The sequence below is a fragment of the Acrocarpospora macrocephala genome (assembly GCF_009687865.1).
In the GTDB taxonomy this organism is placed as follows: domain Bacteria; phylum Actinomycetota; class Actinomycetes; order Streptosporangiales; family Streptosporangiaceae; genus Acrocarpospora; species Acrocarpospora macrocephala.
This window is the reverse complement of the sequence record NZ_BLAE01000029.1, coordinates 57,672-115,342: the sequence shown is the minus strand read 5'-3', so window position 1 is coordinate 115,342 and position 57,671 is coordinate 57,672. Positions and strand designations below refer to the sequence as shown.

At 68.8% G+C, this 57,671-nt stretch carries 44 protein-coding genes and 2 pseudogenes (2 of these 46 cut by a window edge); 24 read left to right on the top strand and 22 right to left on the bottom strand.

Features of this window, described 5'->3' with window-relative positions; all coding sequences use genetic code 11:
- The 4 genes in view from Amac_RS24840 to menC are tightly spaced (at most 5 nt apart) and all read left to right on the top strand, a layout consistent with a single transcriptional unit that may run on beyond the window.
- Positions 1-596: the 3' portion of a dipeptidase gene (locus tag Amac_RS24840; RefSeq protein WP_155356797.1), read on the top strand. It extends 442 nt beyond the left edge of the window; 596 of the gene's 1,038 nt are visible here — the last part of the coding sequence; the start codon falls outside the window, past its left edge; the stop codon is at positions 594-596.
- The gene (locus Amac_RS24835) at positions 593-1,714 is read left to right on the top strand and encodes a M20 family metallopeptidase (protein WP_246268660.1); all 1,122 of its coding nucleotides are present in this window, start codon (positions 593-595) and stop codon (positions 1,712-1,714) included. Before Amac_RS24840 ends, Amac_RS24835 begins: the two co-directional genes overlap by 4 nt.
- 5 nt (positions 1,715-1,719) lie before the next feature.
- Entirely contained in the window at positions 1,720-2,526 is an 807-nt protein-coding gene (locus Amac_RS24830) for a GNAT family N-acetyltransferase (RefSeq protein WP_246268659.1), read from the top strand.
- A complete protein-coding gene (gene menC, locus Amac_RS24825; protein WP_155356795.1) occupies positions 2,523-3,626 on the top strand; it encodes an o-succinylbenzoate synthase in 1,104 nt (367 codons plus the stop codon). Before Amac_RS24830 ends, menC begins: the two co-directional genes overlap by 4 nt.
- Here menC and Amac_RS24820 read toward each other — a convergent pair.
- On the bottom strand, positions 3,603-5,063 hold the full coding sequence (locus tag Amac_RS24820) for an AMP-binding protein (protein WP_155356794.1): 1,461 nt from the start codon (positions 5,061-5,063) through the stop codon (positions 3,603-3,605). The genes menC and Amac_RS24820 overlap by 24 nt on opposite strands.
- A gap of 174 nt (positions 5,064-5,237) precedes the next feature.
- Between Amac_RS24820 and Amac_RS24815 the strand changes: the two genes are divergently transcribed.
- Entirely contained in the window at positions 5,238-6,581 is a 1,344-nt protein-coding gene (locus Amac_RS24815) for a sensor histidine kinase (protein WP_246268658.1), read from the top strand.
- 21 nt (positions 6,582-6,602) lie between these two features.
- Positions 6,603-7,193: a TetR/AcrR family transcriptional regulator gene (locus Amac_RS24810; RefSeq protein ID WP_246268657.1), complete on the top strand. Its 591-nt coding sequence runs from the start codon at positions 6,603-6,605 to the stop codon at positions 7,191-7,193.
- On the opposite strand, the gene Amac_RS24805 is transcribed toward Amac_RS24810, so the two are convergent.
- Positions 7,188-8,762: a thiamine pyrophosphate-binding protein gene (locus Amac_RS24805; protein ID WP_155356827.1), complete on the bottom strand. Its 1,575-nt coding sequence runs from the start codon at positions 8,760-8,762 to the stop codon at positions 7,188-7,190. The genes Amac_RS24810 and Amac_RS24805 overlap by 6 nt on opposite strands.
- Positions 8,763-8,891: 129 nt before the next feature.
- Positions 8,892-9,803 carry a 2-hydroxyacid dehydrogenase gene (locus Amac_RS24800; protein WP_170322628.1) on the bottom strand — a complete coding sequence of 304 codons (912 nt, stop codon included), beginning with the start codon at positions 9,801-9,803 and terminating at the stop codon, positions 8,892-8,894.
- Positions 9,804-10,085: 282 nt separating this feature from the next.
- Here Amac_RS24800 and Amac_RS24795 point away from each other — a divergent pair, with 282 nt between their 5' ends.
- Genes Amac_RS24795 through Amac_RS24775 form a run of 5 tightly spaced genes read left to right on the top strand, consistent with a single transcriptional unit; the run spans position 10,086 to position 15,679 of the window.
- A complete protein-coding gene (locus Amac_RS24795; protein ID WP_155356792.1) occupies positions 10,086-11,924 on the top strand; it encodes an SCO2524 family protein in 1,839 nt (612 codons plus the stop codon).
- Between the two features lie 2 nt (positions 11,925-11,926).
- Positions 11,927-12,841, top strand: a complete 915-nt coding sequence (locus tag Amac_RS24790; protein WP_155356791.1) for an SCO2523 family variant P-loop protein — start codon at positions 11,927-11,929, stop codon at positions 12,839-12,841.
- Entirely contained in the window at positions 12,838-13,782 is a 945-nt protein-coding gene (locus Amac_RS24785; protein WP_155356790.1) for an SCO2522 family protein, read from the top strand. Before Amac_RS24790 ends, Amac_RS24785 begins: the two co-directional genes overlap by 4 nt.
- 22 nt (positions 13,783-13,804) lie before the next feature.
- Positions 13,805-14,722, top strand: coding sequence for an SCO2521 family protein (locus tag Amac_RS24780; RefSeq protein WP_155356789.1), 918 nt, complete (start codon positions 13,805-13,807; stop codon positions 14,720-14,722).
- A 3-nt stretch (positions 14,723-14,725) separates the two neighbouring features.
- Positions 14,726-15,679 carry a DUF6879 family protein gene (locus Amac_RS24775; RefSeq protein WP_155356788.1) on the top strand — a complete coding sequence of 318 codons (954 nt, stop codon included), beginning with the start codon at positions 14,726-14,728 and terminating at the stop codon, positions 15,677-15,679.
- Here Amac_RS24775 and Amac_RS24770 read toward each other — a convergent pair.
- The 9 genes and pseudogenes from Amac_RS24770 to Amac_RS24735 form a co-directional block, all read right to left on the bottom strand.
- Positions 15,639-16,832, bottom strand: coding sequence for an NAD(P)/FAD-dependent oxidoreductase (locus tag Amac_RS24770; RefSeq protein ID WP_170322627.1), 1,194 nt, complete (start codon positions 16,830-16,832; stop codon positions 15,639-15,641). The two genes, Amac_RS24775 and Amac_RS24770, sit on opposite strands and share 41 nt — an antisense overlap.
- A gap of 137 nt (positions 16,833-16,969) precedes the next feature.
- Complete coding sequence (locus Amac_RS24765; RefSeq protein ID WP_246268656.1) at positions 16,970-19,018, bottom strand: acetate--CoA ligase family protein; 2,049 nt, start codon at positions 19,016-19,018, stop codon at positions 16,970-16,972.
- A 3-nt stretch (positions 19,019-19,021) separates the two neighbouring features.
- Positions 19,022-19,360: pseudogene (locus Amac_RS58015) on the bottom strand (CoA-binding protein); the annotation flags it as partial.
- 91 nt (positions 19,361-19,451) lie between these two features.
- Positions 19,452-20,606, bottom strand: coding sequence for a Glu/Leu/Phe/Val dehydrogenase dimerization domain-containing protein (locus Amac_RS24760; RefSeq protein WP_155356785.1), 1,155 nt, complete (start codon positions 20,604-20,606; stop codon positions 19,452-19,454).
- Positions 20,606-22,465: a thiamine pyrophosphate-binding protein gene (locus Amac_RS24755; protein WP_218041260.1), complete on the bottom strand. Its 1,860-nt coding sequence runs from the start codon at positions 22,463-22,465 to the stop codon at positions 20,606-20,608. The genes Amac_RS24760 and Amac_RS24755 overlap by 1 nt, the downstream gene beginning before the upstream one ends.
- A gap of 245 nt (positions 22,466-22,710) precedes the next feature.
- Positions 22,711-23,877 carry an acyl-CoA dehydrogenase family protein gene (locus Amac_RS24750; protein WP_155356783.1) on the bottom strand — a complete coding sequence of 389 codons (1,167 nt, stop codon included), beginning with the start codon at positions 23,875-23,877 and terminating at the stop codon, positions 22,711-22,713.
- Positions 23,844-24,779 (bottom strand): DMT family transporter, encoded by a 936-nt coding sequence (locus tag Amac_RS24745; protein ID WP_218041259.1) that lies wholly within the window; start codon positions 24,777-24,779, stop codon positions 23,844-23,846. Before Amac_RS24745 ends, Amac_RS24750 begins: the two co-directional genes overlap by 34 nt.
- Positions 24,776-25,999 carry a metal-dependent hydrolase family protein gene (locus Amac_RS24740; RefSeq protein ID WP_155356782.1) on the bottom strand — a complete coding sequence of 408 codons (1,224 nt, stop codon included), beginning with the start codon at positions 25,997-25,999 and terminating at the stop codon, positions 24,776-24,778. Before Amac_RS24740 ends, Amac_RS24745 begins: the two co-directional genes overlap by 4 nt.
- 270 nt (positions 26,000-26,269) lie before the next feature.
- Entirely contained in the window at positions 26,270-26,614 is a 345-nt protein-coding gene (locus Amac_RS24735) for a hypothetical protein (protein ID WP_155356781.1), read from the bottom strand.
- Here Amac_RS24735 and Amac_RS24730 point away from each other — a divergent pair.
- The gene (locus Amac_RS24730) at positions 26,598-28,223 is read left to right on the top strand and encodes a S9 family peptidase (RefSeq protein WP_155356780.1); all 1,626 of its coding nucleotides are present in this window, start codon (positions 26,598-26,600) and stop codon (positions 28,221-28,223) included. The genes Amac_RS24735 and Amac_RS24730 overlap by 17 nt on opposite strands.
- 598 nt (positions 28,224-28,821) lie before the next feature.
- Here Amac_RS24730 and Amac_RS24720 read toward each other — a convergent pair.
- The 3 genes from Amac_RS24720 to Amac_RS24710 all read right to left on the bottom strand — a co-directional run bounded on the left by Amac_RS24720 (position 28,822) and on the right by Amac_RS24710 (position 34,798).
- Entirely contained in the window at positions 28,822-30,372 is a 1,551-nt protein-coding gene (locus Amac_RS24720) for a glycoside hydrolase family 43 protein (protein WP_155356779.1), read from the bottom strand.
- A gap of 79 nt (positions 30,373-30,451) precedes the next feature.
- Positions 30,452-33,391, bottom strand: coding sequence for an endo-1,4-beta-xylanase (locus Amac_RS24715; RefSeq protein WP_155356778.1), 2,940 nt, complete (start codon positions 33,389-33,391; stop codon positions 30,452-30,454).
- Between the two features lie 27 nt (positions 33,392-33,418).
- On the bottom strand, positions 33,419-34,798 hold the full coding sequence (locus tag Amac_RS24710) for a glycoside hydrolase family 5 protein (protein ID WP_155356777.1): 1,380 nt from the start codon (positions 34,796-34,798) through the stop codon (positions 33,419-33,421).
- Between the two features lie 164 nt (positions 34,799-34,962).
- Between Amac_RS24710 and Amac_RS24705 the strand changes: the two genes are divergently transcribed.
- Positions 34,963-35,997 (top strand): LacI family DNA-binding transcriptional regulator, encoded by a 1,035-nt coding sequence (locus tag Amac_RS24705; protein WP_155344099.1) that lies wholly within the window; start codon positions 34,963-34,965, stop codon positions 35,995-35,997.
- Here the strand turns inward: Amac_RS24705 and Amac_RS24700 are convergent.
- From Amac_RS24700 to Amac_RS24690, 3 genes are all read right to left on the bottom strand, one after another.
- Positions 35,972-36,823 carry a carbohydrate ABC transporter permease gene (locus Amac_RS24700; RefSeq protein ID WP_155356776.1) on the bottom strand — a complete coding sequence of 284 codons (852 nt, stop codon included), beginning with the start codon at positions 36,821-36,823 and terminating at the stop codon, positions 35,972-35,974. The two genes, Amac_RS24705 and Amac_RS24700, sit on opposite strands and share 26 nt — an antisense overlap.
- Positions 36,820-37,710: a carbohydrate ABC transporter permease gene (locus Amac_RS24695; protein ID WP_246268654.1), complete on the bottom strand. Its 891-nt coding sequence runs from the start codon at positions 37,708-37,710 to the stop codon at positions 36,820-36,822. The genes Amac_RS24700 and Amac_RS24695 overlap by 4 nt, the downstream gene beginning before the upstream one ends.
- Positions 37,711-37,867: 157 nt before the next feature.
- Complete coding sequence (locus Amac_RS24690; protein ID WP_155356775.1) at positions 37,868-39,160, bottom strand: extracellular solute-binding protein; 1,293 nt, start codon at positions 39,158-39,160, stop codon at positions 37,868-37,870.
- Positions 39,161-39,454: 294 nt separating this feature from the next.
- Between Amac_RS24690 and Amac_RS24685 the strand changes: the two genes are divergently transcribed.
- The 10 genes from Amac_RS24685 (at position 39,455) to Amac_RS24640 (ending at position 55,102) form a co-directional block, all read left to right on the top strand.
- Positions 39,455-41,155, top strand: a complete 1,701-nt coding sequence (locus Amac_RS24685) for an alpha/beta fold hydrolase (RefSeq protein ID WP_170322626.1) — start codon at positions 39,455-39,457, stop codon at positions 41,153-41,155.
- A gap of 128 nt (positions 41,156-41,283) precedes the next feature.
- Positions 41,284-42,687 carry a glycoside hydrolase family 30 protein gene (locus tag Amac_RS24680; RefSeq protein ID WP_155356773.1) on the top strand — a complete coding sequence of 468 codons (1,404 nt, stop codon included), beginning with the start codon at positions 41,284-41,286 and terminating at the stop codon, positions 42,685-42,687.
- Positions 42,688-42,848: 161 nt separating this feature from the next.
- A complete protein-coding gene (locus Amac_RS24675; protein WP_155356772.1) occupies positions 42,849-43,880 on the top strand; it encodes a Gfo/Idh/MocA family protein in 1,032 nt (343 codons plus the stop codon).
- Positions 43,871-44,704 (top strand): DUF6807 domain-containing protein, encoded by an 834-nt coding sequence (locus Amac_RS24670; RefSeq protein ID WP_246268652.1) that lies wholly within the window; start codon positions 43,871-43,873, stop codon positions 44,702-44,704. Before Amac_RS24675 ends, Amac_RS24670 begins: the two co-directional genes overlap by 10 nt.
- A complete protein-coding gene (locus Amac_RS24665) occupies positions 44,692-45,336 on the top strand; it encodes a cupin domain-containing protein (RefSeq protein ID WP_155356771.1) in 645 nt (214 codons plus the stop codon). The genes Amac_RS24670 and Amac_RS24665 overlap by 13 nt, the downstream gene beginning before the upstream one ends.
- A 164-nt stretch (positions 45,337-45,500) precedes the next feature.
- Positions 45,501-49,715: an NACHT and WD repeat domain-containing protein gene (locus tag Amac_RS24660; protein WP_155356770.1), complete on the top strand. Its 4,215-nt coding sequence runs from the start codon at positions 45,501-45,503 to the stop codon at positions 49,713-49,715.
- Between the two features lie 296 nt (positions 49,716-50,011).
- A complete protein-coding gene (locus tag Amac_RS24655; protein ID WP_155356769.1) occupies positions 50,012-52,594 on the top strand; it encodes a chitinase C-terminal domain-containing protein in 2,583 nt (860 codons plus the stop codon).
- Positions 52,595-52,736: 142 nt separating this feature from the next.
- Positions 52,737-53,342 carry a copper resistance CopC family protein gene (locus Amac_RS24650; RefSeq protein ID WP_170322625.1) on the top strand — a complete coding sequence of 202 codons (606 nt, stop codon included), beginning with the start codon at positions 52,737-52,739 and terminating at the stop codon, positions 53,340-53,342.
- Positions 53,339-54,523 carry a CopD family protein gene (locus Amac_RS24645; RefSeq protein WP_155356767.1) on the top strand — a complete coding sequence of 395 codons (1,185 nt, stop codon included), beginning with the start codon at positions 53,339-53,341 and terminating at the stop codon, positions 54,521-54,523. Before Amac_RS24650 ends, Amac_RS24645 begins: the two co-directional genes overlap by 4 nt.
- 201 nt (positions 54,524-54,724) lie before the next feature.
- Entirely contained in the window at positions 54,725-55,102 is a 378-nt protein-coding gene (locus Amac_RS24640; protein ID WP_155356766.1) for a hypothetical protein, read from the top strand.
- A 176-nt stretch (positions 55,103-55,278) separates the two neighbouring features.
- Here the strand turns inward: Amac_RS24640 and Amac_RS24635 are convergent, their stop codons facing one another.
- From Amac_RS24635 to Amac_RS24620, 4 genes and pseudogenes are all read right to left on the bottom strand, one after another.
- Complete coding sequence (locus Amac_RS24635; RefSeq protein ID WP_155356765.1) at positions 55,279-56,340, bottom strand: GNAT family N-acetyltransferase; 1,062 nt, start codon at positions 56,338-56,340, stop codon at positions 55,279-55,281.
- A 126-nt stretch (positions 56,341-56,466) separates the two neighbouring features.
- Positions 56,467-56,568, bottom strand: a pseudogene (locus Amac_RS58395) (helix-turn-helix domain-containing protein); the annotation flags it as partial.
- Between the two features lie 67 nt (positions 56,569-56,635).
- Positions 56,636-57,124: a nucleoside 2-deoxyribosyltransferase domain-containing protein gene (locus Amac_RS24625; RefSeq protein WP_155356763.1), complete on the bottom strand. Its 489-nt coding sequence runs from the start codon at positions 57,122-57,124 to the stop codon at positions 56,636-56,638.
- Between the two features lie 107 nt (positions 57,125-57,231).
- Positions 57,232-57,519, bottom strand: coding sequence for an HIT domain-containing protein (locus Amac_RS24620; RefSeq protein WP_246268671.1), 288 nt, complete (start codon positions 57,517-57,519; stop codon positions 57,232-57,234).
- On the opposite strand from Amac_RS24620, the gene Amac_RS56365 reads away from it, so the two are divergent.
- Positions 57,467-57,671, top strand: the 5' portion of a protein-coding gene (locus Amac_RS56365) for a hypothetical protein (protein WP_246268649.1). 2 nt of this gene lie beyond the right edge of the window; only the first 205 of its 207 coding nucleotides appear in the window; it begins with the start codon at positions 57,467-57,469; the stop codon is cut by the window's right edge — 1 of its three bases falls inside, at position 57,671. The two genes, Amac_RS24620 and Amac_RS56365, sit on opposite strands and share 53 nt — an antisense overlap.

The window sequence follows — 57,671 nt, the reverse complement described above, 5'->3', positions numbered from 1 at the left end:
GCAGCGGCCAGGACGCCACCGGATCCCGCCTGACCAGCCAGGGCGTCGAAACCCTCCAGACCATGGAGCGGCTCGGGGTCCTTTTCGACGTCTCCCACCTCAGCGCCTCCGGCGTCGGGCACGTGCTCGAACTGGCCACCCGGCCCGTGCTGGCCACCCACTCCTCCGCCCGCGCCCTGCGCGACCACCACCGCAACCTCACCGACGACCAGCTGCGCGGCATCGCCGCGACCGGGGGCGTCGTCTGCGTGAACTTCCTGGCGGCCTTCCTGGCGGTGGAGGCGAGATCCGTCACCATCGACCACCTGGTGGACCACATCGAGCACGTCGTGTCCATCGCCGGCATCGACCACGTCGGCCTGGGCCCCGATTTCATCCGCGAGGTCTTCACCGACCTCACCCCGCCCTGCTGCGAGCCCGGCTCCTTCAGCGGCCTGGACGTGGAGGCGTGCATCCCCGACCTGGACGGCCCGCGCGGCCTGCCCCTGGTGACCGAGGCGCTGGCCAAGCACGGCTTCGCCGACGAGGAGATCCGCAAGATCGTCGGTGGCAACCTGCACCGCCTCTTCCTGGCCGAACTCGGGGTGGGCCGGTGAGAACGGAGTCGCCCGAGCTGGCCGGGATCCTCGCCGATCTGGCCGAGCTGGTCTGCTGCGAGTCGTTCTCCAGCGACCACGAGGCGCTGGCGCGCAGCGCCAAGACGGTCGCGGAGGTCGGCCGCCGCTCGCTCGGCGTGGCGCCGGAGACCCTGGTGATCGACGGCGTCCCGCACCTGCGCTGGGTGTTCGGCGAGCCGAAGGTCCTGCTGCTCGGCCACCACGACACCGTCTGGCCGACGGGCACGATCCACCGGATCCCGTGGAGCGTGACCGACGGCGTCGCCCGGGGCCCCGGCGTGTTCGACATGAAGGCCGGGCTGGTGCTGATCTTCCACGCGCTGGCCGCGCTGCCCTCCCTGGAGGGTGTCGCCGTGCTGATCGTGGGCGACGAGGAGCTCGGCTCGCCCACCTCGCAGCCGCTGATCGAGGACACCGCCCGCGGCCTGGCGGCCACGTTCGTGACCGAGGCGGGCGGCGAGAACGGCGCCCTCAAAATCGCCCGTAAGGGCATTTCGCGGTACGAGCTGCTCATCCACGGCCGCGCCGCCCACGCCGGTCTCGAACCGGAGAAGGGCGTCAACGCCGGAGTCGAGCTGGCCCACCAGATCCTGGCCATCACCGAGATCGCCAGCGCGGTCGAGTCGTCCTCCCAGGCGGGCCTGCTGTCGGTGACCCCGACCCTGGCCTCGGCCGGGACCAGCACCAACACGATCCCGGCCCTGGCCCGGGTGGCGGTGGACGTCCGGGTGCCCGACCTGGCCTCCCAGCTCCGGGTGGACGAGCTCATGCGCGCGCTCACCCCGCGAACCCCCGGCGCGAGCCTGGAACTGCAGGGCGGCCCGAACCGTCCCCCGTTCGACGCCAACTCCTCCGTGGACCTGTTCGCCAAGGCGGTCCACCTCGCGGCCGAGCTCGGCCTGCCGCCGCTGACGGGCGTCTCGGTGGGCGGCGGCTCGGACGGCAACTTCACCGCCGGAGTCGGCTGCCCGACCCTGGACGGCCTCGGCGCGGTCGGCGGCGGCGCGCACGCGGACGATGAGCACGTCCTGGTGAACCGCCTGCCGGAACGCGCCCGCCTGCTGACGGCCCTGATCGAATCGGTGCTGGCGCGATGACCCCGATGACTCCGGAAACCGCAGCTGCCGCGGCGGCGCGAAAGGCAGGCGTCGAACTCCGCGAACTTCAGGAAATTTCCGACTTCGAACGCGTTTTCCGCCTGTACGACGACATCTGGCACCCTGATCCGCTGAACGCCCCCGTCAGCGTGGAGATGATGCGTGCCCTCTCCCACGCCGGGAACTACGTCGCCGGGGCATTCGACGGCGACGACCTGGTCGGCGCGTCCGTCGCGTTCCTGTCGGCCCCCATCGGCGAGTCCCTGCACTCGCACGTCACCGGCGCGGTCAAGAAGGGCGCCGGCCACGCCCTCAAACTGCACCAGCGCGCCTGGGCCCTGGCCCGCGGCCTCACCACGGTGACCTGGACCTTCGACCCCCTCGTCCGCCGCAACGCCTACTTCAACCTGGCCAAACTCGGGGCCAGGCCGGAGGAGTACCTGCGCGAGTTCTACGGCCAGATGGCCGACGAGGTGAACGCCGGGGACGAGTCCGACCGGGTGCTGGCGGTGTGGCGGCTGACCTCGCCGCAGGCGCTGACGGCGGCGTCGGGCCGGCCGTACCAGCCGGAGGTGCCGGAGAGCGCGTGCCGAGGGCTGATCGCGGTGGAGGGGAGACCGGTGGCCCGGGTCGCGGCGGAGCGGGTGGTACTGGTGGAATTGCCGGAGGATATCGAGGCGATCCGGCGGGCCGATCCGGGCGCGGCCAAGGCGTGGCGGCTGGCCGTCCGGGATGTGCTGGGCGGGATGATGGACGAGGGCGCGACGGTGACCGGGTTCGCGCGCGGGGGCTACGTGGTGGAGCGAGCATGAAGATCACCGGGGTGGAGCTGCGGCGGATCGCGATGCCGCTGGTGGCGCCGTTCCGCACGTCGTTCGGGACCGAGCACGCGCGCGAGGTCCTGCTGGTGCGGGTGGTCACGCCGGAGGCGGAGGGCTGGGCGGAGTGCGTGGCGATGGCCGAGCCGCTCTACTCGCCGGAGTACGCGGACGGCGCGGCCGACGTGATGCGCCGCTTCATGGTGCCCGCCCTGACCGCAAGGCCGCACGTGGACGCGTACGCGGTGGGCCGGGTGCTGGAACCGATCAAGGGCCACCGGATGGCCAAGGCCGCGCTGGAGACCGCCGTCCTGGACGCGCAGCTCCGCGCGGCCGGGGAGTCGTTCGCGACGTTCCTGGGCGCGTCGGCCGTCCGGGTGCCGTGCGGCGTCTCGGTCGGGATCATGGACTCCATCCCGGAGCTGCTCGGCGTGGTGGACGGCTACCTGGCCGAGGGCTACGTGCGGATCAAGCTGAAGATCGAGCCGGGCTGGGACGTGGAGCCGGTCCGCGCGGTCCGGGAGCGGTTCGGCGACATCCCGCTGCAGGTGGACGCGAACGCTGCCTACTCGCTGCTGGACGCGCCGCAACTGGCCCGGCTGGACCCGTTCGAGCTGCTGCTGATCGAGCAGCCGCTGGCCGACGACGACCTGGTGCAGCACGCCGCGCTGGCCAAGCGGCTGGCGACGCCGATCTGCCTGGACGAGTCGATCGAGTCGGCCGCGCACGCCGCCGCCGCGATCTCGCTGGGCGCGTGCTCGATCGTGAACATCAAGCCGGGCCGGGTGGGCGGCTACCTGGAGGCGCGCCGCATCCACGACCTGTGCCGGGCGCACGGGATCGCGGTCTGGTGCGGCGGCATGCTGGAGACCGGCATCGGCCGGGCGGCCAACGTGGCGCTGGCCGCGCTGCCCGGCTTCACGCTGCCGGGCGACACCTCGGCCTCGCGGCGGTACTACGCCACCGATATCACGCCGCCGTTCGAGCTGCGGGACGGGCATCTGGACGTGCCGACCGGGCCCGGCATCGGGGTGGAGCCGCTCGGGCACGTGCTGGACGCGATCACCACGTCAGTCGAGTGGCTGCCCAGCTAGGTAGTCGGCCCTGACCTTCGAGCGGGAGAGCTTGCCGGTCGGGGTTCTGGGCAGCTCGTCGCGGAACTCGATGACGCGGGGGTGCTTGAAGCGGGCCAGCCGGGGGCGCAGGTGGTCGAGCAGTTCGCCGGGGGTCACGTCGCGGGAGGGCAGGACGAGGGCGACCACGCGGTGGCCCCACTCCTCGTCGGGGACGCCGATGACCGCGACGTCGGCGACCGCCGGGTGCTCCAGCAGGGCGGCTTCGATCTCGGCCGGGTAGATGTTGACGCCGCCGGAGATGATCAGGTCGGTTCTGCGGTCGCGGATGAACAGGTAACCGTCCTCGTCCATGGAGGCGATGTCGCCGGGGGCGTACCAGTCGTCGCGCATGCTGGCGGCGGTTCTGGCGGGGTCCTTGCGGTACTGGAAGGTGCCCAGGATGGACTTGACGTAGAGGAGTCCTGGCTCGCCGCGGGGGACCTCGTCGCCGTTGTCGTCCAGGATCCTCGCCTCGAAGGTGGGGGCCGCGCGGCCGACCGTGCCGGGTCTGGCCAGCCAATCCTGGGGTTTGACGGAGAACGCGATGGCCGACTCGGTGGAGCCGTAGTACTCGTACAGGACCGGGCCCCACCAGTCCATGATCGCTTTCTTGACCGCGATCGGGCAGGCCGCGCCGGTGTGTATCACCTGCCGCAAGCTGGACAGATCATGATTTTTCCGGACTTCGGGAGGGAGGTGGAGCATGCGGTGGAACATGGTCGGGACCATCATGGCGTTGTCCACCCGATAGCGGTCGATCAGGTCCAGGATGGTGTCGGGCTCGAAGCGGGGCGCGATGACGATGGTGTGGCCCATGTTGAGGGCGAAGACCACGTGGGCGCAGGGTGCGGAGTGGTACATGGGCGAGGTCACCAGGTGCACCGCGTCCCCCGGCTGGAGATCGCAGACCTCGCCGAGGAACCAGGCGTAGAGCGGCATGGTCTCCTCGGGGGCCTTGCCGGTGAGGGGCCGCTGCACGCCCTTCGGGAAGCCCGTGGTCCCGGACGTGTACCACATGACCGTCCCATTGGTGCGATCGTCCGGATTTTTCGTGATCTGGCCGTTGGCGAGGGCGGTGACGTCGGCAGGGCCGTACACGACGATTCTGGCGTCGCAGTCGGACAGGATGTAGTCGATCTCGGGGGGCGTGAGGTGCCAGTTGATCGGGACGTAGTACAGCCCGATCTGCCCGGTCGCCAGCAGCATGATCACCGCGTCGACGCCGTTCGGCAGCACGCCCGCCACCACGTCGCCGACCGCCAGCCCCCGGGCGCGCAGACCATGAGAAACCGCGTTGACCCGGGCCAGCAGCTCACCGAAGGACGTCACCGAACCGTCCGCGTCCACCACCGCCCGGCGTTCCGGATGCGCGCCGGCGATCGCGTAGAAGCTGGGCGTCTCGCTGAAATCAAACATCAGAGCTCCAGGAGTCCGCAGGGTTCGGCAAGATCCATTTCCGCTCTAATCAGTAGTTACTTACCCTAACCAGCGCTGGAGCGTTGCTCTAGACGGCACGTTTGCCCTTTTTTGACTCCCGTGAGTGTGCATCGGACCGCGACCTGTGATCACCTGACACACAGGGGGGATCGGTTGAGCAGATGGCACAGCTGGTCGGTGCGGGCCCGGCTGACGCTGATCGCGTGCGCCGTGATGGCGCTGATCTGCTGTGCCGTCACCATCAGCGCCCTCATCGGGGTGCGGGATCTCGCGTACAACTACCAGACCAACCGGGTCGTCAGGGCCGCGCTGAAGACCGTGCACCTGATCAAGCGGGACGTGCTCGACGGCGTCATCCCCGATCAGGGCGTCACCGCCATCCAGGTCGTCAAGCCCGACGGAAAGATCGGCGCGGCCACCCCCAACCTCCTCAACCGGCCGCCGATGGCGGTCTTCCTGCCCGACGAGTCCATCGTCAGGGGCGACCAACTGGTCTGCGACAGCCCCGACTTCCCCGACACCTGCATGATCATGATCGCCTTCCGCGTCTACCAGCCCGACGGCGACTGGATCATCTACGCGGCCGACCCCACCGTGCCCTGGTACGTGGATCCCTGGCTGCTCGCCGCCCTCATCGGCGGCAGCCTGCTCGTGGTGGCCATCACCGGGTACGGCGCCGCCTGGACGATCGCCCGCGCCCTCGCCCCGGTCGACGCGATCAGCGCGGAACTCTCCAACATCACCGCCTCCGACCTCGGCCACCGGGTGCCGGTGCCCAAGTTCAAGGACGAGGTCCGGCGCATGGCCGAGACGGCCAACCAGACGCTGGACCGGCTTGAGGAGGCCGTCGAGCAGCAGCGCCGGTTCGCCTCCGACGCCTCGCACGACCTGCGCAGCCCGCTGACCGCGATGCGGGCCGAGATCGAGGGCGCGATGTTGCACCCCGAGGACGCCGACTGGCCCGGGATCGGGGAGGCGCTGCTGGTCAGCCTGGACCGGCTGCAGGCGCTGGTCACCGATCTGCTCCAGATGGCCAGGCTGGACGCGCGGGCGCTGGGCCGCAGCGACCCGATCAATCTGGGCCGGCTGGCCAGGAGCGAGCTGGACCGGCGGCGGCGCCGGGTAAAGATGATCAAGGATCTGGACGAGCACGTGATGGTGCGCGGCGACCGGCTCCGGCTGGGCCGGCTGATCACCAACCTGGTGGACAACGCCGAGCGGCACGCCAACACCGAGGTCACCGTCCGCGTGTACGGCCGCGACGGGACCGCCGTGCTCGAGGTGATCGACGACGGCGCCGGGATCGCGCCGGACAAGCGGGAGATGGTGTTCCAGCGGTTCACCCGCCTGGACGCGGCCCGCAGCCGCGACGTCGGGGGCACCGGCCTCGGCCTGGCCATCGCCCGGCAGATCGCCGAGACCCACGGCGGCTCCCTCACCATCGAGGACAGCGACAGCGGCGCCCGATTCGTGTTGCGTATCCCGATCGCGCGCTAGGGTTTCGTTGTGGGACGGGGAATGAGCCGCATGCGCCGGGAAGACCTGCTCCGCGTGGCGTGCGAGGTGATCGCGGCACAGGGTTTCGGGCACACGCGCACGGTCGACATCGCCCAGGCGGCCGGGGTGAGCCAGGCGCTGCTCTTCTACCACTTCGAGACCAAGGACAAGCTCTTCGCCCAGGCGTTCGGCTACGCCGCGGAACGCGACCTCGACAACCTGGCCGCCCTGCTGGAGTCGGCGGGCGGCCCGATGGACAAGCTCCGGGCGATGCTCAAGCTCTACTCCCCCGCCGGGAAGTCCAAGTCCTGGGCGCTGTGGATCGACGCGTGGTCGGAGTCGATGCGCAACCAGGCCCTGGAGGACGTGTCCCGGGCGCTGGACCTGCGCTGGAAGGACGCGCTCGCCTCCATCCTGCGGGCGGGGGCGGACGAGGGCGTCTTCAAGTGCCCCGATCCTGAGGGCGCGGCCTGGCGGCTGATGTCGCTCATCGACGGGCTGACCGTGCAGGTCACCGTGCACAAGCGAATGCTCACCCGGGCCCGGCTCTTCGAGCTGGTGCGGATCGCGGCCGCCACCGAACTCGCCCTGGAGCCCGACCAGCTGTCATGACTCGCGGACCACGATCAGCGTGGGGAGCGGGTGTTCCAGGGCGGCCACCAGGGCTTTGAAGAGTTCTTCCGGGGTGTCGGCGCGGCAGGCGGCGATTCCGTACGCGGCGGCCAGCTGGAGCAGGTCGGGGCCGGGCAGGTCCACGGCCACGGGGGTCATGTCCCGCCGGAGCATCTCCTCGCGGATCTCGCCGAAGCCCCCGTTGTCGGACACCACGATGGGCAGGCTCAGCTTCTCGTCCACGGCGGTGGCCAGGTCCTGCACGCAGAACTGGAGGGCGCCGTCGCCGGTCAGCACGACGGCCGGGCGGTCGGGGCAGCCCAGCTTGGCGCCGATGGCGGCGGGCAGCGCGTAGCCGAGCGTGCCGTACCCCGAGGGGAACAGCAGCCGCGCGGGGGGATCGAGGGCCAGGCTGAGCAGCGCGCCGTGGTAGACGATCATCGAGTTGTCGCCGACCACGATGGCGTCCGGCGGCAGCGCCCGGCCGAGCGCCTCCAGGGCGGGCTCCCAGCGTCCGGCCAGCCCGGCCAGCTCCCGCGCCAGGTCGGGCGCCGGGGCGCGGGCTCCGTCGCGCGGGCCCACCCGATCGAGCAATCCCTGGAGCGCGAGCGCCGCGTCGGCCACCACGGGCACGTCGGCCACGTGGTCGCCGTACATCTGCCCGGGGTCCACGTCCACCCGGATCAGCCGGCCCGCCAGGGCGAAGTCCTCGACCCACAGGTCGGAAGGGCCCAGCTCGGTGCCCACCGCCAGCACCACGTCGCAGTCGGCCAGCCACCGCCGGGCCCCGGCCAGGTGCAACATCGCGCCGAGCACGAGCGGATGGCTCTCCGGCACCACGCCCTTGCCGTTGGCCGTGGTGACGATCCGCGCCCCGGCCCGCTCCGCCAGCCGCAGCGCCAGCGCCCCCGCGTCCTGCCCCGGCGGGCGCTGCACGCCCCCGCCCAGCACGATCCCCGGCCGCGCGGCCCCCCGCAGCAGCCGCGCCGCCGCGTCCAGCGCGGCCGGATCAGGCTCCCGCGACCCGATCCGGTACGGCTCCGCGAGCTTCGCCGGCCCTTCCGCGTCGAGCAGATCATGCGGGATCTCGATGTGCACCGGCCGCGGCCGCCCCTCGGCGAACGAGCCGAACGCCCTGGCCACGGCCGCCGGGATCTCCCGGATCGAGCTCACCCGGTGACTCCACGCGCACAACGCCTGGAACGCCCCCGACTGGTCCTTGCTCTCGTGCAGGTAGCCGCGCCCCAGCCGGGGATGGTCGGTCGGCACCCCCGGCGAGATCAGCAGCAGCGGGATCGAGTCCGAGTACGCCTGCGCCAGCGCGGTCGCCGCGTTGAGCGCCCCGGGACCGGTCGTGGTCAGCACCACGCCGGGTCGGCCGGTGCTGCGCGCGTATCCGTCGGCGGCGTATCCGGCGCCCTGCTCATGCCGGGGAGTGACCAGCCGCACGCCCCGCGCGGCCAGCGCCGCGTAGATCGGAACGTTGTGCGTGCCGGGAATGCCGAAGACGAGTTCCACCCCATGGAGAGACAGAGCCTCGACGAGTACGCCCGCCCCCGTCGCCGTCACATCCACCCCAATCCAGATAGCTCACCCGAAGCGGGCCTCTCAGGAATATGGCTGGTTCATCTCCATCGTATATTTACCCGACCGTGACCCGACAAGGTCATCTCCGTTTTGGAAAGCCGAAATCCGGGCTTACTGGCCGACCGCCATGTTCTCGTCCGGCGCGTTGTCCAGCGCCCGGAGCACGGACCGGACCGCCTGGTCCACCATCGCCGCCATCGACTGCCGGGTGTGCGCCGCGACGTGCGCGGTCCACAGCAGCCGGGGCCCGAACTCCCGCATCAGGGCGGCATTTACGGATTCATCGCGGTAATGCCCGTCAATCGCGGCGACCGCGATCGTGCCGTCCCGGAGCGCATTTCCCAGCGCCACCGGTTCGACCAGCGCGGCCCGAGCGGTATTGATGAGAATTGACCCTTCTTTCATCCGGGCGAATACCGAAGTATCAATGATATTCACCGTGCTCGGGGTCTCCGGCAGCAGGACCACGAGAATGTCCGACCAGGCGGCCAGGTCGGGCAGGGTGCGGTAGGTCAGGTCGAGGCTGGTCTCGGCCAGTTTCCTGGTCCGGCTGTAGTAGGAGACCTCGCAGCCGATCGTGAGCAGCAGCCCGGCCAGCCGGCTGCCGATCGAGCCGAGGCCGACGATGCCGACGCGCTGCGCGGACAGCTCGCTGGGCATGGGCACGGCCGCGGACCACTGCGGCGGATAGCGCTCGTCCAGCCGGTTCCGGATGCCGAGGTTGGCGTAGATGATCTGGCCCAGGGTGAAGACCGCGACCGCGTCGGGCCGCCGCGCGGGGGTCCAGGTGACCCGCAGGCCGCGCTCCTTGGCGGCGTCCACGTCCACGAAGCTCTCGTAGCCGATGCCCATGAAGGCCACGATCTTCAGCGATTCCGCGGTGCTCAGGGCGTCGCCGGAGGCGTATTCCTCGCCGCCGTGCAGGTAGGCGACCGCGTCCCGGAGCTCGGCCTTGAGCTCGGCGGGAGAGAGGAGTTTCGGCCGGGCGACAATACTATTTCCGGCCTCTTCCAATGGGCGCAACAGAGTCAGGTCGATTCCCGAACCAGTGACAAGAATCTTACCTGTATGGGCCATGATGTGTCTTTCGAGCGCATTTGTCGGATTTGACGAACGGCCTCCTCTGGTCTAAGGATACGCCGGTCGGCAGCCCAGTGTAGAACCTCCAGAACTCTTTCCACTCCCGCGGAATTCCTGGGTAGTGTCGTTGTTAGTGGCCCATTCGCTGGGCGACAATGGCACTCGCTCCATGTCAACGCAAAAGCCGTCGCCGGGGGCCGCGGCATCGTCGCACAGGGGGATCGCGTGAAACTCCAGCCACGCCAGCAACTCCTGGAGATCTGGGAAGCCGCCGCCCGGGCCTCCTCCCAAGGCAAGGAGTGGCGCTGGGGCGGGCGGCAAGGCTCCAATTCCATCTCCGACGCCGAGCAATTGTTGTGCTTCATGTATCCGGCCTCGGAACTGCCCGAGTTCCGCCTGGACACGCCCGACGCGACCTCCGACGACGTGCTCGAAGCCCTGGCCGCCATCGGGGACAGCGTCGAGATCCCGAAGCGGCTGCTCACCCTGCTCGACGCGTACCTGACCACCTACTCCGACAAGGACGGCCGGCCGCTCTTCGGCGGGGACAGCTACTTCCTGCCGAACGAGCCCGGCGAGGAGATCACCAGCGAGCAGCGCGCGCTGGACGTGGTCGACTCCTACTCGATGAGCGTCACGCTGATGCTCGGCACCCTGGGCTTCCTCAAGGTGTTCCGGCGCAGCGTCACCCGCCAGGACATCCGCGCGAAGATCAGCGATCTGGAGTCCCGGGCGAACGTCCGGCTGTCGGCCGCCATGGTGGGCCTGCTGCGCAGCTTCACCATCAACGTCTTCGAGCCGGGCTCGCCGCAGGGCCAGGCGCTGCTGCGCACCGCCAACCAGGCCAAGGTGCACGACCGGCGGGTCCACGACGATCTGCAGAAGTCCCTGGAGGAGGTCAGGGCCGGGCTGCGCGACCTGACCATCGGCTCCGGCTCCCAGGTGGACCTGGACAACCCCAACCTGCTCTTCGAATGCGGCTGGGCCTGGGGCGTGGTGAAGAACGCGCCCGAGGTGGTCACCGACCTGAAGGTCGGGGAGCAGCCCAAGGGCGTGGCCCCCGAGGTGCCGTACCTCTACTTCACCGCCAACGCCCTGGTGGGCGTCGTGGACCTGTGGTCGGAGCGGACCCGCGTGCTCGGCCTGCTCGACGACGACCAGCAGCAGCTGGCCAACGCCCTGCAGCGCCGCTGGGACATCACCCAGAACTACTGGCGCACCGTGGCCACCTTCGGCAAGGACCGCTGGCCGCTGGAGGACATCCCCTGGCGGACCACCGACGGCAAGGAGTCCGACTACTACAGCCTCGGCGTCACCGCCATGGTGGTGCAGTATCTGGTCCGCACCCGGGCCGGCGACGTCGACCTCAGCCGGGTCGCCGGAGTCCTGGAAGAGCTGGCCAGAAGCGCCCGCATCACCCGCCGCCCGGTGGAGAACGACCTCAGCGCCGTCGCGCTGCACCACCCCGGCGTCAAGGTCACCCTGCTCGGCAGCGAGGAGCTGGGCCCGCAGCTGATCTGGCAGGTCGCCGACTTCGCCATCACGCTGCTCAAGCGCACCATCTGGGTGGCCACCATCACCCAGAGCAACCGGACCAGAGAGCGCCTGCACAGCCTGGCCGACCAGATCTGGGCCCACATCCAGCAACGCCAGTTCACCCACCAGCAGGTCAAGGGCCTGTGGGACAACCCGGCCGGCGCCTTCGACGACGTCGGCGACGAGCAGACCCAGGTGTCGTGGTACTTCACCGAGCGCATCGTCGAGTTCCTGGTGACCCTGGCCCTGACCTCGCGCGAGTCACCGCTGCGCAGCCAGCAGCTGGTCGAGCTGGCGGGCGAGATGCTGGCCGAGGCCGAGCACCTGCTCAACCGGGAGCAGGTCATCAGGCCGGTCCGGGCCCGGCTGGGCGCGAGCTCCACCATCACCACCATCGCCACCCGGCTGAACCGGGCCAGGAAGATCATGGGTGAGCGCCCGGCCAGCGCGGCAGCCCTGATCAACCAGTCCCTGCTCGAACTCGACCAGCTCGCCGCCGCCCGAGAGAACGCCTCGGAGGCGATGTAACGATGCTCGTGTTCGCCATCTCCGACAAGGGTGGCACCGGACGGTCGGTGACCAGCAGCAACATCGTCTATCGGCGGGCGCTGCAGGGCCAGGACGTCTGCTATCTGGACTTCGACTTCGGCTCCCCCACGGTCGGCGCGATCTTCCGGGTCAGCACGGCCTCCCGGGGCACCACCAAGGGCGGCATGCATCGCTACCTGGAAGGCGAGATCCCCGAACCCACCCGGATCGACGTGTGGACCGAGTCGGACCGCGACGCGATCCGCGCCAAGCCCGCCGGAGCCGGGCAGATGGTGCTCCTCCCCGGCGACGAGGGCGGCGGCGAGTTCGCCACCTTCGACGGGGAGATGCTCAAACGCTGCGTCCGGCTGTTCGCCGGCCTGCACGAGCAGTTCGACCTGATCATGGTGGACCTGAGCGCGGGCCGTTCCTTCGCCGCCCATCTGGCCCTGGCCGCCACCGCCCAGCTGCCCCGCATCCCCGCCCGCTGGCTGGTCTTCCACCGCTGGACCCGGCAGCACATCATCGCCGCCAACGGCCTGGTCCGGGGCGACCACGGGCTGCTGGACGTGGGCGTGGAGCACGGCCACGACCGGGACGCGCTGATCGACCGGATCAGGTTCGTCCGCACCGCCGTGCTGGAACTGGGCTCCGGCGACTTCGCCCACCTGCGCCCGGCCCAGCGCTCCTGGCTGAACGAGATCGACCGGGAGCTGCGCGAGCTGGCCACCAGGCACGGCGTCGGCCTCACCACCATGCTCGGCAAGGTCCCGCTCGACCCGGTGCTGCAGTGGCGGGAGCAGCTGATCTCCGACGATGACGTGGCCGGCACCGAGATCGCCAATCCGGAGACCGTGTTCGCCTTCGACGACCTGGCCAAGAAGATCGTCGACGACACCGCGTGGGAGGGCCTGTGACGTCCTTCAGCGAAGTCACGGCGGAACGCCAGATCAAGTCGGGGCCGCTGTCCCACGTCTCGGTCGAGCTCGGCCACCTCTACATGGAGGACTTCCAGGCCGGCCCCGACCGGCTGCGCCGGCAGTTCGCCGCGGTGGCGCCCTGGCTGGAGACCGTACGCCGCAGCTGGCAGAGCCGCACGCCCGGCGGGCGGGCCAGGATCAGCACCTGCTTCCTGATCGACGACTACTTCAGCCGGTTCAGCACGCCCAGCGAGCTGGTGCCCATGATCCTGACGGCGGCCGCCGAGAACGACCTGGTCATCGATTATCTGGCCAGGGAGTCGGCGTGCGCGGAGGCGGACGGGGTGAAGCTGGCCAAGCTGGTGGAGGACCGGCTGGTGCCCGATCCGCCGCCGGGCACCCGGGGCTGGCGCCCGCCCACCCACGAGACGGGCTGGCTGGCCAACGGGACCCGCTCGCCGGTCGCCGGTTCCGGCCAGGCGATGAAGACGGCGGTGCGGTGGGAGGCGCCCACCCAGAACGCCAAGCGCGGGCACTCCATCTTCGTGGACGTCGAGCTGTGGAACGACGACAGCCGGGGGCGCACCTGGTCGTGCCCGTTCCTGGCCGCGGTGTGGCAGCTGCTACGGCTCGGGCTGCTGCGCAACGAGGGGCAGCTGCCGGTGCAGCCGGTGGCGGTCGACGGAGGATTTCCCACGAGCTGGGACAATCTTCCGCCGGTGGTGAAGTTGAACTCGTCGGCTACGCCGTTCAGCGCGTACACGACCCTGTCCGTTCTGTCGACCCGGTTCCTGCAGGTGGAGCTGGCTGTGCGTACGATTCTCAGCCAGGTCTCGGTGGACGAGGAAGTCCTCAAGCAGGTGCTCAGCCGGAGCTCCGACGAGGACCTGCGGCTCGAAGAAGAGCTGGTCGATCGCATCTCCTACGTATTTCTCTAGGCCATCCTCGGTCGGGGGCGACATGCTGATCATGGGAGAAGTCCGTACCGGTCTGCTGCAGAACTCGGCGGAGATCGAGGAGCGGGATCACCAGGCGGTGCTCGGGCTGCTCGCCGGGGAGCGGGTGCGGATGTCCCGGCGGCCGATCGTGTACGCGGTCTCGCCCGACCTGCTCACCGGCGTGGACTGCCGCCTGCCGTCAGCCTCCCGCGCCCGCATCCGCGGGGTCGGCACGGTGGTCTCCCGGTCGTCGATCACCGGCGGCCGGGTGCTGCAGGGCTCGTCGTACGTCCGGGTAACGCGCGGCGAGGTCAACTACCGGCTGCCCTGGTCGCACTACCTGGCCAGGCCCGGCGTGGTCGAGGTGCTGGGCAAGGTGTCCGGGCCCGACGTGGCCGACGGGTTCCTGGCCTTCGGCGCGCCCGGCGAGCACCTGGACCTGGGCTCGGTCAGCGACCGGTTCATGGACGTGGTCCAGGAGTCGCCGGTGCTGGATCTGCGCGCGCCGTTCCGCAGCAACCGGACCCGGCTGCGCTGGGTGGCCGAGACCGGCGAGCCCGGCGTGCACTTCACGCTCGGCGAAGGCCAGGAGCGCACGCTCAAAGTCACCCACCAGGGAGAGTTCTCTCCCGCCGTCGTGGACCTGTGTGAGGATCTCGCGCTGCACGACTGGCTGCTGACCACCCTGTTGACCATCGTCCAGAGGGCCCGCATCGGCGGCGCCTCCCGTCCCGAGGTGTCGGCCCGGCTCGCCCCGGCCGTCGACACGCTGCTGCACCTGTGGATGCCCGGGGCGAGGATCCATCCGTCGCTGGCCGCGCTGTGGGAGAGCCTGGAACGCACGCCCGGCTTCTCCCGGCAGTGGCAGTCCCTCGTCGAACGAATCCGCGACCAGCTCGCGGTCAACACTCTGGCCCTCCTGCGCGAGACAAACGGATGATATATGGCCGACCGGAAGTCGAAGTTCGATGTAGATTCGCTCAACCCCTCGTTCGTGAAGATCCTCATCAGCTTCGTCTTCGGCGGCATCGTCTGGGGCATTTCCGAGCTGTTCCAGGGCGGGGGTCTCGGCGTCAACGACATGTGGAGCATCCTCATCTCGTTGTTCGCGGCGTCGGCGGCGTTCGTCGCGCAGCATCTGATCGCGGTGGAGAAACAGAACGACGCCGTCCGGCAGGAATTGCGTGACGGGCTGTCCAGGATCGATGAGGCGACCGAGCTGTTCGGCCTGGTGGAGGCGTCGGCGGTGCAGATCGACCTGGTGACGCAGCTGGTGCGCAACGCCACGGGGGTGGACAAGGAAATGCCGCCGCTGATCCAGAAGTTCGCGCAGTCCGAGATCGAGCGCATCTCCACCCTGCTGCGCGAACTGGGCGAGGGCGACGTCACCTACGAGGGCGAGGACCGGGACTGGCTGCTCGGCCTGGCCAGGAACGTGGAGCACAGCATCGACGCGCTCAGCCTGGCCGTGGTGGACCAGGGTCCGGGCGAGTTCGACGGCGGGTTCTGGATCACCGACGCCGGGCAGCGCTACCTGGAGATCCAGCGGGAGCGCGCCAAGGCCGGGGTCACGATCCGCCGCATCTTCTACGTCGACACCCCCGAGCGCGTGCGATCGGAGACATTTCAGCAGATCAGCAGGATGCATGTCGCGGCGGGCGTGGACGTGCGGGTGCTCACCGCGAGCCAGCTCACCTCGGCGCTCGGCGTGGACGACTTCATCGTCTTCGACGGCGTGGTCAGCTACGAGATCATGGCGTCCAACACGCTGTCGGTGGGTGAGCTGGTCACCCACACGTTCGTACGCACCCTGCTGATCCTGGAGCGGCCCCGGGTGCGGCAGCGGATCGAGCGGTTCAGAGAGCTGTGGGAGCTGGCGACAGCGCTGGATCGGTGAAGTCCCGATCCGGGCTGCAGATCCTCATCCGCTCCTGGAACTCCGGATCGGCGGTCCGGCCGTGGATCAGGTCGGTCACCATCTCCGCCGTCACCGGGGCCAGCGTCACGCCGAGGCCGGAGTGGCCGGTCGCGGCGAGCAGGCGCTGGTGCTCGTCCACGTAGCCGATGATCGGGACGTGGTCCGGGCTGGCCGGGCGCAGCCCCGCCCAGTGCCGCTCCAGCGCCCAGTCGGCGGTGGCCGGCATCACCGTGCTGGTCCAGGAGCGGATGTCGCGCAGGCCCTTGTCGGTGGGCGTGTCGTCGAAGACGTTCTCCTCGTACGTCACGCCGACGGCGACCCGGCCGTCGTGGCGGGGCACCAGGTAGGGGTAGCCGCGCTCGTCGCCGCAGTCGATCTCGGCGAAGACGTGGTGGTCGAGCGGGTAGCCGGTGACGCCCGGCGGGCGCAGGTCGAACGCCTCACCCTTGATCGGGAAGATCAGGTCGGCGAGCTTCGGCAGCAGCGTGCCGCTCAGGTATCCGGCGGCGACCACGACCGTGCCCGCCTGGATCACCGAGCCGTCGGCCAGCACCACCTCGGCGGCGGCCGGACCCGAGTCGACCCGGACCGCGCGGGTGTTCAGCCGGAGCGTGACCGAGGAGCGGCCGATCGCGCGGCGCAGCGCGACCATCAGCTCGCGCGGGTCCAGTGCGAGCTCCTCGTGCAGCAGGAACGCGCCCACCACCCGGTCGCTCAGCAGCGGCTCCAGGTCCCGCGCCTCGGCGGCGGTGAGCTGGCGGACCTCGAACGGCGCCTCAAGCCAGCGCGGCAGCACCTCGCTGAGCAGCCGGTCCATCTCCTGGCGGTCCAGCGCGACCTGGATGTCGCCGCCGCCGAGCACGTTCACCTCGACGCCGGACTCCTTCCTGAGCCGGCCCAGCCATGGCTCGTAGAGGTCGCGGCTACGGCGGATGACACTGCTCAGCGGTCCCAGGCAGGCGGTCTCGGTCTGGGTGAGAATGCCACCCATGGCCGCGTCGGAGGCGCCGAGGCCGAGGTCCTCCGCAGCGTCCACGAGGATCACGCTGCGGCCCTCAGAGCTGAGGTCGTAGGCGATCGCACTGCCGATCACTCCGCCACCGATGATGGCGACGTCGCAAATCTCTGGCACAAGCGACTCCAGGCTTTACCGGGTTGAATTCAGACTAGGCGCAGCCTGGCCTCAGGCATATAAGCAAGGCGCAGAGACTATGGGGGCGGCGCGGCCCGGGTCGAGATTAGCGCGAATCGCCGCGTCCAGCCGCCCCTTTACGGGTCGCGGAGTGTTGCAAGAAGATCAAGGGCAAAGCTGTCCCCTGGCCTTGCCAGTAGCGGGTTGAGTTCCACTCCGGAAAGCTCGGGATGGGCCGCGAGCACCTGCCCCACCGCCACCACCGCCCGTGCGACCGCGTCCCGGTCGCATGGCGGCGCGCCCCGCCAGCCGTCCAGCATCCGGGCCGCCTTCGTCCGGCCGATCAGCCGCAACGCCCCCTCATGATCGAGCGGCCCAAGCGCGGTCGCCGTATCAGCGACCAGCTCAGCCAGCACTCCCCCACTCCCCACCGTGACCAGCACCCCCACCTCCCGATCTCGGTACGCCCCGACAATGAGCTCCACCCCTCCCCCCACCTGCCGCTCCACCCAAAACCCGGCCAGCTCCAGCCGCCTGCCCAGCTCCTCAGCCCGCTCGCGTACGGCTCCCGCCGACGTGAGCCCCAGCACGACCCCACCCACCTCGGTCTTGTGCACAGGCCCAACAGCCTTGAGCACCACCGCCCCACCCAGCCAAGCCGCCAACCGCGCGGCCTCATCGGCCGTGGCAGCGAATCCCCCTTCGGGAAACACCAAACCTCTGGCGACCAACTCCGCCCGAATGGGGTCAACTCCGCCGACCGAACCAATATCACCGGTCCCGCTGGGTACCGGACCCACGCCAGTGGCTCCCACGCACGGCAAGCCACCGCCAGCGGGCTCCTGACGTGCCGGACCGATTCCAGCGACTCTCTCGGGCGCCAGACCACTGCCAGCGTGTTCTTGATGTGCCGGACCGATCCCTGCGGCTCCCACGCGTGCCAATCCACCGTCAGCGGGTTCCTGATGTGCCGGACCGATCCCAGTGACCCTCTCGGACGCCAGACCACTGCCAGCGTGTTCTTGATGTGCCGGACCGATCCCCGCGGCTCCCACGCGTGCCAATCCACCATCAGCGGGTTCCTGACGTGCCGGACCGATCCCAGTGACCCTCTCGGACGCCAGACCACTGCCAGCGTGTTCCTCATGTACCGGACCGATCCCAGTGGCTGCCTCCGGTGCCGGACGAGTGTCGTGGGCTTCCGCGGGTGTCGGGTTCGATGTTGGGCGGATTCCCTCGTTCGCGTGGAAAGTCGCGGCGAGGGCGTTGATGGGGTCGTCGATCGTGTCGAAGACGGGGATGCCGCCGCGGCGAAGCACGTCGGTCGTGGGGCCGTCGGTTCGCATGGTGTGCACCAGGCATCGGCCGCCGGGGAGGTCACGTGCGGCGGCTTCTTCGATGTTGCGGAGCGCCGGGCTGTCGGCCGCGTAAGCCCCGAAATATCCGGTTAAAAGGACCACGTCGACGTCGGCGGCGACCGCGTGGGCCACACGCGGATATATCCCGAGATCGGCTTCACCGGCCCCTGCGAGGTCGATGGGGTTGGCCAGTCCCGCATCCGCCGGGAGCATCTTCGCGAGCACTTCGATGGTCTCTTGGGACAGTGCGGGCACCTCAAGTCCCGCGCGTTCGGCGAACTCGGCCGCCAGCGCGCCCTGCCCGCCGCTGTCGGCCACCACGGCCAGGCGCGGCTTCGTCGAAGGGAGGCCGGCCAGGCAGATCTGGGCGGCGTGGACCGCCTGGGCCGGGGTGTGGACGCGGATGACACCGGCCGCGTCGCAGAGCGCGTTCACCGCCGTGTCGGGGGTGGCGAGGGCGCCGGTGTGGGAGTTGATCGCGCGTTCGCCCGCCGCCGAGCCCCCGACGGCCAGCAGGATGACGCGTTTGCCGAGCGCCCTGGCCTGGTCGGCGAGGGTGATGAGGGATCGTCCGAGGGACAGGTCCTCCAGGTAGAGAATGACGACCCGGGTGTTGGGTGCGGTGATGACCGGGTCGAGCAGGTCCGCGGTAGTGAGGTCGGCTTGGGCCCCGACGGACACGAAACGGGAGAGGCCGAGGCCCGCGCGAGTGGCCAGGTAGCCGATTTCGAGGCCGACCGAGCCACTCTGGGAAACCACGCCAATCGGGCCCGGAGTCAGGGAACCCCAGGTGAGGGCGAGGTCGGTGGCGCCGTCATACACACCCATGCAGGTGGGACCAAGCAGACGTGCCCCAGCTGCGCGGACGCGGGCGGCCAGGGCCGCGTGACCGCCGGGATAGGCACGGTCGACCCCGGCAGTGATGCCAACGAGATAACGCGCACCTGCCGAAAGCGCGTCCTCAACTACGGCTTCATACGAAGCGGGCGGCGTGACAATCGCCACCAGTTCCGGAAATCTCGGAAGATCGGAAAGCTGCCGATAGGCACGCTGGCCTTGAACCCGCCCAACCCGGCCATTGATCAGATACACCTCTCGACGACCGACCCCACGCAACGCACCCTTGGCCAGCCAGTAACCCCATTTGGCCGGATCATCCGACGCACCCACCACCGCGACAGAACAGGGGTCAAACAGACCGTTCACGCGCCCTCCCGATCATCCCCACCAACCGCGACAGAACACGGCACGAACCGGCGGTTCATCGGGTTTCCAGGATGCGTTCGCTGAGGGTGTGGGCGATCTCGCGGGGCAGCCCGCCGGTGGTCGTGGACTCGGTGAGGATGTCGGTGACCACTCGGCGCATCCAGGTGCGGATCTTGGCGAAGGCCGCGTCGGCTTCGGCGGGGATGTCGCCGAACAGCGTCCACCACCACCAGGAGTTGGTGGCCGAGTTGGCGACCACGTCTGGGACGACGATCACGCCGAAGTCCCGGAGCAGTGCTTCGGCGTCCGGCGTCACCGGGCAGTTGGCGGCTTCGACGATCAGGCGCGCGGTCACCCTCGGGGCTTCCTCAACGCCGATGCAGTACGACACCGCCGCCGGAACCAGCACATCGCATTCCAGGTCGAGCCAGGCGTCCCTGGGCAGTTTCTCGTCGGTGGCGCGCAGCCGGGAACGGTCGATGCGGCCGTGTTCGTCCCGGGTGAGCAGGAGCGTCTCCACGTCCAGCCCGTCCGGGTTGGCGACCACGCCCTCGCTGTCGGCGATGCCGACCACCAGGACCCCAGCACGGGCGAGGAAACGCGCGGTCGCGCCGCCCATCGAACCGAACCCCTGGATCACCGCCGTCGCCCTGCGATCGGGGATCACCAGATCGAGGGCGGTCAGTGCCGCCTCCGCCACTCCGCAGCCCCCAGCGAGATCACCGAGTCCGATCCCATCGACGGTCACCGAGAACGCCTCGTCGAGGCCTTTCAGCGCCGCGTCCGGGTCGGCGAGCAGCGGCAGCACGGCGTCGATGGACGTGCGCAGTCCCGCCTCCTGACAGGCGGCGTCGATCGACTCCTGCCGCAGGCCCAGATCCTCACCAGTCGCCCAATAGGTCTGCAGCAGCGGCTTCATGGCACTGATGTACCGCCGCAACATCCCAGCCGCCCCCGGATCGAGCGGATCGCAGTCGATACCGCCCTTGGCCCCACCCAGCGGCTGATACCGCAGCCCCGGCTCATAGGCCAGCGCCTCCTTACGGCTCATCCCCAGAGCCAGGTCCGCGACCTCAGCCAGCGTGACCCCGGCCCGCATCCGCAACCCGCCACTGCTCACCCCCCGGCCCAGCCGATCGATGACCAGATATCCCGGCCTCCCGGTCACCTCATCGGTCCAGGTCACCTTCAGGTACGGCTCCCGCGCCATCACGCCTCCCTCAAAACGATCACAGTGGGCCCCGAAGCGTGCAACGCCTTCCCAACCGCCTCCCCAAGCTCCTCCGGCGTGTCCACGGCAACCCCACCCGCGCCATACGCCACGGCGAGACCAACGAAGTCGGGATTGTGCAGATCGACCGCCACGGGCAGCATGCCGCGCGCCACCATTTCCGCCCGGATCTCGCCGTATCCACCGTTGACGGAGATCACAATCGGCAACGGGAGGCCAAGTTCCACCGCTGTGGCCAATTCCTGAACGCTGAACTGAAACGCGCCGTCCCCTGCCAGCACAGCGACCGGCCTTTCCGGGTAGGCGATCTTGGCTCCGATGGCGGCGGGGAGCGCGAAGCCCAGCGTGCCGAAACCGGTCGGATAGAGAAACCGCCCCGGCGGATCAATCGGCAGACCGCCGAGCGCACCGTAGTAGCAGAACATCGAGCTGTCAGCGGTCACGATCGTGTCCGCGGGAAGCACATCCCTGACGGCCTTGAGCTGGGAACCCCACCGAGCCGCAAGCGCCTCCAACTCGGCATCCCGCCGAGCCCAGAGAACGGAATCCGACCGCCCCACGAGCGACTGGGCATCCCACCCTGCCCGGACAACGGAATCCCGCCGCTCCGCGAGTGGCCCGGCGTCCAGTGGCTCCCGCGGAACATGTTCCGGTTTCTGAGGTATCGCCGGATGGGTGAGCAGGGCGTCCAAGGCGAGGTACGCGTCGGCGACGATCGGGATCATGGCGGGGAGGTCGCCCTGCATCTGAGCGGGATCGACGTCGATTCTGATGAGTTGGCCGGTCAGGCGGAAATCGTCTATCCAGAAATCCGAGGGGGCCAGTTCGGTGCCGATCGCGAGGACGACGTCGCACGTGGCCAGCCAGGTCTGGACAGCCGGCAGGTGCAGGGTCGCGCCGAGGGCCAGCGGGTGCGACTCGGGGACGGCCGCTTTGCCGTTGGCCGTGGTGACGATGGGTGCGCCGGTGCGTTCGGCCAAGATGAGGGCGAGGGTCCCGGTGCGGGAATGGTGGGCGTGTGACTCGGGGACGGCCGCTTTGCCGTTCGCCGTGGTGACGATAGGTGCGCCGGTGCGTTCGGCCAGGGCGAGGGTCCCGGCGCGGGAGTGATGGACGTGTGAGTGGTCGGCGTGGGAGTGGTCGGCGTGGGAGTGGTGGACGCCGCCGCCGAGGACGATCGCGGGGCGCAGGGCCGTACCGAGCAGGGTGGCGGCGGATGCGATGGCGGCGGGGTCGGGAGCGCGGGGCGGAACCTGGAACGGGGTGGCCGGGGGAACGGACGTGGGGAGGTCGAGGAGGTCTACCGGGATTTCCAGGTGGATCGGGCGGGGGCGGCCCTCGGTGAAGGAGGCGAAGGCGCGGGAGAGGGCGGCGGGGATCTCCTCGGGGGAGGTGACGCGGTGGCTCCAGGCGCAGAGAGAGTCCAGGGCGCGGGACTGGTCTTTGGATTCGTGCAGGTAACCGCAGCCGAGGCGGGGATGGGTGAGCGGGACGCCGGGTGAGATGAGCAGAACGGGGGACGAATCTGAGTAAGCCTGGGCGAGCGCGGCGGCGGCATTGAGGACAGCCGGGCCTGTCGTGGTGAGGACGACGCCGGGGCGGCCGGTCGCCCGTGCGTAGCCATCGGCGGCGTAGCCCGCGCCCTGCTCGTGGCGGGTGGTGACGCAGCGAACGCCCGCCTCCGCCAACGCCTGGTAGATGGCAAGGTTGTGCGTGCCGGGAATGCCGAAGACCGTGTCCACTCCATACGCGACCAGGGTCAGGGCCAGCACGTGCGCGGCGGTCGTCGTGCTCGGACCGCCAGCCGATACGCGAGCAACCCCACCCGCGACGTTCACGTCCGCACCGCCGGACGATACACGAGGAGCATCACCCGAAACGCTCGGATCCGGGCCACCAAGCGACATATGAGGAGCACCTTCCGAAACGCTCGGATCCAGGCCATCGAGCGATACACGAGGAACGCCACCCGAAACGCTCGGATCCAGGCCATCGAGCGATACACGAGGAACGCCACCCGAAACGCTCGGATCCGGGTCGCCGAGTGGTCTGCGAGGAGCGCCAGCGTCGTCGTCTACGGGGGTCATGTGCGGGCCAGGGAGCGGGAGATGATCAGGCGCTGGATGTCGGAGGTGCCTTCCTCGAGTTCCTCTAGCTTGGCGTCGCGCATCCACTTCTCGACCAGGAATTCGCGGGAGTAGCCCCAGCCGCCGTGGGTTTGCACGGCGGCCCAGGTGCACCACATCGCGTGTTCTGAGGCCGTCAGCTTGGCGATCGCGGCCTCTTCGGTGACGGTCGCGCCGGTGTCGTACAGTTCTGCGGCACGCATGGTTACCAGTCGTGAAATATCCGTCTTGGTGGCCATGTCGGCGAGGCGGAAGGCCACCGACTGGTGGTCGATGATTCTGACGCCGAACTGTTCGCGGTCCTTCGCGTAGGCGAGTGCGGTGTCGAGGGCGGCCCGGGACAGGCCGGTGCAGGCGGCGGCGATCAGGATGCGAGAGGCGTCGAAGGTTCGCATCAGGCCGTAGAAGCCCTGGCCCTCCTCGCCTAGCCGGTTCTCCACCGGCACCCTGACCCCGTCCAGGAACAGCTCGGCGCAGGCGATGCCACGCTGGCCCATCTTGGGCATCGGGTTGCCGATCGTCAGGCCGGGGGTGTCGCGTTCGACCACGAAAGCGGTGATGCCTTTCGACCGGGTTCCCGGCGCGACAGTGGCGAAAATGACGAAATAGTCGGCGAAAGGTGCGTTGGAGATCCAGGATTTCTGGCCGGTCAGGACGTAGTGGTCGCCGACGCGTACCGCCCGGGTGGTGATCGCGGCGGCGTCCGAGCCGACGCCCGGCTCGGTGGTGGCCAGCGCGGTCAGCGGCGGATCCGCGGAGCAGAGCGGCGTCAGGAAGCGTTTCCGCTGCTCTTCGGTGCCGAGTTCGAGCACGGGCGCGGCGAAGAAGCCGTTGGAGGTGACCAGGTTGCCGATCGCGATGTCGCCATGGCACAACTCCTCCTGTACCAGGCACTGGGTGACCAGATCGGCCACCCCGCCCCCGCCGTACGTCTCGGGAATCATGAACGAGGTCAATCCGATCCCAGCGGCTTTGGCCCAGATCTCCCGGGGCAGCACGTGATCGGCCTCGTCCACCTCCCGGGCGCGCGGCCGGATCTCGGCGGCGGCGAATTCGCGGGCCAGCCGGACGGCGTCCGCCTGCTCCTCGGTCAGCGCCCGGGCGGTACGGGGGACGCGGGACATGTCGCCTCCTCAGGAAGCCAGTGGGGGACGGCCGCCTCGCGCCGAGGCCAGGCGACCAGGATCATCGCGGCGACCACGCAGGCGCCGCCGGCGAGGACGGGCCAGGTGAGCGCCTCGTCGTAGAGGGCGAAGGCGAAGCCGGTGGCCCACAGCGGTTCCGCCGAGATGACGACGGCGGCGGCCGTGGGCGGGACGTGGGCCTGCGCCCAGGTCTGGGCCAGGAAGGTGAAGGCTCCGGCGATGGTGGCCAGGTAGAGGACCCCGGCCCAGTCGGCGGGGGTCGCGGGCGTGGCCACGCCGCCGGGCGCGGCGGCCGCCCACATGATCACGGTCAGGGTGAGGATCTGGATGATCGACAGGGGGTACGCGTCCCCGGGGCTGGACCAGCGGCCGAGGGCGACGATGTGCACCGCGTAGAGGGCGGCGGAGAGCAGGGTCAGCGCGACCGGGCCCGGCGCGATCTCGCCGCCGGTGTCGCCGCCGCTGAGCAGGGTGAACGCGGCCATTCCGGCGGTGGCCAGGGCGACCGCGACCCAGGTTCTGCGTTCCGGCACGGTTCTGGTCCAGACCCAGGCCAGTAACGGCGTCAGCACGAGGTACGACCCGGTCACGAAACCCGACACCGACGACGGCAGTTCGATCAGCGCGAGGGTCTGGACGACGAGGGCGGCGCCGTACACCAGGCCGAGGGCGATTCCGGTCAGCCAGGTGCGGCGGGTGAGTCCGAGGAGGGATCTTGGCCGGATGGCCACCAGGACGGCGACCGCGATCGCGAAGCGCACGGCGTACAGGTCCGCTACGGGTAGGCGGAGCAGCATGTCCTTGGTCAGCGGGAATGTGGAACCCCAGATCGCGGTGACGCTGACCAGGGCGGCGATTCCGGCGAGGTAGGAGCGGTTCACCCGAGCTCGTTCTTGACGACCGCGCCGCCCTTCATCACGAAGGGCACGTGCTGAAATTTCTGGATATCTAGGGTGCCGGGGATGGCGATCAGGTCGGCGTACCTGCCGGGGGTGAGCGAGCCCACCCGGTCTTCCCAGCCCATGCATTCAGCGCTGGTCAGGGTTGCGGCGCGGAGGGCGGCCACGGGGGTCATGCCGTGTTCGACCATGGTGGCGAGCTGGCGGGCCTGGAGGCCGTGCGGGAAGCCGCCCGCGTCGGTGCCGAAACCGATCTTCACGCCGGCTTTGACGGCCTTGGCGAACGCGGTGCGCTGGGCTTCGGCGGTCTCGTCGTTCTTGCGGAGCTGTTCGGCGTCGTAGCCCTGGGACGGGCCGGTCTCGGTGATCCAGTCGGCCCACCAGATGTCGGCGGACAGGTAGGTGCCGTGTTCGATCATCAGGTCCACGCCCTCGTCGTCGAGGAAGCAGGCGTGTTCGATGGAGCGCACGCCCGCGCGGATCGCGCGTTTGATGCCTTCGGTGCCGTGGGCGTGGGCGGCGACATAGCGGCCGTACCAGGAGGCTTCCTCGACGGCGGCGCGGAGCTGGGGCTCGGTGAGTTCGGGGGCGCCGGGGACGGTGCCGTTGGCGAGGACCGCGCCGGTGGCGATCACTTTGATCAGGTCGGCGCCGTTGAAGATGATCTCGCGGACCCGCTCGCGGATGTCGTCCACGCCGGAGGTCTGGCCGAACCGGAACTCACGCGGCAGCTCGATGTCGGGCGCGAGGCCGGTGACCATGCCCCCGCCGCCCTTGACGGTGATGTACGCCCCTGCGACCGCCATCCGGGGCCCCAGGATGTGCCCGGCGTCAATGGCATCCCGTAGTGCCACATCCAGAAATGCCCGAAATGTCCCTACATCGCGGACGGTGGTGAATCCAGCCATCAGCGTGTCGCGGGCATTGGGCACCCCGGCCAGAGTCTGCTGGGCGGCGCTGTACTTGAGCTCCTGCGCGTAGTCACCACAGGCCGCGACACCGACCAGGTGAGTGTGCAGATCGATCAGCCCAGGCGTTACCGTCACGTCGCCCAGATCGATCAGTTCACCCTCGAACGCGACCTCGGCGACAGGGCGGACATCGACCACCCGCTCCCCCTCGATCAGGATCACCTGATCGTCGAGCACCCGCCCCGCGACCACGTCCACCAGCCGCGCACACCGCACCGCCTTGTCCGCCATCGAACCCCCCTTTCCTGATTCGCCACTCAAACACAGCACTCTTTACCTTGGCAATAGTCATTCACTACGCTCCATCCCTGAGCAAGGGGGTACGCGGATGCGCCCGCAGGACCTGGCAGCCGACCGGCTGCTGACAGAGCTGGACGTCGCTCCGAACGGGGCGCTCGCAGCCGTCATCGAACGCCGCGTGGTTCGCGGCAAGGAACACCACCGCCTGCTGACCGTCCCAATCCCGAGCGCGGGATCCCAGCTCGCCGCTTCGGAGACGGCTCAGGGATTGCCGGTCGCCACCGAGAAATCGATCGATTCGGATGGCGGGCCTCCGGTCGTCGCCGCGAAAGCACCGATCGCTTCCGGCGAAAGGCGGCCAACCGTCGCTGCGAAGACATCCATCGCTTCAGACGAAGGGCCGCCGAGCATCGCCGCGAAGGCACCGATCGCTTCCGGCGGAGGGCGGCCGGTCGTCGCCGCGACATCCATCGCTTCGGGCGAGAGGCCGCCGAGCATCCCCTCGAAGGCACCGATCGCTTCAGGTGTCGCTGCGACCGTGATCGCGCTGGAGGCGTCGACTCCGCGTTTCTCTCCTGATGGACGCACCTTGGCGTATCTGTTCAAGGACCAGTTGCACACCCGGCCCTCGTCTGGAGGTCCGGCGACCAAGGTCACGTCATTTCCGAAGGGCGTCACGGACTACGCCTGGTTTGGGGCGTCCTTCGTCGTCGTCGCTCCCGACGAGGACTCTCCGGTCATGTCGGGGAAATCGACCGCGCGGGTGATTCGTCGGCTGGATTGGCGCGAGGACGGCCACGGATTACGGCTGCATCCCACCCACCTGCATCTGATCGGGCCTGACGGCAGGACGGTCCGCCTGACCTCGGGTGAGTGGTGGGCGTCGAGTCCGCGGGTCGCGCCCTGCGGGACGAAGGTGGGCTTCATCGCCGATCCCCGGCCCGACGCGGATCTCGACCCGAATCCGCAGGTCTACGAAGTTCCGCTGGCCGGAGGGCCGATCACTCTGGCCAGTTGGGTCGCGGGTCCGGTGACGCGCTTCTCCTACGACCCGGACGGAACCGTCATCTGCGTCGCGGCCCCGTCACGCCGCCCGACCGACTTCGAGAACGAGCAGCTGTGGCACACCGTTCCGGATAGATCCCCCATCTCCCTGACCGGCCACCTCGACCGGTTCTCCGGCCAGGCTCCGACCACGGACGAACGCCTCACGGTCACCTGCGACAACGGCCGGGAGATCGCCCAGCGGGTGACGGACACCGGGATCGTCGATCTAACCCCCGTGCGACTCGACCCGGTCGTCCACGCGCTGGCCGCCGCCGGCGGCGTGGTGTGCGCGATCGCGACCTTCGGCGGCGCGGCCCGCCCCGATCTCTACCGGCTCACCCCGGAAGGCGACCCAGAACTCCTGTTCCGCTCGGGCGTGGCCTGGCTGTCCAGCTTCGAACGCCCCATCCAACGGGAACTCGAAATCGACGGCATCCAGGTCTTCCTGGTCGGACCCCCCTCGGACGAACCCCTCCCCGTGATCCTGCAACTCCACGGCGGCCCCGCCTGGGCCTGGCCGGTCGAACCCGACACCGACGCCCTACTCCTCGCCGCCGCCGGTTTCCTGGTCGTCCGCCCCAACATCCGCGGCTCCTTCCACCGCGGGTACGCCTTCGGCGCCGCCCTAGGCCCCAACTGGGGCGACCCTGACGCCGAAGACTGCCACACCGTCCTGGACGCCCTCATCACCCTCGGCCTCGCCGACCCCACCCGAATCGGCTGCTACGGCAACTCCTACGGCGGCTTCCTCACCAACTGGCTAATCGGCACGTCCGACCGCTTCCGGGCGGCGGTCAGCCAGAACGGCGTCACCAACCAGATCTCCAGCTTCGCCGCCTGCGACCTAGGAGCGATCTACGACGTGGACTCAGCCCTCGGCGACGTCTGGACCCCAGAAGGCATCGACCACCTCTGGAAGATCTCCCCACTCCGCCACGTCGCGACCATCACCACCCCACTCCTGCTCCTCCAAGGCGAACAGGACCACCGCTGCCCACCCTCAGACGCCGAGCAGATGTTCGTCGCCCTCCGCCGCCTCGGCCGCAAAGTCGAATACATCCTCTACCCCGACTCCGACCACTCCCTCACCCACACCGCCCGCCTGGACCGCCGAATCGACCGCACCGAACGAATGATCGCCTGGTTCCAGACACACCTACTGGATTGACCCTCCCCAACGCCACCAAGCACGTACGAGGCTCCAGGCTCCTCGCCGTTATCCGGCGCCGTTCACCACCGCGACACTTCTCACCGCACCGGCGCCAAAAGGGACCGCCGCACCGGGGCGGGAACTCTCAGGAATGGGAGTTCCAAACCTCCGCGCCGACACACCTACTGGATTGACCCTCCCCATCGCCACCGAGCACGTACAAGGCTCCAGATTCCTCGCCGTTATCCGGCGCCGTTCAACACCGCGACACTTCTCACCGCACCGGCGCCAAAAGGGACCGCCGCACCGGGACGGGAACTCTCAGGAATGGGAGTTCCAAACCTCCGCGCCGACGCGCCCAGCACTCTCGTCCGGCAGGCGGATGGAGCTTCGAGGAGATCCTCTCCGACTGCCCAGGCCTGGAGCATGAGGACATCAGGCAAGCATCTCCGAGCACCACAAACAGCCCAGGCCTCGAATCCCCAGCAGAAAGCACAGGGATTTCAAGCCTCGGATGCCCGGCCCGGCCTCTCTTGGCGCCGGTGCGGCGGGATGGGGTGCGGTCGTGAACGGCGCCGGATAACGGCGCGGAAGGCAGCCGCTCGGGACGTGGGTCTCAGATGGGTTGGTATTCGAACCAGTCGAAGGAGGCGGTGTTGGTGGTGGGGGTGCCGTTGGAGGTGGCGTACAGGGCGATCATGGTGCCGGTGAAGCCGCCGGAGGTGGTGGAGCTGAGGAGGCGGCCGTCCACCGGGCCGCCCAGGTCCCGCCATTCGCCGGGTGCCTCGGCGTACCTGAAACGGTAGTCCTGGCCGTGGGCCTCGACGCCGAGCCAGGTCCTGCCCGCGTGTGACTCGGTGGTGGCGACGACGGTGTCGACCCCGGACGCGCGCCGGATCAGCGTTAGGCCGTGTGCGGAGCGCGCGAACCTGATCTGGTATTCGTCGTTCTGGATCAGCGCGAGACCGGCGCTCTCCGCGCCCTGTGGCTGGAACTCCAGGACGGTGTGGGCGGCGAAGTCCATGTGCTGCTGGCGCCGGGCGATGAGGCTGGGATTGCCCCATTCTGTCAGCGTCTGGGGGCGCAGGCTCAACGTGAGACGGCTGTCCGCGAGGCTCCAGTACGGCTCTCGTGGGGTGCGCAGATGGTTCCAAGCCGGAGACAGCCGTGGCCCGTCGAAGTGGTCGCAGGCGGGGACGGCGGGCCAGTGGTGGACGGGGAGGGCGGGGGCGGGCATTTCGGGCTGGACGAGGTCGTAGACCGGCCAGTCGTCTTCCCAGTGGACGCTGGTGAGGAAGGTTTCTCGGCCCAGGTTGTAGCCGCTGTCGGCGCGTACGGCGGCCATGGTGAGCGGGCCGGAGGCGGGGCCGCCGTAGGGGCGGGTGGCCAGGAGGACGGACCACCAGTCGCCGTCCTGGGTTTGCACCAGGTCGGGGTGGCCGGTGCTGGTGATCGGGTGGCGGAGGCCGAGGTGGCGGTGGGTGAGGATGGGGTTGCGGGGGTTGGGCTCGTAAGGGCCGGTGATCTGGTCGGCGCGGGCGACCATGATGGCGTGGCCTTCGGCGGTGCCGCCCTCGGAGGTCAGCAGGTAGTAGCGGCCGTTGACCAGGTAGATGTGCGGGCCTTCGGCCCAGATGCCGCCGCGTTGTACGGGCTCCCAGATGACGTGTTCCTCGCCGACGAGCTTCATGGTGGTCAGGTCGAGCTCGCGGAGCCAGATCTCGGTGTCGCCGTCGTATTGTTTGGCGGCCTTCTCGCGGGCTCCGCACATCCACGCGCGCCCGTCGTCGTCGAAGAGCAGCGACGGGTCGAAGCCGCGCGTCTCGGGGAACCAGATCGGGTCGCTCCACGGCCCGGCCGGGTCGGTGGCGGTGACCAGGAAGTTGCCCGGTTCGTCCATCAGCGTGGTGATCATGTAGAAGACGCCGTCGTGGTGGCGGATGGTCGGGGCGAAGATGCCGCCCGAAGGGCGTACCCCGTCCAGAGCCAGTTGCGACGGGCGGTCGAGCACGTGCCCGAGCTGACGCCAGTGCACCAGATCCCGGCTGTGGAAGATCGGCACCCCGGGAAACCACTCGAACGATGAGGTGACGAGGTAGTAGTCCGCGCCGACCCGGCACACCGAAGGGTCCGGATGGAATCCCGGAATAACAGGGTTCGTGAACATGAGTCTCCCCGAACACAGCTGCCGGGCCCCGCACGCTGCGGAAGGGTGGGGCCCGGCAACTGCTCTTATTTGAACATGTTTACTTTGCGAGTTGTAGGACGCCCCAGCGGGATGTGTTGAGGTAGCTCTGGCCGGTCGGGTCGTTCCAGGTCACGGCGGCGGTCCGGGTCGGGCCGGTGGCGTCGTTGACCTGGAGGTCGAAGCCGAGGAGGGCGTCCTTGGCCAGGGTGACCGTCGGGAGCTTGATGGCCGCCTCGACGATGTAGCCGGTCGGGGTGAGCGAGACCGCGCTGGTCAGGTTGTCGCGGATGCCGAAGGCGTCGAAGGTGCCGCCGATGCTCTGGTGGCCCGTGAAGCTGATCCGGTACTGCCCGTCGTCATCGTCGTAGCCCTTGGTCTTGTTGTTCTCCGGGTCCACGAAGATCTCGACCGAGTCCTCCTCGTACGCGTTGGGCGACTCCTCGCTGAGCACCGGATCGGTGACCCGCGCCAGCACGTACAGCGTGCCGTTGTGCCACAGCGCCTTGACCTTGGCGGTCGCCCCGGAGGTGCCCTGCACCCAAGTCCCGGTGGTGACCTCCTTGGCCTTGCTCCACACCGAGTCCACGGTCCCGTCGACCACCGGCGTGCCCTTGGGCGCCGAGGTCGTCTTGATCGCAGGCAGCAGACTTATGGTGCCATTCCACGAAATTTCCGGACCGGTGGCGTCGTCGACGACCACCTTGACTTCGGTCGCCGTACCAGAGGGAAGTTTGGCCTCCACCCGGTAACCGTCGTCGGTCTTCTTGGCGTGCGCCTTGAACCCCTGCGCGTGCGTGCCACCCCGCTGGATCCTGTACGCCGTGCCCCCCACCGTGAACGTCACCGTGTCGGTCTTGTTGTTGGTCGCGTCGACCACCTCACCGAGCACGTAAAGCCCACCGGAAGCGCTCCGCACCTGGAACCCGGCCGACAGGTTCCCAACCCGGGCGATCGGCGCGTCAGGCAGGTAATCCCACACGACATCCCGCTTCCCGTCCACCTCCACGCTCCCGGCCGGCGCGTTCAACTGCCGGCTCAGCGGCGGCAGCTGCGAAGGATCGGCGATCCCCCAGAACGCGGGCTTGGCCTGCAACTCGTCGTCGAACGGCAGCGGCGGATTGAGCCGCGTGATCGGGAACGACGACAGCCAGGTCGCGTCGTCGGCCACACCCCAGATGGTCACCGAGGTCAGCTTCGACGCCTGCCGCCGGAACACATCGAAGATCTCCTTGTACCGGTGCCCCTGCTCCGCCAGCACCGCCGCCGGAACGGTCGCGTAGCTGCTGACGAAGTCGGTGTACACGCTCACATCCAGCTCGGTGACCTGCTGCTCGACCCCGAGCTGGGCGAACCGTTCGATGCTCGACTCGATCCACGAGGCCGGCGCCTGCTCGATGTTGACGTGCAGCTGGTGCCCGACCGCGTCGATCGGCACACCCTCCTGCCGCAGCTGCTTGACCACCTTGAACATGGCCTCGCGCTTGCGCGGGAACTCGGTGTTGTAGTCGTTGAAGACGAGCGTCGCGTCCGGGTCCACTTCGCGGGCCACCCGGAAGGCGGTCCTGATGTAGTCCAGCCCGGCGATATTGAACCACGGCGAGCGGCGCAGCCCGTCGGGCTGGTTCTCGTCGATGACCTCGTTGACCACGTCCCAGGTGCCGATCCGGCCCTTGTAGCGGCCCATCACGGCGCGGATGTGGTTCTCGATCCGCTGGAGCAGGATCTCCTTGGTGGCCCCGGCGAACACCCAGTCGGGCGTCTGGCTGTGCCAGACCAGCGTGTGCCCGCGGAACTGCAGGTCGTTGTCGGTGGCGAAGTCCACCAGCGCGTCGCCCTCGGCGAAGGTGAACACGCCCTCGGTCGGCTCGGTGGCGTCCCACTTGAGCGCGTTGCCCGGGGTGACGCTCTCGTAGTGCTTGTTGATGAGCTTGGCGTGCTCGCCCAGGGTCGCGCCCCGGTAGAAGGCCGCGCCGAGGGTGAACGGCACGGTGTCCTTCAGGGAGGGGATGTCGGTCTGGATCGGCTTGGGCGCGATATAGGTGAGCGAGAAGTCGTCGATGTCGAACGGCAGCGTGCCGGTGTCGGACTCGACGTACACGCTGAGGAAGTCGTGGTCGTAAGCCAGCGTGTACGTCCCCGCCAGCTTGGTCCACACCCCGGCCGCGAGCGCGGTGGGCGCCACGACGCGCTCGTAGCTGGGCGTGCCGCTCAGCCGCCGCTCGATGGACAGCCCGAGGTTCTGCGCGGTGGCCGAGCGCACCCACACCTCGAGGGCGTATTTGGAGCCCTTGGCCATCTTGCCGAGGATGTTGCGGGCCGGGCCGTCCCAGGAGGCGGAGCGGTTGGTGACGGCCAGGCCGTACGAACCGGCGTGGGCGGCCGAGGTGGACGCCGCCAGGGTGGACGACCCGCGCGGCGCCCAGCCCTGCGCGGCGCCGGTCTCGAAGTCGGTGGACAGGCCGGACTGGGTGGGGTCGGAGTCGGAGCTGAAGACCACGTCGTCCAGGTAGAACGCGACGGTGTCGCCCGAACTCTCGAAATACAGGTTCAGCGTCGAGTCCACCGAGAACGAGTACGCCCCCGAGATCTCGACCCAGGCCGCGTCGGTGACGGTGGCCGCCCCGATGCGCTCGTAGGTGGTGCTGCCGCCGGACGGCGTGCGCTCCATGGTGAGCGCGACCGTCGAGGACGGCTGGCCCGGTAGCGCCCGCGCCCACGCGGTGACGTTGTAGGTGATGCCCTTCTCGAACGGCGGCGTGATGGACGTGCCGTGCCAGTTCGCGGACCTGCCGGTGACCGACAGGGACTGCGCCCCGCCGTGCGCGGCGGCCGTGGTGGTGGCGACGGAGACCCCCGCACCCCGTGGCGCCCACCCCCCGGCACTGGTCTCGTAGTCGTAGCTGGCGATGGTGACGGGATCGGCCAGCGCCGGGGGCGCGAGCAGCCCGGCTAACAGTCCTAGGAAGGCAGGGATCACCCAGTATCGGGCCGTGCGCATGAGGGGGCTCCTGGTCAGGTGGGAGTGTTACGGGTTTCGCGTGATGTCGTCGGTGAGCAGGTCGATGAGCGGCTGGCGGCGGACGCAGTTGGCCAGCGCGAAGGAGTCGGCGAGAGCGACCAGCTCCTCGTCGGAGCAGCCGCGCAGCAGCTCGGCGTATTCGGGCACGAGCGCCTGCGCGATGAGGATGTGCCGCACCAGGTCGTCGATCTGGTAGCGCGCGCCCCACGGGTAGGGGTTCCAGGACGGGAATTCGGTGTCCATCAGCCGGTGCAGCGGCGCGAGATCGCTGGCCGACTCCTCCATGGTCGACCCCCAGCGGTCCGCCCCGAGCCGCTGCTTCTTGGCGATGAAGTCCCCGAACCTCTCCATGTACGGCCCCGCCGCCCCGGCCAGCCCCTGCAGCCCGACGTCCTTGTACGTCCAGATCGACCACCCGGCCGCATGCGCGTTGTAGATCTCCAGCTGGTCCCTGAGGATCTGGTACCGCTGGGCGTCGGTCTCCGCGTTCCCGGTGTAGACGGGCCCGAACTCGCCCACCCAGATCGGCGTCCCGGTCTCCCGCTGGAACGCGGTACGCTTCTCGAAGGCCTGTTCGAGCTGGTCGCGGTCTACCCACTCGCCGCGCGTGTAGCCGGGGTAGGGCCCGCCGTGCGCGAAGCCGGCCAGCGCGTAGTCGTGGCAGACGAAGACCGTGTTCTCGTACACCTCACGGAAGATCGAGAAGTCGGTGGAGTAGGTGTTGCCGTCCAGGAACAGCACGTGCCCGGGGTCGATCGCGCGGATCGCCTTGACCAGCCGGTCGTAGAGCGGTCCGATCACCTGGCCGCGCACGTCGCCGGGCTCGTTGATCGGGTTGTAGCCGGCCACCCACGGGTTGTCCTTGTACCGGTCGGCGATGGCCTCCCACAGGTGCACGGCCCGGTCCTGGAAGTTCCGGTGCTGCCAGAAGGAGGCCACGTGCGTGGGGTTGTCGCTGTGCCAGTGCTGGTTCTGCGATCCGGGCAGCGCGTGCAGGTCGATCACGCTGTAAATTTCACGCGCGCCGAGCAGGCCGACGACCCGGTCCAGCTGCCGGAAGCCCTGTTCGATGATCTCGAACGGCTGGTCGTCGGACTCGAAGTGGTGGTAGTTCACCGGGATGCGCACGCAGTTGGTGCCCATGTCGCGGAGCAGGTCCGCGTCGGCCGCGTCGAAGAACGAGGTCAGCAGCCGGTCGAAGAACATCTCATAGCGCTCCTCGCCCAGCACGTCCCGGACGGCCAGCCGCATCGCGGTCTCGTTGGCCGGGTAGCCGGTGATGAAGTTCTCCATGTTCAGCCAGCCACCGAGGCCGACGCCGCGAAGTCGTACCGGCCGTCCAGTTGAGTCGGTGAGGTGGGATCCGGTCACGCGCAAGTCGGGCATCGACGCTCCTGAGCTCTCTGAAAGTTTCGGATATCAACCGAATATTTCGCAAATCGCAGAATAGATACCAGGCAGGTAACACGTCAACAGCTCGTGGGAGCGCTTCCATATGCCTATCCGACCTGGGGAAGCGGGACCGAAAGTTTTCGGCTATGATCCGTTCCATGCCATCGAAAAGGCGGGTGACTATCGCCGTTATCGCCGAAGAGGCCGGCGTTTCCGTCCCCACGGTTTCCAAGGTCATCAACGGCCGCCCCGAAGTCGCCCCAGAGACGCGGCAGCGGGTGGAACGCCTGCTGCACAAACACGGATACCAGCGCCGGGTCAGCCCCGGCGACGGCCCGGTCGGGCTGATCGACCTGGTGTTCGCCGAGATCGAGAGCCCGTGGGCGATGGAGATCGTGCGCGGCGCCGAGACCGCCGCCCGCGAGGCCGAGGCCAGCGTGGTCATCTCGGTGCTGCACACCCACGCCGGGCCTGGCCGGGACTGGCTGGAGCGCATCGCCGCCCGCCGGACCGACGGCGTCGTCATCGTCGCCTCGCGGCTCTCGACCGGCCTGCAGGGCCAGCTGAGCGCCCGCTCGATGCCGTTCGTGGTGGTCGACCCCGAGGGCGAGCCCGCCAACGGCGTCGCCTCGGTGGGGGCCACCAACTGGCACGGCGGCCTGTCGGCCACCCGCCACCTGCTGGAGCTCGGGCACCGCCGGATCGGGATGATCGGCGGGCCCGGCGACATGCTGTGCAGCCGGGCCAGGATCGACGGCTACCGGGCGGCCCTGGAGACCGCCGGGGTGCCGGTCGAGCCGGAGCTGATCCGGCACGGCGACTTCCTGGTGGACTCCGGCCACGATCAGGGTCACGCGCTGCTGTCCCTGCCCGACCCGCCGACCGCCATCTTCGCCGGAAGCGACATGCAGGCGTTCGGGGTCTTCGAGGCGGCCCGGCAGCGGGGGCTGCGGGTGCCCGCGGACCTCAGCGTGGTCGGCTTCGACGACCTGCCGCTGGCCAGGTCGGCCTGGCCGCCGCTCACCACCGTCCGCCAGCCCCTCCAGGACATGGCCGACCTGGCCACCCGGATGGTGCTGGCGATGGGCCGTGGCGAGTCCGCCGAGGCCCGGCGGGTGGAGCTGGCGACCGACCTGGTGGTCCGCGAAAGCACGGCGCAGCCATCGCCTATCCCTTCGTCGCGCCCGTGGTGAGACCGCCGACGAGATGGCGCTCGGCGACCGCGTAGAAGGCGAGCGCCGGCACCATCGCCAGCACCACGTAGGCCAGGATGCGGGCCGTGTCCCGGCTGAACTGCCCCTGGAACTGCTGCACGCCGACCGGCAGCGTCCACAGGCCGGGATCGTTGAAGACCACCAGGGGCAGGAAGAAGTTGTTCCAGCTCCCCACGATCGCCAGCACCGAGACGGTGGCCAGCGCCGGCCGCGCCATGGGCAGCAGGATCCGCCAGAAGAACCCGAACGGGGTGCAGCCGTCCAGGGTGGCCGCCTCCTCGATCTCGCCCGGGATCGACCGGAAGAACTGCCGCAGGATGATGATCGTCAGCGACAGCCCGAAGGCGGCCTGCGGCAGGATCACCCCCAGCGGGTTGTTCAGCAGGCCGAAGAAGCGCAGCAGGAGGAACAGCGGCAGGATCGCCACCGCGAACGGGAACATCAGCCCGGCCGCGAAGACGGTGAACAGGAACTCCCGCCCGCGGAAGGCGAACCTGGCGAACACGAACGCCGCCAGCGCCGAGACCCCGACCGTGATGAAGGTGGTGGCCAGGGCGATGAACGAGCTGTTCCAGACCTGGACCCAGAAATCGCCGGAGGCCAGCACGTTGGTGTAGTTGGACGGCACCCAGGGGTCGGGCAGGCCGATCGGGTTGGTGGACAGCTGCTGGTTGTTCTTGAAGCCGCCGAGCACGCCGTACAGGATCGGGAGCAGGATGAAGATGCCGATCACGATCACGACGGCGTGCAGCGCGATCGGCTTGGCCACCTGGATGGCGGGCTTGTCCCGCGCGTGTGTGCTCATCGTTTGGCTCGCATGTTGGTGATGGCCCCTTCGGTGTCGCGGCGCATGACGAATCGCTGGTACCCGATCGCGAACACGAGGCTGAGCAGGAACATCACGACGCTGATGGCGCTGGCGTAGCCGACCTGGAACCGCTTGAAGCCGAACTCGTACATGGTCACGCCCATCGTCTCGGAGGCGTGCACGGGGCCGCCGCCGGTGAGCACGTAGACCAGGTCGAACAGCTGGATGGTGCCGATCACCGACAGGAAGATGGTGATCCGGATGGTGGGGCCGAGCAGCGGCAGCGTGACGTGCCGGAACGCCTTCCACGGGGTGGCGCCGTCGATCTGCGCCGCCTCGATCAGCTCGGACGGGATGGACTGCCGGCCGGCCAAGTACAAGATCATGTGGAACCCGAAGTACTTCCAGGTCATCACGATGAACAGCGAGTACATGACGGTGGACGGCTCGGACAGGAAGGTGGACTCCAGCTCCTCCAGGCCGATGAAGGCCAGCAGATCGTTGGCCAGGCCGCGCTCCGGCGAGAGGATCATCGTGAACAGCACGGCCGTGATGACCTCGGACAGCACGTACGGCATGAAGAAGATCAGCCGGTACACCGCGCGCCCGCGCATCTTCTGGTTGAGCAGCAGCGCGATGGCCAGCGACAGCGGCAACTGGATGAGCACCGAGAAGACGATCAGGATCAGGCCGCGCCACAGGTCGCCGAGGAAGATCTCGTCTTCCAGCAGCCGGGTGAAGTTGTCGAGCCCGATGAAGTTCGTCGGGAACAGCCCGAAGCCGTTCCACTTGAAGAAGCTGGAGTACATGGCCAGCGCGATCGGCGCCAGCACCAGCAGCGCGAACAGCACGAAGGCCGGGAGGATGAACAGGACGATCGTCACCCACGCGCGACGCCGACGAGCGGCGGGCGATCCGCCCGCCGCCGGTCGAGAGGGTGGGGACCCTGAAATCGACGCGACCGCGCGACGCGGTCGCTCTCGGGGAGGGGCCGGAGGCGAGGTCGTGCCCTCCGGCCCTTTCGTCGTAGCCACTACGCCGTTACTCCGACTGAGCGGTCTCGGTGATGGCCTTGACGACCTCTTCGGGGCTCTTCGTGCCCGCGATGAGCTCGGCCACGGAGTCGTTGACCTGCTGGCCGACCGCCGGCGGGTAGGCCTGGTCGAGGTAGAGCTGGAAGTCGGTCGCCGCGGCCAGCGTCTCGGCCACCATCTTGCCCCGCGGGTTGGACACCGCGTCCTCGGTGCCCTTGATGACCGGGAGGATCGCACCGGTGCCGATCTCCTTGCGGTGGTTCTCCGGGGACAGGATGAACTTCAGGAAGTCCACCGCCGCCGGGGGCGCGTCCGCGCCGACCGCGAAGCCGCCGCCGCCGCCGAACGCGTCGGTGGCCGAGCCCTTGCCGCCCTCGACCATCGGGAACGGGAAGAAGCCGAGGTCGTCGCCGAGGTCCTTGGAGGTGTCCTTCTGGACGGTGGGCGCCCACTGGCCCATCAGCTCCATGGCGGCCTTGCCGTTGCCCATGGTCGCGGCCTGGCCGTCGGGGGTGTCGTAGTTGGCGCCGAGGAACCCGTTCTGGAACGGCTTGAGGTCGGCGAGTTCCTTCAGCTTCTGCCCGGCCGTGACGAAGTCGGGGTTCTCGAAGGACTTGGTGGCCGCCGCCTGCTTGAGCGCGTCCAGGCCGGCGACCCGCATCGCCAGGTAGGCCCAGTAGTAGTGGCCCGGCCACTTCGCCTTACCGGCGAGTGACAGTGGCGTGATCCCGGCCGCCTTCAGCTTCTTGACGTCCTCGATGAACTCGCCCCACGTGGCCGGTGGCGCTGTGATCCCCGCCTTCTCGAACAGCGCCTTGTTGTACCAGAAGCCCACCATTCCGATGTCGTACGGCACGCCATAGGTCTTGCCGCCCAGCTTGTACGCGGCGGCCGCGGCCGGCGTGATGGTGTCGGCCCAGGAGGCGATGTCCGCGGTGATGTCCTTGGCGATGCCCGCGTCGGCCTGCTGCTGGAGCACGCCGCCGCCCCAGGTCTGGTAGATGTCAGGGGATTCGCCCGACTGGGCGACGGTGGTCATCTTCGCCTTGAAAGCTTCATTCTCCAAGGGCGTGACCTTGATGGTGACGTTGGGGTGCGCGGCCATGTACTCCTTGGCCATGGCGTCCCACACCGGTGCCATGGGTTCGATGTTCTGGATGTGCCACCACTCCACGGTGACCTTCTCCTGGGCCGCAGCACTGCCACCGGCCGCGGGTTCCTCGCTTCCCGATGAGCCGCAGCCCGCCAGGAGTAACGCGCTCGCTGCCAGTGTGACCACTCCGCGTCGAGTCAACGACATATTGGTGGTTCCCTTCCGTCTTATCGCGGCGGCGAGGGGGTCGGGGGCCGCACGCCACCACGGGATCGGTCTTTGAAACTTTCGATATTTATCCGATAGTTTCCATCGATGGCGCTGAGGTTACATCGGCTTTACCACGGGATCAACGGTCGTTGTGGAGCTGTTACTCGGCCGGGAACGCTAGGGTTCTGCCGTGATCGTCGGAAATCTCGTACGTCGACGCGAGACATCCGATCAGTACGGATCTGGGCAGTAGAGGCGGAACCGGTGCGCCAGTGGACGACGCTCTTGACCGTGACCCTCGCGGTCATCGGTTCGCTTGGCCTACCCGGCCCGGCCCACGCCGACGGCGGCATTGAGGACCGACCCTGCCCGGTCCCGGTGCCGGCCGCCACGACCTGCGGCTTCATGCTCGTGCCCGAGCGCAGGGACGTCTTCGGCAGCGCCACCGTCAAGGTCGGCTTCGCCGTGCGCCGCGCGGGCGGCGACCAGCCGCCCCTGGTCTTCGCCAGCGGCGGCCCCGGCTCCGCCGCCCTGCCACTGATCGGCACGCTGGCCGAGCTCGCCCCCGGCCGGGATGTCATCGTGATCGAACAGCGCGGCGGGCGCTACTCCGAGCCCCGGCTGGAGTGTCCGGAAATAGCCACCGGAATCGTGGCCGGTCTGAAAGCTTCGCGCCCGGACGAGGTGACGGTGGCCGCGGCGACCTGCCGGGCCCGGCTCAAGGCCGACCTGAAGGGCTACCGCACGCAGGAGATCGCGGCCGACATCGTGGACCTGCGGCACTCGCTCGGCTACCCCGAGTGGAACCTGCTCGGGATCAGCTACTCGACCCGGGCGATGCTGCTGGCCGCCGCCATGGATCCGGAGGGCACCCGCAGCGTGGTGCTCGACTCGTACCTGCCGGAGTCCACGCCCTGGTATGACCAGGCCGTGCCGTCGCTGCGCGGGTCGATCGCCAAGCTCGGCGTCACCGACCGGTTCGACGCGATGGTCGCCCGGCTGAACCGGACCCCGGCCGAGGTGGAGATCCGGGACCCGGTGACCGACACCCCGGTCGAGGTCCGGCTGACCGGCGACGACGTGGCCACGCTGATCGGCGAGGCGCTCCGGGAGACCGACGTGGTGCCGATCGTGCCCGCGCTGGTGGACGGGCTCGCCGACGGCGACTACACGCTGCTGCGCCCGCTGGTGGACCAGGCCGGCGGCGCGCTCACCAGCCACGAGTGGGGCGAGTACTACGCGGTCCAGTGCCAGGACGAGGCGCCCTCCAACACCTTCGCGGACAAGCGCCTGATCACCGTGGCCGCGGACGCGGCGGTGTGCGCGCAGTGGCGGCTGACCGGCTCGCGGCCGGAGAACGCGACCACCGAGGCGCCGGTGCTGGTCCTCGGCGGGCAGTACGACCCGACCACCCCGCCGGAGACGGCCAGGGCCGCGATCCAGAACCTGCCGAACGCGCGGTTCGCCGAGTTCGCCGGCGTCGGCCATGGCGTGTTCCTGTCCAGCCGCTGCGGCCGGGAGACCGTGACGGCCTTCCTGAACGATCCGGGGGCCAAGACGCCCTGCGACGCGGGACAGCGGCCGCACGAGAACCTGAAGCCCGGCGAGCTGCATCTGACCATGCTCGGGTACACGGCGCTGGGCGCGCCCTGGGTGCTCGCCCCCCTGGGCCTGTTCCTCCTGACCGCCGCCGTGCAACTCCTGGGCGGCGCGCTGACCGTCCGCCGCGGCGGCGGCTACACCGCGCTGGCCGGTCTCACCGGCCTCGCCTTCGGCGGCCTCGCCGCCCTCAGCCTGACCGGCATGGCGGGCGGCCCCAACGCGCTCGGCATCGGCGTGCCCCCCGCGATCGTCTGGTACGGCCTGCTCGCCATCGCCTCCGCCGCCCTGTCGATCGTGGCCGCCTTCCGGCTTCGCGCCCCCGCGATCACCATCCTGCCCGCCGGCATCGGAATGATTTTCGTGACGTGGCTCTACGGCTGGGCACTCTGACGCAACTGAGCGCGTAAGGCCTACCGTCCGTCGAGTCACGGGTTGACGGGCTTGACCGGCAACATCTACGTTACGTGACACGAAAAGTCTCGGTAATCTTGTGAAACTTTCGGAAAGCGGGTCTCCGCATGTCGCGACGTCACAAGGCACTACTCGTTCCGATCCTGGCCTTACCCTTGGCGGGGTTCACGCCCGCCGGTGCGGAAAGCGCTTCCCATGGATCCAGGATCGAGGTCGACTACCGAACGGTTCATCAGAAGATCGATGGATTCGGAAGCTCGCAGGCGTTCCGCCGGATGGAGCTCATCGAGCAGCTCTCCCCGCAGCAGCAGCGCGAGATCCTCGACCTCTGGCTGAGCAAGGAGAAGGGCGCGGGAGTCAGCATCCTGCGGCTCGGCATCGGCTCCTCGCCGACCGGCAGCCCCTATGACCTGATGGAATCGATCCAGCCGGTCGACCCCGGCGGTCCTGACGCGACACCGAACTATGTCTGGGATGGCAAGGACGGCGGCCAGGTCTGGCTGGCCAAGGAAGCCAAGCGGTACGGCGTGAAGCGCTTCTACGCCGACGCCTGGAGCGCGCCCGGCTACATGAAGGACAACGGCTCCGACAGCAACGGTGGCAGCCTGTGCGGCCTGACCGGGGTGACCTGCGCCAGCGGCGACTGGCGCACGGCCTACGCCAAATACCTGGTGCAGTACGCGAAGTTCTACAAGCAGGAGGGCATCAAGATCACCGACATCGGGTTCACCAACGAGCCCGACTGGACGGCCGTCTACGCCTCCATGCGCTTCACCCCCGCCCAGGCGGCCGAGATGGTCCGGGTGATGGGTCCGTACGCCCGCCAGGCCGGGCTCAACCTGGTCTGCTGCGACTCCTTCGGGTGGAACGAGTCCAAGGCGTACACGGCGGCGATCGAGGCCGACCCGGTGGCGCGGCGCTACGTGGACGTGCACGCGGGCCACACCTACGCCAGCCCGGTGGACGCGCCGCTGCCGACGAACCGGCCGGTGTGGATGTCGGAGTGGAACCCGAACGGCGACACCTGGAACGAGGCGTGGGACGACGGCAGCGGCTGGGACGGGTTCACCATCGCCTCCGCCATCCATGACGCGATGACGCTGGGCAACGCCTCCGCCTACGTCTACTGGTTCGGGGCCTCGCGCGGGGCGACCCGGGCGCTGCTGCAGGTGGACGTGCCCAACCAGACCTACGCCGTGTCCAAGCGGCTGTGGGCGCTGGCCGCGTACAGCAGGTTCATCCGGCCGGACGCGGTGCGGCTCGGGATCACGGCGAGCGACCCGGCGCTGCGGGTGTCGGCGTTCCGCAACAAGGACGGCTCCGAGGTGGTGGAGATCCTGAACACGGGGACGGCCGCCGTGAGCACCACCCTCAAGACGAAGTCCGGCAAGGCCACCCTCTACCTGACCGATGGTGGAAACTCGCTGGCTCCGACCGTCCTGCCCGGCAAGCACGGCCACCGCCCGGTGACCCTGCAGCCGCGTTCTCTGACGACCATCGTCGTCAGATAACCGTTGACTCCGGGAGGGCGCCCCTGGGAGCGTGGGCGCCCTTCCGGTTCCACTTATTAACCAGAAACCCGTCCCATAGACAGCCGCATAGCCACCGATCAGGCGACTCACCGCTGCGGCTGTCCAGATCACGGCTTTCTAATTAAATCGGGGTGATCGGGATGATTCGGGTAGCGATCGTCGGCGCGGGCGGCATCGCGGGCGCGTGCCATCTGCCCGCGTTGCGCGCGCAGGCGCACCGGGCCGAGGTCGTGGCGGCGGTGGACGTGGACGAGGCGCGGGTGAAGGCGTTCTGCGCGGAGCACCGCATCCCGGTGGCGTACACCTCGCTGGAGGCGATGCTGGCGGGGGAGCGGCCGAATCTGGTGCATATCTGCACTCCCCCGCATCTGCACGCGGCGCAGGCGGTGGAGTGCCTGCGGGCGGGAGCGTGGGTGTGGATCGAGAAGCCGGTGTGCCGGTCGCTGGCGGAGTACGACCTGATTTCATCCGCTGAATTGGATGCGTTCGCGTCTGTTGTCTCGCAGCATCGGTTCGGGTCGGGGGTGCGGCATTTACGGGCGATCGCGCCGGAGCTGGGGCGGGCGCTGGTCGCGTTGTGCGTGACCGCCTGGTATCGGGATCATGCGTATTTCGACGTGCCGTGGCGGGGGAAGTGGGAGACCGAGGGCGGCGGGCCGACGATGGGGCACGGGATCCATCAGATGGATGTGCTGCTTTCGGTGCTCGGGGAGTGGACCGAGGTGCGGGCGATGACCGGGACGCTCGATCGGCGGGTGGAGACCGAGGATGTGTCCATGGCCATCGTGCGATTCTCCTCTGGAGCGATGGCGTCGGTGGTGAACAGCGTGCTGTCCCCTCGGGAGGAGAGTTACCTGCGGTTCGATTTCAGCGCCGCGACGGTGGAACTGCGTCATTTGTACGGCTATCGCAATGCGGACTGGACCTCCGCGTCGCCGCTCTGGAATCCGCCGGAGGATGTGCCAAGCTCGCATGAGGCGCAGCTGGCGGAGTTGCTGGACGCGTTCGAGCGGGGAGAGGCGCCGCCGATGAGCGGGCCCGAAGGGCGGCAGGCGCTGGAGTTGATCACTGGGCTGTACGCGTCGGCTTTTATGGGGAAACCGGTATTTCGTAGTGATCTGACGGTTGATCATCCGTTTTATCACCGGTTGGATGGAGGCACGTGGAGCTGATCTTCTCCGAGCGTGGGGTGGAGATCCTGCGCTACGTCTACGAACCGGATATGCCGGTTTTCGAGTCGCCGAAGCCGTTTTTTCATCCTATAAGGACGTTGGCGGGGGATGTGGTCAGCGTGTATCGGCCGCATGATCATCGCTGGCATAAAGGGTTGCAGCTTACCGTGTCGGATTTATCCGGCGAGAATTTCTGGGGTGGCGGGAGCTATGTGCGGTCCGAGGGTGGGTATGTGGATCTGCCCAACAACGGGACCATGCGGCATGAGGAGTTCCTGGCGCCGGGGGTTGAGCGGCTGACCTGGCATACGCAGGCGGGCGAGCACTGGGTGGACGAGGAGCGCGCGATCGCGGTCCGGGATGTGCTCGAGGATTCCTGGGCGCTGGAGTTCAGCACGGCGATCACCAATGTGCGCGGCTCGGAGCTGGTCTTCGGGAGCCCGACCACGAACGGGCGGCCGCTGGCCGGATATTGCGGTCTTTTCTGGAGAGGTCCCCGGTCGTTCGAGGGCGGCGATGTGATCGCCTCGCATGGCGAAGGGCCGGAGATGATGGGACGGCCGTCCGATTGGCTGGCTTATGTCGGGCGTCATGACGAGGTGGACCGCTGCTCGACGCTGCTGTTCCTGAGCGCCCAGCGCACCGACTGGTTCGTCCGGACGACGCCGTTCGCCGCCGTCAATCCGTCGATCGCGTTCGATCGGGTGCTGGTGCTGCCGCCGGGTGAGACGCTGTCCCTGCGCTACCAGGTGGTCGTCGCCACCGGGGCGTGGGATCGGGCCCGGCTGGAGGCGTACGTGAAGGAACATCCGTGTTCGGGGTAGGCGTCTCGGACCTGACCGTCTATGACTGGCCGACCGCCGACGGGCTCTGCGGGGGTTCTCCGCATTTGCACACCTTGTGCGCGGAGGCGTACGTGGTGATCGCGGGGGTCGGGAGCGTACAGACCCTGACCTGGTCCGGCTTCCAGGAGACCCCGCTGGAGCCGGGCTCAGTCGTCTGGTTCACGCCCGGCACGGTGCACCGGCTGATCAACGGCGGCGGCCTGCGCATCATCGTGCTCATGCAGAACAGCGGCCTCCCCGAGGCCGGCGACGCCGTCTTCACTTTCCCGCCGCACGTGCTCGCCGACGCCGCCCGGTACGGCCAGAGCGTCGCGGGCGACGTCCGGACACGCCGGGACCTGGCCATCGAGGGATTTCTGGCGTTGCGGGCGGACGGCTCCTCCTTCGCGGGGTTCCTCGAGCACGCGGCCCGGATCGTCCGGACCCGGCTGGACACTTTCGAGCAGCGCTGGCGCGAAGGGCCCCTGAAGGCCGCGCTGGCCACGGGCGAGCAGATGACCCGGCTCAGGAACGGCGATCTCAGCCACCTGCGGCAGGGCGCGGTGACCCGGCTCTCCCCCACCCCTAAGCCCGGCATGTGCGGCAATCTGCAGGCTTATCCGTCCGCCTAATGGGTGGCGGTCATCGTCATGACCAGAGCAGCCACGATGTTGTGGGCCGCGACCGCGCAGACCACGGTTCCCGAAAGTCGCTACCTCCACCGACCAAAGTTGATCGATCTCCAGCGCTCCAGGGACAGCAGGTGATATTTCTGCGATAGACGGATTCAGAGCGTTTGACCAAACGCGTTCAGGTGACCCCGGTGACGGCCGACAGCGCACAAGAGAGCGACGATCAGGCCCGTGAGGTGCGAGAACGGGTCGTGGCGGCGGTCCTGCGGCAGACGGCGTCCGGGGCGTTGCGGCTGACGCCTCCCGTCCTGCTCGCCACCCTCTGCGCCAGCGCGCTGACTCCGCTGGCGATGGGCCAGCCGGACGTGGCAGCCGCCCAGGTGCTCGCCGGGGTGGGGGTGAACATTCTCAGCCAGGTGATTGGCGACTCGATCACCGCGCTGCGCCGACGAACCAACAGCCCCGGCCCCGAGGACGTCGAACGCGAGCTGTCCGAGCGGATCGTCAAGCTGCTCGACGCCGGCAACACCGAGAGTGAGCGGCTGCGAGCCGAGATCGCCCGGCTGCTTCGCGAGATCGACGCGGCCGGCATCACCATGGAAACGTTGATCAACAGCGGCAACCGCGGCCTGCGATCCCAGCTGGCCCGGGCATTCACCGACCTAGGCGCCGAGTTCGCCGAGTTCGCCTTCCTGCTCACCGGCATCGAGCAGACAGCCGACCGGATCCAGCGCGAACTCCAGCAGCAGGCTGCGGAACGCCGCCACGACCGCGAACGAGCACGGCAGCAGTCCGACCAGCTCGTCCTCATCCGCGATGAACTCGCCCAGCTGCGGCAGGCGCGCTCCGCCGACTCCGGCGCGGTGCGCTGGCGGCACGAGAGCCCCTACCGGGGGCTGCTGCCGTTCGAGGCCGACCACGCCCCGATCTTCTACGGGCGGGAGCGACTGACCGCCAGCCTGGTGGGCAAGGTGGGCGAGCGGCTCTCCGGGCCGGGGCTGGTGATGGTCACCGGCGCGTCGGGTGCGGGCAAGTCCTCGCTGGTACGGGCGGGCCTGCTGCCCGCGCTGACCCGCGGTTCGCTGGCGGTGCCCGGCTCCGATCGGTGGCCGTGCCTGCTGCTCACCCCGACCGGGGCTCCGCTGGACGAACTCGCCACCCACCTGGCGGCCGCCGGAAACCTGAACCCCGTCACCACCCGTCACGCGCTGGCCGACCACCCGGACAAGGCCCACCTGCTCGTACGGCAATGCCTGCTGGCCCGTGGCGGCGCCGAGCGCCTGGTGATCCTGGTGGACCAGTTCGAGGAGATCTTCACCCTCACCGGCGAAGCCGCCCATCGGGACGCGTTCATCGCGGCGCTGGCCTCGATCACCGCCGCGCCTACAGGTCTGGCCGTCCTGGCCATGCGCGGTGACTTCGCCGACCGGTGCGCCGACTATCGGGTGCTGGCGGAGTCGCTCGCCGACGGCCAGTTCGTGGTCGGCCGGATCACCCGAGCCGACCTGCGCCGCGTCATCACCGGCCCGGCCTCGGCCGCCGGCCTGACGTTGGAGTCCGGACTGGCCGAGACCATCCTGGACGAGCTAGGCCCGCCCGGTGACTACGGCGCGGGCGCACTGCCCCTCCTCTCCCAGGCGATGCTGATGGCGTGGGAGAACCGGGACAGCGACCGGCTCACCATCCGCGGGTACGGCCGTGGCGGCGGAGTCGAACGGGCCGTACAGTCCAGCGCGGAAGCCGTGTTCGACGATCTCACTCCGGAGCGGCAGGCACTGGCCCACCGCCTGTTCCATCGGATGACGCTGGTGTCGCCCGACGGTCACTTCGCCCGGCGCCGCCTGAGCCGGGCCGAGCTGTACGCCCCGGGCGATCACGCTGGCGACGTCGACGCCGTCCTGGACGCCTTCGCCGCGAAACGGCTGATCGTACTCAACGAGGCGGGCGCGGAGATCGGTCACGACTGCCTGCTGCTCGCCTGGCCGCGGCTGCGCGACTGGCTGACGGAGGACCAGGCCAACCACGCCCTGCTCGGCCAGCTGACGGGCGACGCCACCATGTGGGACGACCACAGCAGGGATGTGTCCTTTCTCTATCAGGGCATCCGCCTGGAGGCCGTACACGCTGCTCTTCGTAGCGGTCGCCACCAAGCGCCGACCGGCGCGGTCCAGGAGTTCCTCACCGCCTCCGAGCAGGCCGTCGCGCGAGCCGAGCGGTCCGTCATCCGCCGCAGGAATCTGACCCGCATCTTCCTCGCCACGGTGATCACCTTGGCGCTGCTCGCCGTAGCTGGAGCGGTCAACGCCGTCAGGTCCGCCGGCCGGGCCGAGACCGGACGGGTGGAGGCGCTGTCGCGGCAACTGGCGGCGGAGAGCGTCGCCCTCGCCGGCACCGACATCGTCACCGCGGCCCGGCTGGCCGTGACGTCCTGGAGCTACGCCCACACCGACGAAGCCCGGCACGCGGTGATCAACGTCCTGGCCTCGCCACTTCGAGGTGTTTTCGCAGGCCACTCTGGCTTGGTCCGCGCGACGGTGTTCAGCCCGGACGGCGCGACCGTGGCGACGGCGGGAGAGGACGGCACCGCCCGCCTCTGGGACGCCGTCACCCACCGGCAACTCGGCGCGCCCCTCACCGGGCACACCGGTCCGGTTTCCGCGCTGGCGTTCTCCGCCGACGGTGCCACGCTCGCCACGGCCGGATCGGACGGCGCCACCCGGCTCTGGGACGTCGGAACGCGCAGACAGCTCGGAACCCCCCTCATCGGTCAGATCGGCTCCCTCCTCGCGGTGGCGTTCAGCCCCGATGGCACGAAGGTGATCACTGCGGGAACCGACGGCACCGGGCAAGTCTGGGACGTCGCCGGCCGGCAGCCGATCGGCCGCCCTTTCGCGCGTGGCGGTTCCGTCGCGGCGATGACTTTCGGACGGGACGCCGGGATCCTGGCCATAGCCGGGGCGAACAGCTCCCTCGTGCTGTGGGATGTCGCCACCCGAAAGCCCGCGGGCGGCCCACTTCCCGGTGACACGAGCAACACCTCGGCCCTGGTGGTCTCCGCTGACGGCCGCCTGCTCTGCGCCGCCGGTACTGACGGCACCATTCGACTCTGGGATATGGCCACGCGGGAGCAGCTCGGTGCCCCCATCGCCACCTCACACGGGGCATTGGGCCCGATCGTGTTCAGCCCCGACGGCCGGACGCTGGCCATCGCGGATCGCGACGGCGCCATCGAGCTGTGGGACATCTCGACCCGCAAGCGAATCGGTGCTCCCCTACTCACCCAAGCCGGCGCCCTGGCCGCGATGGCCTTCAATCCCGGTGGAACCATGCTGATCACCACCGGACTCCGGGGAACCGTCCGCCTGTGGGACGTCGGCGCCCACCGGCAGTCGGGCGCCCCGCTCACCGGACACAGCGGCTCCGTCTTCACGCTGGCGTTCGGCGGCATCCTGGCCACGGCCGGTTCCGACACCACGGTACGGCTGTGGAATCCCGCCACCCACCGGCAGATCGGCACCCCACTCAAGGGCCATACCGGCTCTGTCTATTCGATGGCGTTCAACCGCGAGGGCACGCTCCTATCCACGGCCGAATCCGACGGCACCATCCATCAGTGGGATGTCTCCACCCAGCGCACGATCGGGGCGGTGCTCGATACCGGCGGCGATGTCTCAGCGGTGGCGTTCAGTTCGGACGGAACGCTCGCGGCCACGGCCGGAGAGGACGCGAACATCCGACTCTGGGATCTCTCCACCCGCGGCCGGATCGGCACCATCGTCACCGGTCACCCCGGCGTTCTCTACAGCGTGGCGTTCAGTCCAGACGGGACGAAACTGGCCGCCTCTGGAATCGACGGCACCGCCGTCCTCTGGGATGTCAGCACGCGCGCACGGATCGGCGCGGCCCCCGGCCACACCGGCGCAGTCGTATCCATGGTCTTCAGTCCCGACGGCACGAAACTGGCCACGGCCGGTTCCGACGCCACGGTACGGCTCTGGGAGGTCGCCACCCGCAAGCAGATCGGCACGCCCCTGATCGGCCACACCGGCGCGGTCGCCGCGGCGGTCTTCACCACCGACGGCACGAAACTGGCCACAGCCGGTTCCGACGCCACGGTACGGCTCTGGGACGTCGCCACCCGTAAGCAGATCGGCACCCCCCTCACCGGACACACCGACTACATCCAGGCGGCGGCCTTCAGCGGCGACGGCGCGACGCTGGCAACCGCGAGCAACGACGGCACCGTCCGGTTGTGGGACATCGCCCAGCCCTCCGATCCCGCGTCGATCTGCGCCATCGCGGGCCGCGCCCTCAACGAACAGGAATGGACCCAGTACTTACGGGGCGAGACTTTCCACCAGGTCTGCGGTGGCCGCTGATCACCGAGGTGGGGTGGCCACGCCCGCACGAGTCCGAACGGATCCCGCTGCCGCGTGCACACCAAGAGATGAGTCGTGCTCGGATCGTAGTGGGCCCTGATCACATGCTCAACATTTGGTTAAGTCTGGCTTAAGGGGCTAACTATCAGGAAACTTTCTTAAAAGAAACCATTGACGGGCCTGATCAGACGACTTAGGTTCGCGATCAATCCCGCCTGGGGCGGGGTGGGACCAACTGTTCTGTCGCGAGTCGCCGGAATCCGCGAGCTCCGACCGTCGCCAATCGGAGGTGGCACGTGCGCCTGCGCGCAGCCGCCGCGGGAGCCTCGCTCGCTCTCGTGGCCGCACTCCTGTCCATTCACGGCGCCAGCGCGGCCGTCGACAACGAGACCTGCCGTCCCGACGGGCTGTATCGCACGCCTGGGCTGGATGTGCCGTACTGCCTGGCGTACGACGAGAACGGCAGGGAGAAGAACGGCGCGGACCATCCGCGGCGGATCATCGGGTATTTCACCGGCTGGCGGGACGGGACCAACGGGCAGACGCGGTATCTGGTCAGTGACATTCCGTGGGGGAAGGTCACTCATATCAACTACGCGTTCGGGCACGTCGGTGCCGATAACCGGTTGTCGGTCGGGAGCCAGGTTCCGGCGAACGCGGCCATCGGGAGGGAGTGGCCCGGGGTGGCGGGGGCCGAGCTGGATCCGGCTTTCGCCTACAAGGGGCACTTCAATCTGCTGAGCAAGTTCAAGAAGCAGTTCCCGAACACGAAGACGCTGATCTCCGTCGGCGGGTGGGCCGAGACCGGTGGGTTCTTCGACGCGAACGGCGACCGGCAGGCGTCGGGCGGGTTCTACTCGATGACGGTGAACGGCGACGGGTCGGTGAATCAGGCGGGCATCAACACGTTCGCGGATTCGGCGGTGGCGTTCATCCGGCAGTACGGGTTCAACGGGGTGGATGTCGACTACGAGTACCCGACGTCGATGAAGGACGCGGGGAATCCGCTCGACTGGTCGATCGCCAACGGGAAACGCGCGCATCTGATGAAGGGCTATGTGGCCCTGATGAAGACGCTGCGGGCCAAGCTCGACGCGGCGGCGGTGGCGGATGGGAAGTACTACCTGCTGACCGTGGCCGCGCCTTCCAGTGGGTATCTGCTGCGGGGGCAGGAGACTTTCCAGGTCACGCAGTATCTCGATTACGTGAACATCATGTCGTATGACCTGCATGGGGCCTGGAATGAGTTTGTCGGGCCGAATGCGGCGTTGTATGACGACGGGAAGGACGGGGAGCTCGCGGCGGCGAGTGTGTACACGACCCAGCAGTATGGGGGGATCGGGTATCTCAATACCGACTGGGCTTATCACTACTTCCGTGGGGCGATGCCGGCCGGGCGGATCAATATCGGGTTGCCGTACTACACGCGGGGGTTCAGGAACGTCACCGGTGGGACCAATGGGCTCTGGGGGCGTGCGGTGGGGACGACGTGTCCTACCGGGCTGACCAAGTGCGGTGATGGGGCCGTCGGGATCGACAACCTGTGGCATGACGTGGAGAACGGGCTGGAGATGCCCGCGGGGTCCAATCCGATGTGGCATGCCAAGAATCTGCAGCAGGGGATTCTCGGGGACTATCTCGCGTCGTACGGGTTGGGTGGGGCGACGCTTCAGGGGACCTATACGCGGTTCTACGATGCCGGGCTGGTCGCGCCGTGGTTGTGGAATTCGACGAAGCGGGTGTTCCTGTCGACCGAGGACGACCAGTCGGTGGCGGCGAAGGCCGACTATGTCGTGGCGAAGGGTCTCGGCGGGACGATGATGTGGGAGCTCGCGGGCGACTACTCGTTCAATTCCGCGAAGGGGCAGTATGAGCCCGGGTCCACGTTGACCACGCTGATGTATGACAAGTTCAAGAACGCGTCGCCGTATGGGGCTGTGCGGGCTACGACGTCGATTCCCGCGCAGAAGCTGGATATCGGGGTGGAGTTCCGGGAGTTCGCGCTGGGCGACAACAACTACCCGATCAATCCGAAGATCCGGATCACCAATAATTCGGCTTCGACGCTGCCGGGTGGGACGGAGTTCCAGTTCGATTACTCGACTTCCGCTCCTGGTAACGCGGCCGATCAGTCGGGGTTCGGGGCGCAGGTGATTCGTAAGGACCATACGGCGGCTAACAACATCGGCGGGTTGAAGGGCGTCTACAACCGGGTGTCGTTGAAGCTTCCCAGCTGGCAGACACTGGCGCCGGGGGCTTCGGTGGACGTCGCCTTTGTCTACTATCTGCCGACTTCGACGCCTTCCAACTGGACGGTCACGTTCGGGGGGAACACCTACGGAATCCTCCAGGATTATGCGCGGGGCGGCGTGGGTCCCTCTCCGTCGCCGTCCGGATCGCCGTCTGGGTCACCGTCGCCATCGCCCTCGCCGTCAGGCGGAACCTGCACGGCACCTGCCTGGGTGTCCACCTCCATCTACACGAACGGAATGCAGGTCTCGTTCGGCGGCAAGACCTGGGAAGCCCGCTGGTGGACCCAGAACAACCAGCCCGGCACCAACGAAGTCTGGCGAGACCTAGGCCCCTGCACAGGCAACCCCTCCCCGTCGCCTTCTCCATCGCCATCCCCCTCGCCTTCCCCGTCACCGTCACCGTCGCCGTCTCCTTCGCCTTCCCCGTCGCCATCTCCTTCGCCTTCCCCGTCGCCGTCGCCGTCGCCGTCGCCAACGGGCCAGTTCCCGGCCTGGGCTGCCGGAACGGCGTACACGGTCGGAGCGAAGGTGACTTACGCCGGATCCACCTACGAATGCCGCCAGTCCCACACCGCCCTTGCCGGCTGGGAACCCGCCAACGTCCCCGCCCTCTGGACGAAGCTCTAACCCCCTAAGCCCCCGGGTCGCGTGAGAAAGGTGACGCTCACGCGACCCGGGCTTTCATCCCAGAATCGGGCAGGTCACGCACCAAACCGATAGATGGCACCATGGCTCCGTACCACCAAAGCCAACGGAAGGTCATCGACAGGTGAGGCGTCTACTCACGGTCCTGCTGCTAGCGAGCGCCGCCACCCTGGCAGCCCCGCTCCCCGCCGCCCAGGCCCACAACGTCCTGCTAGGCAGCAACCCGTCCAAAGGCTCCCACCTCACCACCGCCCCCACCGAAGTCCGCCTAACCTTCGACCAGCCGGTACGCCCCGAGTTCGCCAAAATCGCCCTCACCGACACAACCGGCACCCACTACGAATCCGGCACCATCACCGTCGAAAAGAACGACGTAGTCACTCCCGTGACCCCCCCGACCACCTCCGGCACCTACACCATCGGCTACCAAATCCTCTCCAACGACGGCCACCCCGTAACCGGCCAAATCACCTTCACCTACACCGCCCCCAACCCAACCCTGGCCACCACCGACCCAACGCCCTCCACCTCGGCTACTACGGACCCGACGCCCGCCACCACCCCGGCCCCCGCGCAGTCGCCCCCAGCAGTCCCCCTCTCCTCCGTAGCAAACCCCCCTTCCGGCGGCGGCAGCTGGGTCTGGGGTCTCCTCGCCGCCACGGCAGCCCTCCTCGCCCTCACCGTCCGCACCCTGGCCCGCCACGACCGCCAGGCACGAGGTGCGGCATGACCACCACCCCTGACCACACGCTAAGCACCAACCCGGACACGGCCTCCGGCTCCGACATCGATGCCGACCCCCACATCGGATCCGGATCCGGCGAAGAAGCGCCGACCACCGCAAGCGCGGCCACTGACCTGACGCCATCGCCACGGCCACCTTCCAGCACGGACCGATCCGTCCCGCCGGACGTCGACAGCCAACCTCGACGATCGATCCCCCTGGCGGGCCTGGCCATCGCCGGCGTCTTCGCCGTCATCATCGCCACCTGGCTGACCGCCCCCGAAGAGGCCCCCGGCATCCCCGTCCCCGGCATCCTCGTGGACTACGGCCTGCCCATCACCCGCCTGCTCCTGGACCTCGCCGCCCTGGCGACCGTCGGCCTGAGCCTGCTGCCCAAGCTTCTGGGTTTCGACGACGCGGACCGTACCGAACCGATCGCCGCCCGAGCCCGGCACTGGGCCGTCATGTCCGCACTCACCTGGTGCGCCGCGGCCCTGCTCGCCACCCTGCTCAGCGCCGCCGAGGTGATGCCCGGCCAGATCCCCGACGTCGGCGCCTACGTGGAGACGATCGGCAGCGGCCAAGGCCTGATCGTCAGCGCCTCCGCCGCCCTGGTCAGCGCCGCCATCGGCACCCTCGCCATCCGCTTCGGCGAGAAGGTCCCCGCCGAACTCCGCGTCCTCATCGCGATGTTCGGCCTCCTCCCCCTCCCCGTCACCGGCCACGCCTCCAACTGGTACTGGCACGACCTCAGCATGGTCTCCATGGAGCTCCACGTCATCGGCGCCTCAGCCTGGACCGGCGGCCTCCTGGCGATAACCCTCTTCCTCGCCACCAACCGCTCCCTCCTGGCCACCACCCTCCCCCGCTTCTCCCGCCTCGCCACCATCTGCCTGTTCCTGGTCGGCCTCTCCGGCCTCTTCAACGGCATCGTGGAACTCCTCCTCACCCCCACGGAGCCCTTCCCCGCCTCCCTCCTCACCACCGGCTACGGCCAACTCCTCCTAGCCAAAACCGCCTTCGCCGCCACCATCGCCCTCCTAGCCGCCAACATCCGCTGGCGCCTCCTCCCCAAAATCACCCAAGCCCACCCCACCACCTTCGCCACCTGGGCCGCCCTCGAACTCACCATCATGGGCCTGGCGTACGGCGTCGCCGTAGCCCTCACCCGCGCCCCCGTCGCCTGACCCACCCACCGGACCGATGACAACACTCCATTGCCCACGCCGAAGGTGAACCGTCAGCTGCTCGGCCGCCGCGCGCCGCTGGTGCCGAGCGGTCCTCATCGCCCCTGCAAGAGGTCTCACGCTCATCGGCCACGCCCTGCCAACCTGATTGGTGTCCCAGGCGTCCCACCTGGCACCGGACGCCTACCTGACGAGGCCCCTATGACCCACCCGCCGCGCCCACCGCAGCCCCCGTACGCCCAGCCGTACGGCCCGCCACCCAGCTACCACCAGCCGCCGAAGCCGCACAGCAGATGGCCGCTGATCATCGTTCTCGTGATCGTGCTTCCCCTAGCCGTGATCGGCGGGTGCATGGCACTGGTGTTCAGCGTCGGCTCCAGACAGCCCGGCGGGATGGGCGAACACACGATCACGTTCGAGGTGTCCAAGGCGGAGACCGACTCGACTGCAGCGACTGCGGACCTCACCTGGCAGGCCGGATCCAGCTCGGGCGAGGAGCGCGGCGTGACCCTGCCCTACAAGAAGGACGTCAAGGTCATCGGCGTCGTCCCCCGCGTATCCATGCAGGCGACCAGCTAAGAGGTCAGCTGGTGGACGGAACTGTCGGCCTCGCGGCAGAACAGGTGCCGCTTTGAAGGAGGTGGCCAAGGCCGGCTCCTTGAGCATGTTCAAGACCCGTTTGCAGTTGCTGCGAGAGCTGGGCCCGACCGAGAAGTGGCTGGGAGATGTCCCGCCACGTCGCGCGTGTTTGCGGCTCATCGTGCTGGAGGTCGGCGCTGCCAAGAGTAGGTCACGTCTGGTTCGCCTGGCTCGTCGTCGAACCCGGACACGGTGAAGCCGCGCCGTTCATAGAAGCGACACGCGTCCGTGTTGCGCTGGAAGGTGTGCAGGCGCAGCTCCTCGGGCCTGGCGCGCTTGGCATGGGCGATCAGATCAGTGCCGATGCCACGACGTTGAAGGCTGGGCGTCACGAAGAGATGGCCGAGTTGGTCGATGCTGAGCGTGGCGAAGGCGACGATCTGGCCGCGCAGTTCGGCGACCCAAAGTTCGTGGCTGTAGCCGCAGGACAGGAATCCGCTGATCCCTCCAGGGCTTCCGGCGTCGGGTTCGGTGTCCCGCAGATACGGCTTGTCGGCTGTGGCGGATAGGAAGACCTCGCGGACCGCGGCGGCGTCGTCGACCGATCCCCGCCGGATCAGCGGCAGGGCGTCGTGCAGGACGAGGTCGGCCATCTTCGCTAACCGTAGGAAGTACCGGACGGTCTCCATATCCTCGAGGTCGCCGGAGAGGCGCCGGTGCAGACTGGCGACGTATCCGCGAAGGACCGCCTGATCGTCGCCGGTCACCTGGCCGCCCGAACGGAGATAGCTCAAGATGCAGCCCGCCGAATGGGTGTCCACTATCAGGGCGTCGTTGGGCATCTCGGGAAATGGGAGGGCGATGTGTTCGGCCCACAAGGTCTGGACGGTCTGATACATCGCCTCGTGGGCGTCCGGCCCGTACCAGCGGGGCCCGAATCGGTACCGTTGCTCGTCGTGGCGCACGCCGTATCCGCGCTGCTTCTCCGCCCGGCGTCGTGCGGCGAACGCGGCTATCTCACGCAGTCGGGCGGCGCGGCTGGTCTCCAGGATGTCGAGGGCCCGGAGTAGCGCGGCTTCATCGCGGCGGACAGGTCCGGCTGCGTCGGTGATGTACTGCCAAGTGGCGGTGAACCCGAGGGGCATGTGCCGTCCGACGGCGCAACGCAGGGCCGTGTGCCGGTGGTTGTAGGGCAGGTCACGATTGCGGACGCGCCGGGCGTAGGTAGCGAAGCTCATGGCGCGGCCTGCCCGTCTCCATCGGGTACTGCGAGCGCGGCCGAGTGCTCGACCAGGTCATCCATGCTCAACGGCGGACGTTCCATGCCTGCAAATCCGCCCCAGGCGGCCGGGCATTACAAACGATCACTCGTTCTGGTAGCTGAGGAGGTCGCCGGGCTGGCAGTTCAGGGCCTGGCAGAGGGCGGTCAGGGTGGTGAAGCGGATGGCTCTGGCTCGGCCGTTACGCCTCAGTGCCTCGAGCAACTCTGGCAAGCAACACGCGCGCGATCCGGCTCTACCTAGAGACAAGCCTTCAGGCGGTTGGGCGTCGTGCCTCCACGATCGCGAGTGCCGCCACGACGGTGTCGGCGAGCGTCTGGCGAACCGGCACCGCGTAGTGCTCCGCCAGCCGGATCAGGTACCGGTTACGTTCCGGATTCGGGCAGTCCGGCGGGCAGCCGAGCACCACCTTGCCGGTACGTACGTCATGACCGAACTCGACGTTCGTGGTGAAACCGGGAAGGGTGGCCAAGTCCCGGGGGATCCAGAAGAGAATCGCCGTTGCCGCTTCCCGGGCGGCGTTCTCCCAGGCGAACTGGTCGTCGTAGTGCTCCGCACGAATGCCGTCGCGTGATTCGGGGGTGAGGACGGTCAGCGGGCGGGTGCGCAGTTCGCCGAGGAGCGAGATCGCCGCAGAGTGCCAGGAGGGAACGGGAATGCTCGCTCGCGGCATCGGCCCGGCCAGGAAGATCGACGGATCGGCGGGGATTGGCTCGCGGGCCCAGACAACGGTGAGTGTCATCGAAGGCTCCAAAGGGTGGTGGTCCGGAGACGCGGGATACGCAGCGCCACCATAGGTCACGATCGCAGGCTCCTGAGGGAGGTCGTCCGGAGACGCGACACCGTGGGTCATGGTAGGGAAGGCCACGGGAGGAGGAGGCGGTCGCCTGGTACGCGGGGGACGACGTGGAGGTGGAGATGGAACACCGACTGGGTGGCGGCCTTGCCGCGGGAGGTGATGATGTTGACGGCCGGGTGTTCGGCGGCCAGTTCGGCGGCCCTGGCCATGGTGCGGGCTGAGACTTCGGGGCTCTCGGCGACGTCGGTGACGTGCGTGTGCGGGATGACGAGGACGTGCCCGGGTGTGACCGGGTCGATGGGCGCGATCGCGATCGTTTCCGGCCAGGCGCGGACGATGGTGGCGGACGCGCGTTCGGCGATGATGTCGCAGAAGACGCAGGTTGTGTCGATCTTGACCCCTCAGTCGTCAACGCCCCGCCTGGAGTCGGCGGCCCTGCTGAAGATTCAACGCCATCACGAGATGCCCGCCAAAGCCTCAACTCCAGGGT

Coding starts and splice junctions, on each gene's coding strand:
- Amac_RS24830 (WP_246268659.1), top strand. CDS start 1,720: ATGACTCCGGAAACCGCAGCTGCCGCGGCGGCGCGAAAGGCAGGCGTC.
- menC (WP_155356795.1), top strand. CDS start 2,523: ATGAAGATCACCGGGGTGGAGCTGCGGCGGATCGCGATGCCGCTGGTG.
- Amac_RS24820 (WP_155356794.1), bottom strand. CDS start 5,063: ATGTTTGATTTCAGCGAGACGCCCAGCTTCTACGCGATCGCCGGCGCG.
- Amac_RS24810 (WP_246268657.1), top strand. CDS start 6,603: ATGAGCCGCATGCGCCGGGAAGACCTGCTCCGCGTGGCGTGCGAGGTG.
- Amac_RS24790 (WP_155356791.1), top strand. CDS start 11,927: ATGCTCGTGTTCGCCATCTCCGACAAGGGTGGCACCGGACGGTCGGTG.
- Amac_RS24780 (WP_155356789.1), top strand. CDS start 13,805: ATGCTGATCATGGGAGAAGTCCGTACCGGTCTGCTGCAGAACTCGGCG.
- Amac_RS24775 (WP_155356788.1), top strand. CDS start 14,726: ATGGCCGACCGGAAGTCGAAGTTCGATGTAGATTCGCTCAACCCCTCG.
- Amac_RS24765 (WP_246268656.1), bottom strand. CDS start 19,018: ATGGGTGTGTATGACGGCGCCACCGACCTCGCCCTCACCTGGGGTTCC.
- Amac_RS24760 (WP_155356785.1), bottom strand. CDS start 20,606: ATGGCGCGGGAGCCGTACCTGAAGGTGACCTGGACCGATGAGGTGACC.
- Amac_RS24750 (WP_155356783.1), bottom strand. CDS start 23,877: ATGTCCCGCGTCCCCCGTACCGCCCGGGCGCTGACCGAGGAGCAGGCG.
- Amac_RS24740 (WP_155356782.1), bottom strand. CDS start 25,999: ATGGCGGACAAGGCGGTGCGGTGTGCGCGGCTGGTGGACGTGGTCGCG.
- Amac_RS24720 (WP_155356779.1), bottom strand. CDS start 30,372: ATGTTCACGAACCCTGTTATTCCGGGATTCCATCCGGACCCTTCGGTG.
- Amac_RS24715 (WP_155356778.1), bottom strand. CDS start 33,391: ATGCGCACGGCCCGATACTGGGTGATCCCTGCCTTCCTAGGACTGTTA.
- Amac_RS24710 (WP_155356777.1), bottom strand. CDS start 34,798: ATGCCCGACTTGCGCGTGACCGGATCCCACCTCACCGACTCAACTGGA.
- Amac_RS24705 (WP_155344099.1), top strand. CDS start 34,963: ATGCCATCGAAAAGGCGGGTGACTATCGCCGTTATCGCCGAAGAGGCC.
- Amac_RS24700 (WP_155356776.1), bottom strand. CDS start 36,823: ATGAGCACACACGCGCGGGACAAGCCCGCCATCCAGGTGGCCAAGCCG.
- Amac_RS24690 (WP_155356775.1), bottom strand. CDS start 39,160: ATGTCGTTGACTCGACGCGGAGTGGTCACACTGGCAGCGAGCGCGTTA.
- Amac_RS24680 (WP_155356773.1), top strand. CDS start 41,284: ATGTCGCGACGTCACAAGGCACTACTCGTTCCGATCCTGGCCTTACCC.
- Amac_RS24675 (WP_155356772.1), top strand. CDS start 42,849: ATGATTCGGGTAGCGATCGTCGGCGCGGGCGGCATCGCGGGCGCGTGC.
- Amac_RS24645 (WP_155356767.1), top strand. CDS start 53,339: ATGACCACCACCCCTGACCACACGCTAAGCACCAACCCGGACACGGCC.
- Amac_RS24640 (WP_155356766.1), top strand. CDS start 54,725: ATGACCCACCCGCCGCGCCCACCGCAGCCCCCGTACGCCCAGCCGTAC.
- Amac_RS24635 (WP_155356765.1), bottom strand. CDS start 56,340: ATGAGCTTCGCTACCTACGCCCGGCGCGTCCGCAATCGTGACCTGCCC.
- Amac_RS24625 (WP_155356763.1), bottom strand. CDS start 57,124: ATGACACTCACCGTTGTCTGGGCCCGCGAGCCAATCCCCGCCGATCCG.